The sequence below is a fragment of the Microcoleus sp. A006_D1 genome, assembly GCF_036702805.1.
Taxonomy (GTDB): domain Bacteria; phylum Cyanobacteriota; class Cyanobacteriia; order Cyanobacteriales; family Microcoleaceae; genus Microcoleus.
The window spans coordinates 1-57,671 of the sequence record NZ_JAUBVZ010000021.1; the positions used below are offsets into that span (position 1 = coordinate 1).

Here is a 57,671-nt window from a genome sequence, read left to right on the forward strand (position 1 = left end):
GTGTCCCTACAATGTTATTTTGGGTAGGGACACGGCACTGCCGTCTCCTCATTTTGGCTAATAATTCCGATGCAACCGGAAACGATATAATTGGTAATTGGTAATAGAGATGTCGATCGCCCGCCATGCAAAATCCCGGAGCTTTGGTGACTGTAAAAGCAGCCATCAAACCCCCAGGATTTAAAGTTTTCCTCTTAAACGAGGCTCAAATTATTGCCAATGAGTATTGACTAATCAGCAGTAGCCAATTCGGTACTGGCGGCGCCGCGCTTCCGCGTCAGGGTATTGAACAGCATCTGACCGACAGCTTTAATCAAATTGCCTTCTAACTCCATAAACATCTTCATGTTCATGCCAAAAGCTGCATTAGCTTCGTCAACAATTCGTTCTGCTGTGGCTTCGTCGATCGGCAATTCATTCATTGCTCCACGGTAGTTAGTCTTAAATTCTTTTTCATCAGGAATATCGGCGAATTCATAGAAAGCAGTACCTTCTCCCTCGGTCAAATTCATTCCCCGTTGGGCAATTCCCTTCAGGATTTGTCCACCGGACAAATCGCCGAGATAGCGAGTGTAAGAATGAGCAACTAATAGTTCTGGTTCGGTAGCCGAGATCTCGTGAATCCGTTTGATGTAGGCTTTAGCTGCGGCGGACGGAGCTATTTGTTCGCGCCAATTCGCACCGTAGTAGTAGAACAAATCTTGCTCTAAGCTTTGTTTCCGATTTAACTGAGAAAAGTAAATTTTTGAAACAACCGGATGCTGCTTTTGGCGTTCCATTTCCTCTTCCATTGCCGAGTAGACAAAGTAGAGGTTTGCCACTAACTTCCGGTAAGAATTTTTTTCTACAACGCCTTTTAAAAAGCACTTGACAAAACCGACGTTTTCTGCCATCGAGTGGGATTTTTTGGTTCCCTCACGCAATTTGGTCGCTAAATTGATGCTCATAGTATATTGTCCAACCTTCTATTTTTGTGGTAGCTGATGGATGCGCCAAAAATCTAAAAATTACCTAAGCACTTACCTTAGATCGATTTGATGAGAGATTGTATTAATTTTTATAACAAAAGTTGCAGTAGTCAGTTGGCAGTAGCCAGTTGGCAGTAGTCAGTTGGCAGTAGCCAGTTGGCAGTAGTCAGTTGGCAGTAGCCAGTTGGCAGTAGCCAGTTGGCAGTAGCCAGTTGGCAGTAGCCAGTTGGCAGTAGCCAGTTGGCAGTAGCCACTAACTAATGACTAATGACTAATGACTACTGACTCATCCTCGCCAACTATCAACTGCCAACTGTCAACTGTCAACTAACTTAGATGTCCAAGTCAAGCATATTGAGTTTGGGGCCGAAGGTTTCGATGAACTCGCGGCGGGGGGCGACTCGATCGCCCATTAAGATAGTAAAGATGCGATCGGCTTCAGCAGCGTCGTCAATTTCCACCCGTTTCAGCGTCCGAGTTTCCGGGTTCATCGTCGTATCCCACAACTGTGTCGGCATCATTTCGCCCAAACCTTTAAACCGCTGGATGGTATAGTTGGCATTCGCCGGAAATTCATTACGGATCAGATTGTTCCTTTCGCGTTCGCTGTAACAGTAGTAATGATTGCGTCCCCGTTCCACTTTATAGAGAGGAGGACACGCAATGTAGATATAACCTTGATCTACAAGTGCGCGCTGGTAGCGGTAGAAGAAAGTCAGCAACAGCGTGCGGATGTGGGCACCATCTACGTCAGCGTCAGTGTTGTGCGCGCACAAACCGCCAGTACCGCAGACAAAGTTTTCATCATCTTCGACTGAGAAGTCATAAACATAGTCGCCTACTAAGTCAATCTCAGATGCCGAAATCACTTTCAAACCCATTAAATCATCGCTAATTGGCACGTAGTCTGATGATTTGCGATCGGGGCGCGCCAGATGAGCTTCCACGCGATCGGCATTGGCGTGTCGCTGCCAAATTTGGCGACACATATCAAGTTGATCTTTGCTGCAAATCGCGATCGAATAATAAGGATGTCGCGTTTGAATTTCCGCATCTACAGCAGTAGACGGTTCGTGACGAGTTGGACTGGCAATAATTCCTAACTGTCCCAACAAATAAAGCAACCCATCCTTAAGTTTGGCAGAATTAGTTGTCAACGACAAGTGACTGCCGCCCGTTGTACCGTCGCCAAGGAAATAGCCTTCCAGAAAAGCCATTTGCAGTTCTTCACACAAGCTGAACACCATATCTGGCAGTTGCTTCAAATGTGCTTGCTTGCCCAAACCCCAAGCTCGGATTAATCGCGCCGCTGCCACACTGTGGAAGTAAAGCTTAATTCCGTCACTATCTGGATCGTTATATTGACGAGGTGTTTCGTTAAATACCGACTCAATGGCAGCAATCATTTCAGGAATAAACCGCTGATCTTTCTTGCCCAGGTTAAGGCTAACTTGATGTTGGCTGAGAGTTCCCTCAGCTACATACCAGCCCAGAAACCACATCAATTCTCGACTGACAGGTAGGTAGCGCGCAAAGGCTTTTTCGCCGTGTGCTTGGGGCACAATTTGCACATCTTCGCCGAGTTGTGCTATTTCGCCTGCTGTGAAGTAATCGAAGGGTTTGTAACAGCTAACTTCGCGCCAGTGAGCATTTTTGCTCGTATCATCTTGGGCGAGGCGATCGTCAATTTTCGAGGGTACTGTTTGGTATACAACGTTGTCGTTGCTGCCAATTGCCTCAAGATAGCTCAAGAAGTGAGATAAAATTGGGCGGCTGATACCACGTTCCCACTGACTAATTGTGATGGGCTGTTTCACTCCAACTGAAGCTGCAACTTGCTTTTGAGAAATGCCTGTTGCTTGGCGTTGGGCGATTAATTTTTGCCACGCTTCATCGTCTACTTCTACTCGCGGTTCACTCCATTGATCGGGCTGAGAAACTTTTGCCAAGACACGCTGACTTGCAACTTGCCTCACGTCCTCACCTTTGAGATAAAGTGCTTTGGTCAACTCAGCACTATAAAAAGTTTGCAGCAAATCTATCTGTGTTGGAGCAACTGCTGGGCGCGGTAAACGCCGACTTGCAACTAGGAGATCCCCAGGCTTAACTTCGTTGCCTTTTTTGAGAATAACTTCGTTATTTTCAAAGACGAAAACGCTGTGAGATGATGTCACTTTGATCGATCGATTGTAGCGAGTCGTTAGTTTATACATCGCTTCCTCGTGTCCGTGACGAATCACAGCTTTTAGAGGGCGAAAACGAGTAGCATGAGTAGTTTGATCGAAGGACATCACCTGATATTGGTCAGCAGCGCGGCGGCCTTCTACGCAGTCATCAATGAACCCACCAATTGTGACGAATTCTGTTCGTCCTGTATTGTCCATCACCAACGTTGGTTCATCGCCGGCTACGCTCATAATTACGATATGGTGATACCGCAATTGCGACGGATCAAATTCTTCGCCTTTGATACCCAAACCCAGCGCTGTAATTAATGATTGAATTTCATTATTCTTGTAAATTTTGGCATCGTCGGTTTTCTCAATGTTGAGAATTTTACCGCGCAAAGGCAAGATTGCTTGGAATTGCCGATCGCGCCCTTGTTTGGCAGATCCGCCTGCGGAATCGCCTTCCACCAGGTATATCTCAGACAGGGCGGGGTCTCTGGAGCTACAGTCCGCTAATTTTCCGGGCAAAGGAGACGATTCTAAAACAGATTTCCGGCGGACTAAATCGCGGGCACGACGGGCGGCTTCAGCGGCTTTAAATGCCTGAATTGCTTTTTCCAAAATAGCGTCTGCTACTTGGGGGCGAAACTCCAAATATTCGGTCAATACTTCGCCTACCAAGGAATCAACTATTCCCCGGACTTCGGTATTTCCCAACTTAGTTTTAGTTTGGCCTTCAAATTCTGGATCGGGAACTTTGACCGAAATCACGGCTGTCAAACCTTCGCGGACGTTTTCGCCGGCGAGGTTGGGCTCGTTTTCTTTGATTTTGTTGCGCTTGCGGGCGATCGAATTCATCGTCCGCGTCAAAACTGCCTTCAAACCTTCTAAGTGCGTCCCACCGTCTATAGTCCGAATGTTGTTCGCAAAACCGAGAACATTATCGCTAAAAGCATCAACGCACCACTGCAAAGCCACTTCTATTTGCACATTATTGCGTTCGCCTTGCACATAAATCACTTCTTCGTGCAGAGGCTGTTTTTCGCGGTTCATGTAGGCGATGTATTCCTTGATTCCGCCCTCATAACAGTAAGTTTCGATCCGAGGTTCGTCACTTTTTAGTAGTTCCAAACGGTGGTCACTGAAAGTAATTCTCACGCCCGCATTCAAGTAACCCAATTCTCGCAACCGCGCAGCAAGTATCGTATAATCAAATTCAATGCCCGTGCTAAATATCTGAGTATCTGGCAAGAAAGAAACTGAAGTGCCGCTGCGATCGCCTTTGCTGGGTTTGGCGTTAAGTTCGGTGACAGGATTGCCTCTTTCATAGCGCTGTAAATGTTCTTTTTGGTCGCGCCAAACTGTCACTTCTACCCATTCCGACAGCGCGTTAACAACAGAAATACCTACACCGTGCAATCCTCCAGAAACCTTGTAGCCACCACCGCCAAATTTACCGCCGGCGTGGAGCACAGTCATTACTGTTTCTACTCCCGATTTACCAGTTTTGGCAACGATGCCCGTGGGAATGCCGCGTCCGTCGTCTGTCACGGTAACGGAACCGTCAGCCTTGATGTCAACCTCGATGTGGGTGCAGTGGCCAGCCAGCGCCTCATCGATCGAGTTGTCAACAACCTCGTAAACTAAATGGTGGAGTCCTCGCGGGCCTGTGGTACCGATGTACATCCCCGGTCGTTTGCGGACTGCTTCGAGACCTTCGAGAACCTGAATTTGATCGGCGCTGTAGCTGCTGGTCATACAAAAATAGCTCCAATAATGAGGCCTAAAGCCCCAAAAGCTTCTAAAATGGGAAAACTCCTAGAATTATAGCACAAAACCGTTAAAGGCGATGCTAGGGCTTTCTAAAGGCAAATTTATCGGGGGGACGGAGGCGAATAGTTGTGAGATTACTTCGCGATTTCCGAGGCGTAGCGCGGTGAATGAGTGGAGGGAGAGAGGGGAAAGCGGAGAGGAAAAGAGTCGGGGAGAGGATTTGAGGGTTGTTATAGGGAAATGTGCGACAGCTTATGTTTAGTTTAATTACAATTTGTGGAGCGACGGCGACGGGCAAGTCGGGAGTGGCTTTGGCTTTGGCTTCGCGACTGCAATCTGCGATTTTGAGTGCGGACTCCCGTCAAGTGTACCGCGAATTTGACATCGGAACCGCAAAACCCACGGCGGTCGATCGCACTTCTGTACCGCATCACTTGATTGATATCTGCGATCCGACCGAAACTCTAACACTCGCAGAATACCAGCAGCAAGCTCAAAAAATAATTTCTGATGTCGATTCCCCGCTGTTGTTGGTGGGAGGGACTGGTTTGTACCTCAAATCTATTGTCAAGGGTTTGAAAATTCCGATGGTGGGGCCGATTCCTGAATTGCGATCGCAACTTGCGGATCTCGGACAATCTCAATGTTATGCGATGTTGCAGCAGGTCGATCCATTGTCTACTCAAAAAATTCACCTCAACGATTCCTTCAGAACCTTAAGGGCACTGGAAGTATTTTATGTGACTGGGCGCTCAATTTCCGAACAGCAGGGCGAAAATCCTCCCGATTATCCTATTTTACAAATTGGGTTGGACTGTGATATTGATGTTTTGGGCGATCGGATCAAACAACGCACCGAACAAATGTTAGAACGCGGTTGGTTAGCTGAAGTCGAATATTTGTGTAAAAAATACGGCTGCGACTTACCGCTTTTGAACACCCTCGGCTATCAGGAAATGAAACAATATTTAGCAGGCGACATTAAGCTGGAAGAAGCTAAAGAATTAACAATTTTGCACACAAGACAATTTGCGAAGAGACAGCGGACTTGGTTTCGTGCTTATCCTGAAATTGAATGGTTTGATGTTAGCGCGCCAGATTTGTTGGAACGAGTTTGGCAGAGAGTGCAGGAATTTGTGGTTAATAACTAACCGTAGGGTGCGTCAGCGGGCTGAATGTTTGGACTACTTACTCAAGATTTTTTACCCGCTGACGCACCCTACAATAACTAAGTACGGAAGAATTGAACTGTGGGATTTATTTGACAAAAGGTCAATTTTACATATATAATTTTGTTATCAAAAGTTTTGGAAACTCAAATAATATGAACTGGGGCAATAATTCAATCGTAATTTATACCAATTTTCCACTTCATGTAGAAGATTGGTCTCCTCTATCTGTGAATAAAGGTATTGGTGGCAGCGAAGAAGCGATAATTTACTTAAGTCAAGAATTAGTGAAGCTAGGCTACCAGGTTAATGTTTTTAATCGATGCGGCGATTTGGAAGGGGAATATAATGGTGTAGTTTATCAGTCAGTTGATAAATTTAATCCCCAAGATAACTTTAATGTCTTAATCTTTCATCGCGTTTGGACACAACCTATGCTAATGAAAGCTAAAGCCAGAAAAACTGCTGTGTGGATGCACGACAACCCGCAATTATTTGCTCCAGTAGCAGAGTCTCAGCGTTTAGAATTTCTGGCAAGTTTTGACAAAATTTTTATGTTGTCAAATTTTCATAAATCTCTTCTGCCAGACTGGATTCCTGAAAACAAGATATTTTTAACAACCAATGGGATTAATCTCGAAGATTTCCATTTAACAGGAATTGCAAGAAATCCCAAGAGACTAATTTCGATTAGTGATTATACAAGAGGTATTGAAAATTTACTTACTCAATGGGATGCGGTTCTCAAAGAAGTGCCAGATGTTGAATTACATATTTTTTATGGTTGGCAAGGAGTTGATGCTTTAATTAATTCACCCTATATTGAAAGGTTTCCACAATTACCAGATAAAAAGAAACAACTTTTACAACTTTTCGAGCAGAAAAATGTCTATGAACATGGCAGAATTGGACACAAGGAGTTAGTTGAAGAATTATTCCAATCTGGAATCTGGGTTTATCCTTGTCATACTGCTGTGGAGATTTTTTGTATTAGTGCTTGGAAAGCTCAAGCTGCTGGTTGTGTTCCTGTGGTAACAACTTATGCAGGTTTAGATGAAACTGTGAAATCAGGTATCAGAATTCAAGGTCCTGCTGGCGATGAAGAAACTAATAATGCTTTTATTGAAGCAGTGATAGACTTGCTAAAAAATCCTGAGAAACAAGAATCTTTAAGACAGGAAGCATTAGCTCTTAAAGATTCATTTGGCTGGGATAAAGTCGCTCAACAATGGCATCAGGAATTTATATCTGTTTAAATGTAGATTCAGCAATTTTTATTGTAATCGCTCGACTGCTAATTTTATGTAAAATTTACAAATAAATTACAGATATTCAGGTAGGGACACGGCACTGCCATGTCCTGTATTTGCTCTAGCTGAAGCGAACCTGAAAGATTTTTTTTTAACCGCAGAGAACGCAGACGGCGCAGAGAAAGAGAAAGAGAGAAACTGATTTTTGTAGGGGCGGTGCATGGTGCGTGTCCGCCCTCAATCGACCTGCTATTTGCTGTAATTAACTGTACAAACTCGCCACATATTCGCCGTAGCCGTTATAGGGCAAAGTCGGGCGAGTTTCCCACGACCAACTGTTACCGGGGCCGACTACTCGTTCGCTGGCTTGTGACCATCTTGGGTGTGGTTTGTCGGGTTCGACATTGGCCTCAAAGGCGTATTCGTTGGGGCCGATTGTATTCCAAAAAGTGACGGGCTGTTTTTCGACAAATTCAATTTTGACGATCGACTTTGCGCCCTTAAAACCGTATTTCCAAGGAATTACTTGCCGCAGGGGCGCACCATTTTGTTTTGGTAGCCGCCGCCCGTACAAACCTGTGGCAAAAAAAGCTAAATCGTTGGCCATTTCTTCGATTCGCATACCTTCGGTGTATGGCCAAGGATAGAATTGGGACATCAAACCTGGGCCGGGAGTTATTTTTGAGTCGTAAAATGAGGTGAAGCGAACGAATTTAGCGTTTGATTTTGGTTCGACATCAGCCATCAGTAATTTCATGGGAAATCCGACCCAAGGAACTACCATCGCCCACGCTTCTACGCAGCGAAATCGATAAATTCGTTCTTCGATGGGAAATTTTTTATTGAGGTCGTCAATATCGTAGGTGCGGGGATTTTTTACTAAACCTGCTACTTCTACTTTCCAGTTTTCGGTTGGCAAAGCTTGAGCGGCTTGCCAAATCGATTTTGTGCCGCCATATTCGTAAAAGTTGTTATATTTTGTAGCTAGGGCTTCGTCGGTAATTGCCCGATCGACCTTTGCGAAGTTTGGATTCCGGGTTAAGCCCGAATATGCTTCGGTTGAGCTTCTATCTAAAGCAGTTTTTGAGTTCGTAGTGGTTTTGCAGCCTGTCAGCGACAGCACCGAAGCACTCACGCCAGCGCCAATTAAATTTGTCATGAAACGGCGGCGGTTGACAAAAGCTGTTTCTGATGTAATTTGTGGGTTGAGAATTTCCCAAGATTTAGGAACGCGAATTAGTGGCATAAGTAATAGTTAAAAGTTATTAGTTAGTTTGGCGACAACTGCCCAAATTTTAATGTTTCCATCGATTGGAGAGTTGACATTGACTGTAGAGAAGTGATCGGAGCGACTTTTGGGCAATGCCTCGCGATTGCGAAAGCGAAAGCTGCGATCGCAATTAATTACTGTATTCGCAATGACAGTATAACCTAATTGCGTCACCGCCACTGGCCTACAGCAATCTCAAAGTTCGGTTCGATCGCCCTATTAAACCTCGATCGCAGGAAATTCAGCAATAATTAACGTGCGATCGGCCGCAGAAATTGTGGCTAAAATCTGGGAAACAATTATCATAAAGCAAAGATTCAAATTATTTAATTTGTCCACAGGAAGCGGCACGCACCGCCCCGCTTTCCTCCCCCACCCACGAGTCGGACGGGGGTCTCTAGCGGAAAGACAAATGAGTTACTGCACAAATCCCCATTGCCAGAAACCCGAAAATCTCGATCGCGCGACAGTCTGCAACAATTGCGAGTCCAACTTGCTGCTCAAAGGGCGCTACCGAGTCTTTCACACCCTCGGTCAAAGTCTCGCTTGCCGCACCTTCTTAGCAGTCGATGAAGACCAACCTTCAGCGCCCCGCTGTGTCATTCAACAGTTCTGCGCCACAGCAGTCACCGACGGTAGCACACAGCTAAATCGGACATTTCGCGGCTCCACCTCAGTCTTAGACGAATTGGGGAAACATCCGCAAATACCCAAACTGCTGGCATCTTTTGAAGTCGAAGGCTGCCAGTATTTAGTCCAAGAATACATCACCGGTCTCAATTTAGCCGATCGGCTTTCCGAAAAAGGTGTTCTTAAAGAAATTCACATTTGGTATCTGCTGAGCGAATTATTGCCTGTCTTGCAACTGGTTCACGACAGTCAACTAATTCACCAAGATATCAAACCGTCCAACATTATTCACCGCAAAACTCCCCAAACTTCCGCAGCTTTGGCCCAGAAAGAGCATCTGCATTCTTGGGACGAGGAATCGGGACTCGTTTTAGTCGATTTCGGTGCGGCAATTCCTGCCAACAGGGGGCCGCACAAAACAGAAACGGTAACGGGTTCTGCCGAATACGCGGCCCCGGAACAAATTAAAGGTCAAGCGATTAAGAGCAGTGACATCTACAGTTTGGGCGTCACTTGCATTCACTTGTTAACGGGAATGTCGCCCTTTGATTTGTTTGACATCAAAGCCGACAGTTGGGCCTGGCGGCATTATTTGAAAGTACCAGTTTCAACGAGACTCGGCCGCATCCTGGATAAAATGGTGCAGCGAGAACCATCAAAACGCTATCGATCGATCGAGGCAATTCTCACAGACATGAAATACGGACCGACCCCGATAGACGTAATCGCCACCAAACCTACGTGGACTTTAGCGATGTGGGGAGGAGCGGCGGTTGCTCTATTGTCGATAGTGGTGGGTTCTCGGTTGCCATCTCCACCATCGCCAGCTTTCACTTCTGTTGAGCCTATTTCGAGCATTCCCAAAATTAGGTTCAATCCGCCCCCCATGCAGGATTTCAACCGTCAGGTATCGCTGGAAAACCCCGCAGTGCGCACTCTGGCGGAGCAAGACCAAAACCCGGTGTGGGCCGTAGCAGTCACTCCCAACGGCCGCGTCGTCAGCGGGAATAACGACGGGACAATTCACCTGCTGCACCAGCGTGACGGTAAGATTCTCAAAGTTTTAACAGGACATTTAGGGCCAGTGTGGTCGGTGGCCGTCAGTCCCGACGGCAGGACGATCGCCAGCGGCAGCGCTGACGGTACGATTAAACTGTGGAATTTCTATTCTGGCCAGTTAATTCGGACGTTGGGCGGACACACAGACGGCGTGTTCTCGGTAGTGTTCAGTCCCGACGGTCAAGCCCTCGCCAGTGTCGGCAAAGATAATACTTTGAAACTGTGGCAAGTCGAAGGCGGCGCCGAGTTGCAAACCTTCAAAGGGATGCCGGACGAAGTGCACTCGGTGGCTTTCAGTGCCTATAAAGACACTTTGTTTACTGGCAACGGCGACGGTACGATCAAAATGTGGAATTGGAAGACTGGGGCATTCCAAGCCACTCTCACAGGTCATGTCGATGCTGTTTCGGCGCTGACCGTCAGCCCGGACGGTACAATTTTAGGCAGCGGCGGCTGGGACAATACGGTGAGGATTTGGGATATCAGGACGGAACACGGGCCACAGCCCTCGGGTGAGGTGACTTTTACGGGTCATAGCGATCGAATTCAGTCTCTAGCTTTCAGTCCCGATGGGGCGACGCTAGCCAGCGCCGATTTGAGCGGAACTATCAAGCTGTGGGCGATGGATGGTGGCGAACCGGGTACGCTCAAAGGTCATTCGACTTGGGTGGAATTGGCTTTTAATCCTCAAGACAAAACTCTGATCAGTGGCAGTTTTGACGACACGATTAAGGTGTGGCGTTTGTCTCCTTCTCCTTGATTTTTGCGATTGTGCTTTGAACAATCCCCAACCAGAATCTTTGAATTTGGTTGGGGATTGTTGAAAATTCGGCGATTGAAATCGCTTCTATACGAACAAAACCCACTCAAGAGCGGGTTGAAGATCAGAAAATTTATGACCGTAAATTCCGAGTTAACAGAGCAGTATTTGTCAGATGGCGAGAACTTTCAGCAATCAAGAAAATTCGATGAGGCGATCGCCCAATACCAAAAAATACTAGCACTCGAACCGGATGCGGCGATCGCACACAGCAAGATAGCCGAAGTTTATTATACGCAACAAAAATATGTACAGGCGATCGCCTGCTGCTACCAAACACTGCGCCAGCAACCCAATTTCGCCCCCGCCTACAAAACCCTCGGGAATATCCTGCAAGCCCAAGGGAAGACAGACGCAGCGGTGCGTGCGTACTCAAAGGCGATCGAATTCGACCCGAAATTAGTCGCAGCCTATGTTAACTTAGGCAGTATGTTTTACAAACAAGGCTTGCTAGATGAAGCCATAACTTACTACCAAAAAGCCATTAATATGCAGCCAGACTTAGCCGCCGCTTACTGGAACTTAGGCAAAGTATTAGAACAGCAAGGGCGAATTAATGAAGGTTTAATTTATCAAGAAAAAGCTTTAAAATTAAAACCAGAATTAGCAAATATCTAGTTATTGTAGCGCAATGCGCACCGGCTAATCTTGTAGGGTGCGCAATCCGCGAAAAAGTCAACTGGTGCCGGCGCGGTGAGCGTCTAAGTCAACTGGTGCGCAGTGCACTACAAGATATTTAGTTAGCTATAATAAAAGTTATAAAATAAGATTATTTCAACAAAATTAAAGCATATTTACCAGGAAAAAGACTATGGATTTAGAACCAAAAAATCAAGACCAGCAGCATCCGCAATACAAGCGCGATCGAGCCACCATCGATACTGTATTAGCCGGAGAACCAACCGATCGCAATTTATCAGAATTAGCAAGATTAATCATTCGCTACCGAGGATTTCCCGGCGCTAGAGATATCCAAGCAGACTTAAAAAAAGCTCTGCAACAATGGAATCATACCGAAGAAACTCTTTACGAACAAACCCGCAAAATTCACTCTACAGGTGAAGTTTACAGGCTTCAAAAAAGTGACCAAGAAGATTGGGCATAATAATACCAAATTTCATGTGATCGTTTCTTCAAATCACGGATTTCTACTTGTTGATTTAGAAATATCATCAATGATAAAATACAACAAGTAACTAAAGGAAGCAGCACAGAAAGAAATCAGCGCAATAATGGCATCGCCAGATAAAACCCCATCTAGCCAACTCGCTTGAATTCTGGAAACAGGAAACTCTTGATCTAACCCGATCTGAATCAGTTTCGATTTACCAGAAATGCGGACTTCTAACCCTTTTTGGGGAACAATATTAAGATAGCGGATCAGTTTAATTCCCGGTTCCTCGACCATGAGAAATTGATTTGGCTTGATTTCCCTTTCCTGCTCTGCCATCTTGACTTTACCCTCAAGAATTGTAGAAATAGGTAAGTTATCGTCCTGATTTGCTCCTGTCCTATCTAAACGCTGAAATTGTACATCTTTTACCTCTATTTTACCTCGAAACCATTGCTTAGATTCATTATTTTTGGGTGCAGGTGGTTGCAGATAAATAGTCACAGGATCGGCAAGGTTTAATCTGAATTCCTGATTGTTGGGTGTCAGAATAAATTCTAACTGCCTTTGTTTTTCTGAATCAATTGGCAATTTTACATTTTTCAATTGATATCCTTCTAAGCTAATTTTCAGGGGTTGATTTCCCAAAGAAAGCTGTAATATATTAGTATTAGTTGGTTTTTCTAATGTTGTGTTCGATTTCAGCGAAAAAGCAAGCTGATTGCGATAGGTATCGTAACTCAGCTTATTAACTTGTGTGTCAGGTTGCAGCCGCAGTTCAGTGAATTCTAATTCGCTAGATTGTTTCAGGTCTGCCGTAGCAATTGACCACTTACTTGTGCTATCTATTGGCTCTATTTCTAAGATGGTGAGTTGATTTAATGCGGGCGTAGATTGGCTTTGAATTTTTCCAGTAAAAGTGAGAGTTTGTTTGCCTTCAATTTCTAAACTTTTGATGCCACGAACGGTATCTAAAAACAGTTTTGGCTCTTTGCCAGCATATGTAAAGCTCATCTCTTCTACGGTGAGATTGCCTTCAAAAATGTGGGTACTCGGTACAAAAGCGACAAGCGTTAGACCGCCAAAGATTAGCAAGAGGCCTAAAACAAAAGTGAGTAATCTTTTTGTCCACAGATAGCTGGAGAGGGATTTTAAAGCTTTAATCACCCAATTTAATCCCGTTTTTATCCCCGAAATCACCAGTCGTCCTGTAGCTATCACCCAATTTAACCCCGTTTTTATCCTAGAAATCACCAGTCGTGCTATAGCAATCAGCTTTTGCCAATCAATTTTATCTATCTTTATCGCGCGGAGAAAAGCACCAATCTGCTGCTTAATTTTTTGCCTGCGTGCCATGTTTTAATCCTGGGTGATTTTAAGCCTGGGAAAGCTGCCAAATCTGACCGTTGTTATTATAAAAAATAGTTTGTAGTAAGTTTTTGAGCAGTTCAAAGGCTTCAGTCATTACTACAAACTGAATCCTTAACAAGCATTTATTTCAGCCATTTAGGATTGTGTTCAAAGACAATTTTTCGATTAATTTTCTCTGTCTGCTTCCCTCGTGGCTCAATTTCCGCCTCAATTTGCAATTCATAGCGACCTGCGGGGGCGTTGCTGCCATCCCAGGTAAAAATCATTTCATTAGTTTGGGCTATATTGCGGGGGTTGCTGTACACTTCTTTGCCGTTTCGCAAAATTCTAAAGACAGGGAATTTTACCCGACTGGGGCTATAGAAAACAAATTCGTACTGTCCAGAACTTTGCCCTAAAATCACGGGGACGTACACCACTTGTGAACCGAAATTCACTGATGCTAAGGCCCGCAGGCTATTGCTAGGAACCTCCTCTCGCTTGAGAACGTAGCTATCCCATAATAAGGTATAGAATCCTCTGTTTTCAGTAAGCGAAGGGTTATCTAATTGATAGTTTTTGTCTAAAGATTGCACTTTCACTTGTGGCTTTCCGCCGCCGTTGATGCCGGGAATTTTCATTGAGACTTCTGCTTGATAGCTGGGGATTTTGCGGGTGGCGATGGAAATTAAGCGCAAACTATTGCCGCTGACGGGTTGCCGCTGGATGCCTTCGCAGCGGTTGCCTCGGCGGATGTAGTCGGTGGAACGGAGATTGCCTTCGGGACAGGCGAGGGCGGGCATTTGGCTGAGGGTGAGGGCAATGACGCTGGCAAATAAAAGTTTGGGGTTCATAATTTCCTTTGTTGACTGGGTAATGCAGTTATCTTAGGCGGCGTTAGCAACTTTATTTAATTCCCAATTCTCGTAATTTTTCCATAATTACGGGCATGGAATAGGCAAAACCAAGGTTGCCTTTAATTTCTACCACAATGCCTAAAACCTGATTTTCTGAATTAATGACGGGGCCGCCGGAGTTACCCGCTTGAATGGCTGCCCCGGATATTTGCAATTGTTGGCTGTTGTAGCTGCTGATTGTACCCGGTTGTATAGACCAATCAATGCCCCCTAATGGATGGCCAATAGCCCGGACAGCCATCTCGCGCTGAATGGGGTTTGAGGAGGTGGGCAAGGGTTTGATATCGTCGGGAAGGGGGCCAGTGACTTCTAAGACGGCGATATCGAGTTTGTCATCAGCAGGAGTCATGCCTAGAACTCTGGCATTTCGCCGCATCCTGAGTTTGCCAGAGGGGGGTTCGCTGAAAAATTCGACTTGAATGTTTTGACCTTGTTTTCCTGTGGTTTTGTCAAAAATAACGTGGCGGTTGGTGATAATTAAGGTGCGGTTGCCGTCTCGCTGGATGACTAAACCTGTGCCATTCTCAGGTCCCAGTTTCTCGCCACTGGAAAACTCGGCTATGATAAGCACGACTGGGCGCAAAATGGGGAAGGATGGCTCGTTTTTGGGCAAGTATTGGCTATCGTCCATGACTTCTGCTTGGGGATTCCGCCGTATGGTCAACAGCCGTTCTGCTTCTTTGAGGTTGTTACTGGCAGAGATAAAACTGGGGTCAATTTGGAGCGATTTTTTATATTCTTCAATGGCTGCTTCTAACTTGCCTTGCTGCTGTAGTGTGTAGCCTAGTCCATCGTGTGCGTAAGTATGGGTACTGAAAGGTTTTGCCGTCCTTGTATCTGGCAAACTCAGAGCTTGCCTATAGTTGGCGATCGCTTCTTCTAGTTTCCCCTGCTCTACAAGCGTACTGCCCAGATTGTTGTAAGCTCCAGCATATTTGGGGTCAAGTTGGATTCCTTGGCGGTAGGCTGCGATCGCTTCCTCTACTTTTCCCTGGTTTCTGAGGGCATTGCCCAGTTCGAGGTAAGCAAGGGCAAATTTGGGGTCAAGTTGGATGGCTTGGCGTTGGGCAGCGATCGCTTCCTCCAGTTTCCCCTGCTGATACAGTGTATGACCCATATTGTAGTAAGCAGAGGCATATTTGGGGTCAATTTGGATGGCTTGGCGATAGGCGGCGATCTCTTCGTCCAGTTTCCCCTGGTTATACAGCGCATTGCCCAGACCGATGTAAGCTAAGGCAGATTTGGGATTAAGTTGGATAGCTTGGCGGTAGGCGGCGATCGCTTCATCCTGTTTCCCCTTGTCTCTGAGCGCATCGCCCAGACCGATGTAAACATAGGCTAAATTGGGGTCAATTTGGATGGCTTGGCGGTAGGCGGCGATCGCTTTCTCTAGTTTTCCTTCGTCACTATTGTAGTAAGAAGTATTAGATTTTGGGTCAACTTGGATGCCTTGGCGGTAGGCTTCTTCTAGTCTCCCATAGTTATATAGCGTATAGCCTAGATTGTAGTAAGGGATGGCATTTTTGGGGTCAAGTTGGATGGCTTGGCGGTAGGCTGCGAGCGCTTCCTCCACTTTCCCCTGATTTCTGATCGCATCGCCCAGATTGTTGTAAGCTATGGCTAATTTGGGGTCAAGTTCGATGGCTTGGCGAAAAGCCGCGATCGCTTCTTCTACTTTCCCCTGGTTATACAGCGCATTGCCCAGATTGTTGTAAGCTATGGCTAATTTAGGGTCAAGTTGGATGGCTTGGCGATAGGCTGCGATCTCTTCTTCTAGTTTCCCCTGGTTAGACAGCGCAACGCCCAGACCGTTGTAAGCATTGGCATTTTTGGGGTCAAGTTGGATGGCTTGGCGGTAGGCGGCGATCGCATCTTCTAGTTTCCCCTGGTTATACAGCGCCAGGCCCAGATGGTTGTAAGCTATGGCTAATTTGGGGTCAAGTTGAAGCGAGCGTTTATATTCTTCAATGGCTGCTTCTAAATTGCCTTGCTGCTGTAGTGTGTAGCCTAGTCCATAGTGTGCGTAAGCATGGACACTAAAAGGTTGTGTAGTCCTACTATCTGGCAAACTGAGAGCTTTGCGGTAGGCGGTGATCGCTTCTTCTAGTTTCCCCTGCTCACTCAGCGTACCGCCCAGATTGTTATAGGCTAAGGCATTTTTGGGGTCAAGTTGGATGGCTTGGCGGTAGGCTGCGATCGCTTCTTCCAGTTTTCCCTGTTGTATCAGGGCATCCCCCAGATTGTTGTAAGCTACGGAATTATTCGGGTAAAGTTGAATTACTCTACGCCATATCGATTCAGCTTGAGTGTAGTTACCAGCACTTTGAGCCGCATTACCCTGTTGAAATAGCTCCTCAATTGTTTGAGCCACAGCCAACTGAGGTATCCCAGCCAGAGACAGAGTTAACACCAGAGCGAGTAACCGAAGGGGCGATTTCACAGAGTACAACCTCAATCTCAAATTTTAGGTAAAACCAATTACTTTAGTCACTTCAATTATTGTAGCGTTAGCTCCCACAGCCGGAGAAGGCGCGGTTGCTGTAAAACTGCAAACCGTTGGAGCCCTTGTCGATGTCATTGAAATTGCTTGATTGCTGCAAGAAATTCTTTTTCAGCAAGGCGATCGTTTGTTTGCCTATTAGGATTTTAGGGTTAAATCCCCTTAAAATAAAACTTAAAAATGAAAGATTAAATCCTTCATTTTTAAGTTTTAAGTGTCAACTGTTAACTATGTTTAAACCATCTCCGGCGAAACCTGCATTGCAGGCTGCGGCTGGAATTGGAACAGCGAATAAACCACATTCCGGCGGATATCCGTCATCATGTCCAAAAACAGCTCGTAACCTTCGGTTTTGTACTCGATTAACGGGTCTTTTTGTCCGTAACCGCGCAACCCGACAGACTCGCGCAAAGCATCCATTTGTTGCAAGTGTTCCCGCCACAAAGTATCAATTTGCTGCAAGATAAAGAACCGTTCAGCATCGCGCATCAATTCAGCTCGGATTGTATTAACTTCCGCTTCCTTCATGTCGTAAGCGTTGCGGACTTGTTCGTGTAAGAAAGTTTTAGTTTCCTCAACTGACAAATCTTCTAATTGATCCGGAGTCATATCAGCTAGGAGATAAACAAATTCCTTTACCTTGCTGACGAGTTTGTCGAGTTCCCATTCTTCCGATGGTAAATCGGGATTGATGTATGCTCCCACGATGTCATCCATCGTTTGTTCGGCATATTTAATTACCTGTTCCTTCGAGTCCAAACCTTCCAAGACTCGGCGACGTTCCGCATAGATTGCTCGACGCTGATTGTTCATCACTTCGTCGTATTCAAATACCTGTTTGCGGATGTCGTAATAGTAGGTTTCGACTTTTTTCTGAGCGCCTTCGAGGGAACGAGTCAGCATTCCAGATTCGATCGGCATATCTTCCTCAACACCGAAAGCCTTCATCAAACCAGCCACCCGCTCGCCACCGAAAATTCTGAGCAAATTGTCTTCCAAACTCAAGAAAAACCGCGTAGAACCGGGGTCTCCTTGCCGTCCAGCCCGGCCCCGCAACTGATTGTCAATCCGGCGCGATTCGTGGCGTTCCGTACCGATCACGTGCAAGCCTCCCAACTGCACGACTTCATCGTGTTCGGTGCTGGTAAAAGCATCGTATTCGCTGCGAGTGAGATTGTAAGCTTCCCGCAATTTTTGAATTACGATGTCTTTTGTTGGTGCTTTTTCCGAGGCTACAGCCACGATATCATCGGCTTGTAATTCCGAGAGCGATCGCTCCCCATATTCCTTCACCGCCAATTCCACCGCCGCCTTCAGCATTTGCTCAGCAGTTTTCGATAGCTGCGTCGGAAAAATCTGCGCCGAAGCTTTCCAAGACTTGACCTTTTTGGCAGGTTGACCAAAACCTTGAGGTGCGGGGCGGCCGCCAATACCGGGCGCTTGCACCAGCGAAAAGTCTTCTCCATCCTCTGGCTGGACAATCCGGGGCATCAGATACTCGCGCAACTTCAGGCGGCCCATGTACTCAGAATTACCGCCCAGAATGATGTCTGTACCGCGTCCCGCCATGTTCGTGGCGATCGTCACAGCGCCTTTGCGTCCAGCTTGAGCGATAATTTCCGATTCCCGCTCGACATTTTCCGGTTTAGCATTCAGCAAATTGTGAGGAATTTTCAGTTCCTGTAGCAGCCGCGACAGCAACTCCGACTTTTCGACGCTCGTCGTGCCCACCAGCACTGGCCGACCGAGTTCGTGCATATCTGCACAGTCTTGGGCGATCGCCTTCCACTTGCCGGCCTCTGCCTTATACACCATATCCGAAAGGTCGCCACGGCTAGGAATCCGGTTTGTCGGAATCAGCGTCACTTCCAGGCTGTAAATCTTCTGAAATTCCGTCTCCTCAGTCTTCGCCGTCCCTGTCATCCCCGACAGCTTCGGATACAGCAAAAAGAAATTCTGATAAGTAATCGTCGCCAGTGTCTGAGTTTCCGGTTGAATTTCCGCGTGTTCTTTCGCTTCGATCGCCTGGTGCAAACCGTCGCTCCAGCGCCTTCCGGGCATCACCCGGCCGGTAAACTCATCGACAATCACCACTTCGCGATCGAGATTGACGATGTAGTTAATATCCTTAATAAACAATTCCTTCGCCTTAATCGCATTAAAAATGTAATGCGCCCAAGGATCAGCCGGATCGTACAAATCGGTAACGCCCAACAAATTCTCAGCTTCACCAAACCCTTCATCGGTCAACAGCACATTCCGCGCCTTTTCGTCAACCTCGTAATGTTCCTCATTTTCCTTGATCAGCGAAGCCGCCACTTCAGCGGCCCGGATGTACTTCTCGCTAGGGCGTTCGACTTGGCCGGAAATAATTAGAGGTGTGCGGGCTTCATCAATCAGCACCGAGTCAACCTCGTCAATCACGCAAAAATTGAAAGGACGCTGCACAACATCTTCCATCACAGTAGCCATGTTGTCGCGCAAATAGTCAAAGCCGACTTCGCTGTTTGTCGCGTAGGTAATATCGCAGTTATAGTTTTTCTTGCGTTCCGCCTGATCCATGCCCTGCTGGATCAACCCCACCGTCAATCCCAAGAAGCGGTGAACCTGTCCCATCCATTCCGCATCCCGTCTGGCGAGATAATCGTTGACGGTGATGATGTGTACGCCTTTACCGTTGAGGGCGTTGAGGTAAGCCGGCAGTGTAGCTACGAGTGTTTTGCCCTCACCCGTTTTCATTTCGGCAATTTGACCTTTGTGCAGGATAATCCCGCCGAGGAGTTGGACATCAAAGTGACGCATTCCCAAAACTCGTTGTCCGGCTTCCCGCACGACTGCAAAAGCTTCTGGCAAAAGTTCGTCTAGGATTTCTTTCTCCTCATTCAGAGATTTAGCTTTTGCCAGACGTTCTTTAAACTCGATCGTTTTGCCTTTGAGGCCGTCGTCTGAGAGGGCGTGAATTTCTTCTTCCAAAATAGTGATATCAGCTACCCAAGGCTGAAATTTTCTCAGTTTGCGCGCGTTGGGGTCGCCTAGCAGATTTTTAAACATGGCAGGAGAGGCAGATTTTTAATAATTTAGCTATTAGCTTTCAGGGTTAGGGGCTGTAGTGTTAGCCACAACATATACCCTCCCCGATTGTAGCAACCATTGGCTGTTGCAGGCCGTTGCTGGGGTCGATCGCCCTTTTGAGCGCCTTCTCGGCTCACAACCACAGCCGGATCATCAGATCGGTCAACCGCAGATGTCATATCAAATCCGGTGACATCAGAATTATTTAACCACAGAGTCCGCAGAGAAAGAGGAGAGAAATTTATCATTCCGATGCTACCGGATTTGAGAGCACAGAAAACCCGGTGTTGCAGCCAATGCCTTGGGCGACGGACTTGTTCTAGTCGATCGGGATTAATCGGGAGCAATCGCCACACCCGGTTCATCTGATCGCGAGTTATCGGCCGTTCATCTTCGGGCAAAAAAAACCTAATGAATTTCGCTAGTTTTTTTTTTCGTGTACGAACGTACACAATTACGCGACCGAAGAAAAACTATTCAGCTCAAATCCGGTGACATCGGAATTATTCAACCACAGAAGAAGCAGAGAAAGAGAAGAGAAAGAGGAGATAAATTTATCATTCCGATGCTACCGGATTTGATGTCAGACAGATCAACGCCGATAATTTCCAGATAGGAAAGCGATTGAATGCAATTACTCGTCTAATCTGCACCAGCTTCCTGTGGCCTGGGCACTTCGTAAGTCAAAAAGTCATAGGCCATTTTCGTATTCGGAAAAATTGCCTGGGCTTCCTTAAGCAAATCATCCAGGACGATCGCATTTCCCGGAGCGTAACGCGGGCTAAAATGCGTCATAATTAACTGTTTCGCCCCAGCCAGCAAAGCAACTTGAGCCGCCATTGTTGAGGTTGAATGCAGGCGATCGAAGGCCATTTGAGCATCTTGATGAGCAAAAGTCGCTTCGTGCACCAACAAATCCGCATCCTTTGCCAATGCCACCGCGCTGTCACAAAAAACCGTATCAGTACAATACACAAACTTGCGCCCGACTTGATCCGGGCCACAAAAATCACTACCTTTAAACTCCCGCCCATCCGATAACTTGACCGTCTTTCCTTGTTTTAACTCGCCGTAAATTGGCCCGGAAGGAATACCGACAGCCTTCGCTTTTTCGACATCAAAATGTCCGGGACGATTTTTCTCGGTAACACGATAACCAAAAGCAGTAACTCGATGCTTCAAAGGAGCACAACTCACAATATATTCATCATCTTCATAGACGACTCCTTCGTGACTTTTGTGCACTTTTACTGGGTAAGAAAAATGAGTTTGAGAATAGCGAACGCCAGCTTGCAAATATTCTTCAAGTCCCGGAGGCCCGTAAAGATCGATGCGCTTGACATTCCCCGCTAAACCGCAGCTAGCCAGCAAACCCATTAACCCGAAAATGTGGTCGCCGTGCAGGTGAGTGATGAAAATGCGGCTCAGTTGGCTGACTTTTAGCTCGCTGCGGAGAAACTGGTGCTGAGTTCCTTCGCCGCAGTCAAACAGCCACAGTTCCGCTCGCTGGGGCAAGCGGAGGGCGATGCTGGAAACGTTGCGCGATCGCGTAGGGACGCCGGAGCTAGTTCCGAGAAATGTAATCTGCAAGAGTCAAATCACCTCAATTAAATCTTAAAAAATATGTTACATATATCCAGAGTGCGGCCAATCCGACATAAAGGAAATAGTCGCAGCCAGGAACCGGGATAAATCGCTGTTCGTGCCAGTATCTAGTCGCTCAAATCTTTTTTGACCGCACAGAGTGCCAAACCCAATTCTAACGTTTTCTTTCTGCCGTTCTCCTTCATTTTTCCCGAACTCAACCTTACCCTTAAAAATTCTCAAACTCGTACAGCACAGGAGGAAAATTTTCAGATGCAGCCAGGAGTGTTCTTTACTTCCGTTCTTTCGACATTAACAAAACGCTACTTTTGGATTTCGCTGTTGTTTTGGCTGGTAATGGTAGCCCCAGCACAAGCCGCGCTGATTTTGCGAGTTGCGGTACAAGACGGGACAAGTCAGATCAAAGTTGGCAGTTCTACTAAGGCTGCAATCCGCGACAGCAGCGGGCGCAATTTGGGCGAACTGCCCGCCAACAGTTCTCAGTCAGCTCAATTTCGATCGGGCACGGTGGCAATTGGCCGCTGGGCTGCCAATCAAATTTGGATCGAGCCGACCGGAAACGGTTATGTTTGGATTGGCGATCGCTGGTATCGGGGACGCACGCTTCTAGTTCCCGAAAAAGGAGCCTTGACCGCCGTCAACTACGTCGATATAGAACAGTATCTCTACAGCGTTCTCGGCGCCGAAATGAGCGGCAATTGGCCTCAAGAGGCCTTGAAAGCCCAAGCAGTCGCCGCCCGTTCCTACGCTCTCCACAAGCGCCTCAAAAGCGAAACCGACCTTTACGATGTGGACGATACTCAGTCTTCGCAGGTTTACAAAGGACTGCAAACAGAATCGAGTGGCACTTATGCGGCAGTCGATGCCACGGCTGGTCAAGTTCTGACATACAACGGTCAGATTATTTTAGCCGCTTTCCACTCCGCATCTGGGGGACATACTGAAAATGTCGAGGATGTTTGGATGGAACCCTTACCTTACCTGCGGGCTGTTCCTGACTTCGACCAAGGCGCGCCGGTTTACCAGTGGAAAGAAAATTTTTCCCGGGCTCAGATGAGCAGCAAGATTTCTGGCGTAGGTAATGTCATCTCGATGAAGCCAGAACGCACTACTGCCTACGGCAGCGTTTTGTCCATGAAAGTAGTCGGAGATGGCGGTTCTCGGGTGATGACGGGCGCAGATTTGCGTCGGGTTCTCAATTTGAGGAGTACCCGCTTTACCGTGATTCCTCAGTACGGGGGGATTTTTAGTGGCAGAAATAGCGGGAAGCCTCCTACGGGTTTTTTAGTTGATGGCAAAGGTTTCGGTCACGCTGTGGGCATGAGTCAGTGGGGGGCTTACAATTTGGCCAGGCAGGGATACGGCTACCAGCAGATTTTGTTGCACTATTACCGGGGTACTGCTTTGGCTAGAATTGCAGTGCAGTAACTGCTGGAAAGAAGGAAGTTCGGCAACGGATTCGGTAACGGATTTAACGGATTTAACCAATTTAACCAATTCAGTAACGGATGGACGTTGAGGGAAGAAGTCAAGCGCGAAGAGGGAAGAAGTTGGAGGGAAAAATAATTCCCAATTACCAATTCCCCATTACCAATGACTACTGACCAATGACCAATGACTACTGACCAATGACCAATGACTACTGACTACTGACTACTGACCAATGACCAATGACCAATGACCAATGACTAATGACTAATTACATTAAGGATTGCTATGCAAAAGTGGGAGTATTTATTTGTGGATGCGAATATGTATCCTTTTGGCAACAAGCTGATTAGTTTATATGTAAATGGTGAAGAAATGCGAGATTGGAAACAAGGCTCGCTGCATCTATTTGTTAATCAATTGGGGGAGGAAGGGTGGGAACTTGTGGCTCTCCGCCACGAATCGAAGTATGACCAAAATTGTTTGATTTTTAAACGCGCTAAGGTTGTCAAAAAAACTAGGAATACGAAAGAGTCTCAGGCGCATAAAAATTGATTTTTTGCACCATTATCAGCAACGGGCTAGAAGCCCGTTCCACAATAAAGATATTTTATTGTGGCGCAGGCATCTTGCCTGTTCTTGACGTTCCACAACAATAAAGATATTTTCTGGTGGCACAGGCATCTTGCCTGTTCTGGACGGGCTAGCAGCCCGTTCCACAACAAATATATTTTATTGTGGAACAGGCATCCTGCCTGTTATTGAAAATAGTGCCAGATGGCAGTTCCACCAAACACAACCACAAATACCTGTTTTTGTCATTAGTATTATTAGTTGTCCGATCGCCCAATTCGCCGCTGCCATTCGGCATCTATTTTCGCTGACTGTTCTAGTTCTTGTTGGGTTAATTCGGTTTCTGTTGTATAAGCTAAGTCTTCTCCAGTCAGAACGTTTTCTGCTGCAAATTCCCGGGCGTAGGCAAGTTTTTGGAGCAAGTTGGCATCGGGTTGGTTTAATAACATAGCTCGCTGCTGCCGCTCTTGATTGCGGGCTTCTATCTTGCTATTTTTCCACTGAATCCAGAAGTACCGAATTAAAGGAATTGTCAGAAATCCGACGCCGTAAATCAGCAGCATTGGATAAATACCGCTGACGAAACCGATAAATCCACTGGCGATCGCACTTTTAGTCAATAGATTTCCCAAAACCAGCGCACCGACAAGATTGACGGCTCCTAACCCGGCTGCAAGCATGACTTGGCCGGAGCTGGCGTGGCTGAAACGCCACAGCATTTCTCGCAAATAAGCTGTTACTGGTTGAGGATTTTGCTGGACTGCTGTGGTTTGTAATTGCGGAAAATGGTAGACTATTTGCCCTTCGGGACTGACTTCGGGGCGGCCGTCAAAACGGGCGAGAGCCGGTAACATATATTCTTCGTATTCTCTGGCATATCCCTGTCCGAGATTGTCGAGATAGGGCGCAATTTGTTCGGCGGCGACGGCGCCTTGGTTATTGCGAATTGCGGCGGCAATATCGCTCCACTTGCGCTCTTCTAAATTTTTATTGGGATTCCCGTCTCCAAATATGAAGGAGAAAACTGCTTCCAGAAAACTCATCTGGGGTTTTTGGCCATTTAAGCGCGATCGCTGGTAGGAAGGTTCGTCATGATTCCAGTAAAATATCCAGATTAAGTCGTTCCAGAAGTAGGGAAAAAAGAAAAAGCCACCGCCACCGCCGTCGCCGTCGCCTCCACCACCACCGCCGCCTCCCCCGTTATCGTTGTTGCTCATGCTGGAGAGTAAAAGCGTGATCGCCACAAAAATTAAGAGGATCGAAGCTACCAGCACTAGGCCAAAAGATATCCGAATCAAGTAAAATAGAATTTTCCAGATTTTTTGCCACCATTCCTGCAACTGCAAGCGCAAGAATTTGTTTCGCAAAATATCTCGAAAATTGTTGGGAAATAGGTAGGCAATGTCGCCAGATTCTGCTACTTGCAGGTGGCCGCCTGCTTCGGAGGCGAGGGTTAACAGTTCTCGCTGGGCAAAATTGACATCTAATCCAGCTTTTGCCGCCACGTCTCCAACCGTAACGCGGTAGCCAAGTTGCTCGACGGCTTGCATAATGCTGGGATTCGGAGCCATAGGTTTCTCTCTGTGAAAATTACCCGGTTGTTTTTATTATATTGCGGGAATTCGAGCTGGTGAAGACCGATCGCACTTCTCATCTTTTTTGCTGTCACCCTTGACTTTGGAGCGAAATGTTGCTAATATTTTTGCCGATCGCCCGTACAGCCGGGAAATAGGTTAAAGAAATGTGGTTTTTTTTGCAAGTCTGGCAATAGTTCTTTAAAATAGATGGGACTTGCGCGACTGTTAGACTCAAGGGCGTATTTTAAGGTTCGCAGTTGTTATCTGCTAGACTTTTAGCGCCCTCAACAAAACTGCTAAGTAGGTAAGTGCAAATAAACCTAGGATGGGGAGAGGCGGGTTTTGCCGCAATAAACTGGCTAGCACAGATCTCGGCTCAACCCGCCCCTACAAGATATTATGGTTTTTCCCCGCCTATCTACTTAACTAAAACAGTGCCGCAATTATTAATAGGAAAACTTTACACGCTAATTTTTTTGATTAGCCACTAACCCAAAAATCGCATTATGCCCAGAACTCAACGCAACGATAACTTTATTGACAAAAGTTTCACGGTAATGGCTGATATTATCCTGAAGATTATGCCGGCAAAAAAGCAGGCGAAGGAAGCTTTTGCTTATTATCGGGATGGTATGTCGGCTCAAGCTGATGGCGAATATGCTGAAGCGCTGGACAATTATCATGAAGCGCTGAAGATTGAGGAAGATCCTTACGATCGCAGTTATGTGTTGTACAATATGGGCCTGATCCATACGAGCAACGGCGAACACGATAAAGCTTTGGAATATTACAGCGAAGCGCTTGAACTTAATCCGAGAATGCCGCAAGCGCTGAACAATATTGCTGTGATTTACCACTATCAAGGGGAAAAGGAAAAGGAAGCTGGCAATGTTGAAGCGGCGGAAGGGCTGTTTGATAAAGCTGCGGATTATTGGAAGGAGGCTATTCGCTTGGCGCCGAACAATTACATTGAGGTGCAGAATTGGCTGAAGACGACAGGGCGATCGCAGATTGATGTGTATTTTTAACTATGATAGGAATGGGGAATGGGGCATGGGGCATGGGGCATGGGGCATAGTTAATAGTTAATAGTTAGTAGTTAATAGTTAGTCGTTTCTCTAATAACCAATGCCCAATGCCCAATGCCCAATGCCCAATGCCCTGTTTGGCCAATGCCCAATGCCCAATGCCCAATGCCCAATGCCCAATTACCAATTCCCAATTACCAATTCCCGATTTTTATGATTGACAGAGAAGAAGTTCGGAAAGTAGCGAATTTAGCCCGATTAGAATTAACGCCGGAAGAAGAAGAGCAGTTTACTGGTCAACTGAACGGTATTTTGGATTATTTTGAGCAGTTGAGCGAACTGGATACGACTAAGGTAAAACCGACAACTCGGGCGATCGATGTTAGTAATGTCATGCGATCGGACGATTTGCAACCTTTTGCTAACGGCGAGAGTATTTTGGCTGGAGCTCCCGATCGCGATGGGAAGTTTTTCAAAGTACCTAAGATTATGTAAGGTGCTCGCAGATCGCTTTAATACCAAACTCACTCTTCAACCCACGGAGGCTGGTTTTGTGTGTGTAGGGGCGGTTTCAACCGCCGACTACTGCTAAATTCTCACTCCCAAAGATGCGGCTAATTCCCGTTCTGGCTGCATACCAACTGTAGGCGGCATCGAGCGATTTGCGACCTGTTCAATCAGTTGTAGGTGCTGCGGCAACATTTTAGCTAAACTGTAGCGTTCTAGGGCGGTTTGACGGGCTTTGACGCGAATTTCTGCCATGCGGGTAGGATGGTCTAAAACTTCGTCGATGCGATCGGCTACTTGTTTCGGCGAGAAGTAATCGACTAGCAAACCGTTTTCTCCATCGCGGATTACTTCTCTCACCGGGCCTGTGTCAGAACCGATCACTAAACATCCTGCCGATAGAGATTCAATCATCGACCAAGATAACACGAAAGGTCTGGTTAAATAAACGTGTACGTCAGATGCTTGAATTACTTTTAAATACAGTCCGTAAGGTAGCGGCCCCACAAAGTGCACTCGCGACATATCTAGCGGCACTTTTTTGAGCATATAATCTTTGTAAGACTCGCCGTTTGGTAAAGAACGGCCGTAACAAACTCTGTCTGAACCAACAATTACAACGTGACAGTTGGGGCGGCGTTCTTGCACATAGGCGATCGACTCTATGAACTCTGGAAAGCCCCGGTAAGGTTCCATTCCCCGCGATACGTAGGTGACAATTTCATCCACGCCGGACAAGTCCAAATTGGGCAAAATTAGTTTAGCACCGGGATCGGGTTTGAAGTAATCGGTATCTACGCCATCGTGGAGTACGGACAATTTTTGTTGTAATTCTGGGGGAAATTGCGATCGCTGCCAATAAGTGGGCGACAAACCCCAATCGCAAGAGTATAAGTCAATCAGAATAGGCGCATTTTTGACTCTAATTCTCGCCATGTCGTCAACTGTTAAAGGTTCCGCTGGATCGAAATCTGCGTCGGAACCGATCGAGTGATAAAACCACTCGAAATAACACAAAAGTGGCGTATTTGGAAAAGCTTCTTTGACAAACAGTGTTGGCCCCCAACCCGAATGTCCGCAGATCACATCGGGTACAAAACCGTCTGCTTTGAGTTGTTCGGCCATTCTAAATACGGCTTGTCCGTAGATGACGGCACTTTCTAAGGGGCGCACGTATTGGTGAGTCTGCGGATTTGGTTCGCGGCTGGGGGTAAATGCTGCTTTGCGAACGCCGGGAATGTTCCATTCGGGACGCTCGTTTTTAGTACCGAAAACAACTTGATTTTTTGGATCTGCGCCTAAAGCCGTGATAATGTGGCGGTATTGGGCGGGGAAGTTGGGATGGAGAAATAATGCTTTCATTTGGGAGTTGGGAGTTGGCAGTTGGCAGTTGGCAGTTGGCAGTTGGGAGTTGTTAGTTGTCAGCTTGCCCGATTGCGCAGTCGTTGGGTTGGCAGTTATTAGTAGAGATTCAGTATTTAACTGCGAGTAAAAGCTTTGATTTTACTCCTTGTAGGGGGGCGCTTTGCAGATCCAGACGCAATCTCGCGGTACTGAAGATGTGTTTTTCAGGATGATTTCATAGTTTAAATGGTTGAGAAATTTTTCCATAATTGTATCGGTCATAATTGAGAATGCAGTGCCATCTCTGCGTCCAAGCAAGTTTTTGTCCCACTCGTCGGCGAATTTTTGCCACCCTAATTCGCTGAGAATATTGCCGTGGTGAAAGACGCAAATACGTTGGCGAAGCCCTCGAAGAGGATCGCCCCGCAGTAGTTTGGGAATGCGAGTTAGATAGTTGTATATGTCTACCGGCTCTACGTGTACCATTGTATCGTAGCAAAAACACACATCGGCTGAAGCTGGCGCGATGCCGTCTAATGTTAAACCGTCGAGTTTGACGTAGGAAACGCGATCGTCTCCTAAGCGCGATCGGGCGGCTTGCAGCATTTGACTGGAAATATCGGCGCAAATTAGTCGATCGCAATATTGTAGCAACAGCGAACCCGTTTTCCCGCCACCGATCCCAATTTCTAAAACCGTATGTTCTTTTTTGATGTACGGTGCAATAAATTGCTGTTCGATCAGCGCTTCGTATTCTGCTAAGGATTTGGCCGCACCAGCAGCTTTACCTATCCATTCGTCGCCAATATGGGAAAGTTCGGGATTAGTTTGTTGCCACTCTTGGGCGTAACTGTCCCATGCGGTTTCATAATCTACTCTTGGGCGATCAGTCATTTTTTCATCGTTCATTTTTGATTATTTTATAGTATTGATGGCTCAATTTTCAAGATGTTCCGCAAGTTTCGGTAAATTATATTATTTGTTGACTACAAACCTGCCGTGTGATTTAGGCGATCGCACTGTAATATCTAATGACTGCTGAAATATGCTTCGCAGAAAATATCGGCATAAGCTTGAGTCATCTCCTCAAAAGTATTGAGTGAATCCAAGACATATTTAGCATTTCCAGCTAACTGCTGCCGCAATAATTTATCCTCCAATAAACTAATCAAAGCTGCAACTAATTCATCCGGGCGATCGGGCGTATAAAACAAACCGTTAATTCCGGGCCGCACTTGTTCTTTAATCCCAAAAACTGGCGATGTAATAATTGGTAAGTCGCAAGCCATCGCCTCCAAAATCACTCTCGGAAAACTTTCGACGCGAGAAGTACAAACAAAAATATCCGCCGCTTTGTAATATTTTCCAGCTTCTCCAGTTTCGGCCACTACTGTCACTCTTTGCCGCAACTCTTCCGGTAATTCCCCCACCATATCGGCTAATTTGTTACTGTAAATACTCGGCCGATCGCCCACAATAAAACATCTAATCTTATTGTGCCATTTATCAGGCAAAAGTGAAAGTGCCTTAATCAAATCCTGCTGTCCTTTGCGTTCGCAGACTGTTCCCAGGAGCAAAATTACCACGTCTTCCGCTGCAATGCCTAAGCTTTTTCGAGCCAATTCCGAATTATCCAAATTTGCCAGTTTGCTCAAATCTAAGCCATTGTGAATCACTGTAAAATTGTGGTGGCTGTTGAGAGGCAAATACCTTTCCCGCGTTGCATCCGCTACAAAAATCACCTTATAAGGAAAGCGGAAACACTCTAAAGCTCTCGCCGCAATCTCCGAACCAAACCTATTAAAATAAGTTTGCCAAGGTTCGCTTTCGTGCACGTTCCAAACCACAGGAATTCCGATTTGCCGCGCGGCATCAACTACAAAGAAGTTTTCTAAAGTATTAGCATAAATTGCATCTACTTTTAAACTTTCAATTTCCTTGCTAAAACTGCGGATAGCTTCATCGTAAGCATCGCGTTGATAGATGTGTTCGAGGGGATTGTCGCGCACTATTACTTTAATTCCCTGCTGTTCGTAAGCTTGACGCAGGGGCCCGTCTGTGGTGCAAAGTACGATCGGCAAAATCACACCCTCAGTCGCCAACTTCACCGCAATTTCGTACTGATGCAGCGGCGCCCCCGTAAAATCCAGCGAATTGCTGCACATCAAAACCTTAACAGGATGAATAGAACTATTTGTGTTTACTACCGATAACACACAGGAATCAGCAAATCTTAACTCTTCCCGATCAGTTAAATCCGTGACATCCGTAACATCCGTTAAATCCGCTACAAAATCCGCTGCCAATCCGCCATCCGTGACATCCGTGACATCCGTTAAATCCGCTACAAAATCCGCTGCCAATCCGCCATCCGTGACATCCGTTAAATCCGCTACAAAATCCGCTGCCAATCCGCCATCCGTGACATCCGTTAAATCCGTTACAAAATCCGCTGCCAATCCGCCATCCGCTACATCCGTTAAATCCACTACAAAATCCGCTACCAATCCGCCATCCGTGACATCCGTTAAATCCGCTACAAAATCCGCTGCCAATCTTGCCTCTTCCTTCATAAAAAACCTGCGAGGTTGAATATGAAAATACTCATCTTCCAAAGACAAATGAGGACTATAAAAACCATCATTTTTCCCCGCATACTTGCGTCGAAAAGCCGCCACCTCTTGAGGATTATCAGTAAAACCTCTAGAAGTCCCCTCCTTGTGCAACAACTCCGCATCAGGACAATAAACACACCGATAACCCCGTTCTAACAATCGGTATCCGTAATCAACATCATTGTAAGCAACAGCAAAATTCTCTTCATCAAAACCGCCCAATTCCAAGAACAATTGACGCGGAGTAATCGTGCAAGCAGCAGTTACCGCCGAGTAATTGCGCGTTACCATAGCTTGAGAAAGATAGCCTCGATTATCCTTATCCATCAGCTTAAAAGCGTGACCGGCCAAACCGTGATGGAGGCCATGAATTACGCCAGCGTGCTGAATTCTGCCATCGGGATATAACAGCCTAGCGCCGACTGCACCCACAGCAGGAATTTGAGCATATCCCACCATTTGACTCAGCCAGCGCGGATTAATTACTTCAGTATCGTTGTTCAAAAACAAGACATATTCGCTGTCAGCTTGTTCGACGGCGCGGTTGTTAATTGCGGCAAAACTAAACTTGCCCCCAGGATTTTTGATCCGCAGAACTTGGCAAGTTAATTGCTTTAAATATTCCAGAGTTTTCGGATCGTCGCTTTCGTTGTCGATGACAGCAATTTGAAAATTCTTGTAGGTTGTCGTTTCCAGAGAATCGAGACAAGCTTTCAGCAATTTAAACTGATTTTTAGTCGGAATAATCACCGTTACTGACGGGCCGTCATCCGGGAAATCCTGGGCAAAGATGCCCAAATTTTCTTTAGTAGCCCAGGCGTGCTGAGCGACATTGCCCTTAATTTCTCGGCGATTTAGTGCATCTTGAATTGCTTTTTGACCTGCGCCAAAACTGGCGGGTTTTGCGGCCCCAGATATGGCTGTAGAACCGGGTGCAGTTCGCCAATGATACAGCACTAAAGGCAGGTGGGCGACGTGGCGGGAGATTTCGGTTGCTCTCAAGGCAAAATCGTAATCTTGCGAGCCTTCAAAACCGATCCGCAAACCGCCTATTTCTTCAAAAATCTGTTTTCTCACGGCGCACAAATGACCGAGATACATATAGGAAAGCAGCAGTTCTGGCGACCATTGCGGTTTGAATTGCGGGGCGAACCGATGACCTTTGGTGTCGATTTTGTCGTCGTCTGAGTAGAGGAAATCGGTGGTTGGATGGGTGGCAAAATATAAGGCGACTTCGCCTAATGCGTCGGGAGTTAGTTCGTCATCGTTGTCTAAAAACAGGATGATGTCGCCTGTGGCGAGGGCGGCGGCGCTATTAGTTGCGGCGCTGATGTTGCCGTTTTCTGTGCGAAATGTGATGCGAATACGATCGTCCTTTGCGGCCCAATTTTTCACAGTGTCAGCAACCGTGAAGTCTGTACTACAATCATCGGCGATGCAGAGTTCCCAGTTTTGATAGACTTGATTAATTACGCTGTCGATCGCACTTTCGAGAAAATCTATCTGCGGATTGTACACTGGCATTACCACCGAAATCTTAGGCAGTGCTTCCCCACAGGATTTTAACCGAGAAATCAAGTAATCGCGCGATCGCACATTCCACTGATTCACCTCCAACCAAGCATCATACCTATCAATCGGTTTCGGCACCACAAAACCCGCAGGCGGCAACAAATCCCCCGGCGCAGTAAACTGTTTTTGCTGCCGATAAATCTTCCCAAACTGACGAATCACCCTCACAACTTCCCAAGGCATCGGCACAATTCTGCCCAGACGCTGTTTCCTCTCCCTCGCCCGCTGCCGAATAGCCTCCACAAAACTCGAAAACTCCTCAAATTTATCAGCACTTCGCTGCCAAATATGGTAGCGCCGCACAGTCAATATTTGCGGCGCTTGAAAATACAAAATTTCCCCAGTTTCTAACTCAGCTTGTAGCGAAACGTGCCATTCACCAGGAAGCAAATCGACAAGGGCTTCAAAGCCGCTTTCCGAACTGTTAACCCAGTCTGGAAACACTTCGCCGACATCTTTTCGCCGCAAACCGTAGGCGCATTCTACAGAAATATCTCCGCACAAAAAGCTTAATTTAGCAATTTTGCGATCGTGGTGACAACACCAACCGGCAAACAAAATTTGACCCTGACGCTGTTCCCATATCACGGGTACATCTAACGATGCTTGAATCGTTGAAACCAACAGCGGATAAGCTGCCAAAAGATACCATTTACCACGCTCGTCTTGCACTTCCAGCAGCACTTCGTGCCGTCCGGCAGGCGCTGCCAATTCAATTGTAAAGCCAGATTTATTTGCAGCCGCAATATTAGAATGTGCTAGCGTTATATCGCTCCTTTGTATACCGTAAACAGCGGCGAAACTCTTGCCTTCAATTCGAGCGCGAACTGCTTTAATATCAGTTTTTGTGTTAAACACCCAGCCCACAATTAGCAGGTTAGAATCGCTAACTTGCCAAGTAGTAGGTTGGTCTAGGGAAAAAACAAATTTCGGGAAAAAGTCGCGGATTCGACTCTGAAACTCCGACAATTTTTCTTGCAGTTGCCACAATATAGAAGACTTGATTATAGCCATTTCTGCCAGAACTCTTTCTGTTTCCTGGCGCGATTGTTCTAAATCTTGCTGAGTTTGAGTTTGTGCTGTTTCCAACCACAGTAACTCAGCTAATTTTTGCTCCAATCTGAATTCTTTTTCTTCAAATTTTACCTGAGTTTGCCCTAATTCTGTTTCTAATTTCAAGACTTTTGCTAAAGCTATTTGAAATTGCGATTCTTTGCCTGCAAGCTGTACCTGAGTTTGTCCTAATTCTGTTTCTAATCCCAGCAGTTTCGCCAAAGCTTCTTGAAAATGTGCTTCTTTACCTGCAAGCTGTACTTGAGTTTTCCCTAATTCTGCTTCTAATTCCAATACTTTTGTTAAAGCTTCTTGAAATTGCGACTCTTTGCCGTCAAGCTGTACCTGAGTTTTTCCTAATTCTGTTTCTAATTCTAGCAGTTTTGCTAAAGCTTCTTGAAAATTTGATTCTTTGCCTGCCAGTTGTACTTGAGTTTCTCCTAATTTTGTCTCCAATCCCAATACTTTCGCCTGGGCTTGGTGAAATTGTTCTTGCCACTGTTTAACTTCGGAATTGCTGGTTTTTTGCTGTTTTTCCAGCAAGCGGATTTTTAGCCAGTCTTCAAAAGGCCCGACAGAAGATGCTGGGAAGTGAATCACTTTGTCATTCGCAAATTTCGATTCGCTGCTGAGATTGCCCGCTTGGGTCTCCAAAACTTGATATAGTTCTAATGCTTCGGGAAAATATTGTTCTATTAAACTCGGTCTGTGACTTTTGATAATATCATTGACTAATAAAGATTCTTCAAAATTGTCCCCTGGTATCGCACCTAAATTAACGTTAAATTTGTCGTTGACTCGATCGATAAAAAGCTCAGGAGTGTTGCCGATCGGGTAAACGTTAGCCAGCAGACAGCGATCGGGAAAACGTTCGTACAATTCTAAGACTTTTTGGTTGTAGTGCAGCCACATTTTTACTGCCATTTCGGGATTTTGCAGCAAGCTGACATCGGTTCCCCGGCGGTACAGCGAATCGACTACTTCCCAGGGCGATCGATAAACGCAGATGAAATTGGCTTCGGGAAGCAAATTTAGCCAAAAATCCCAAAACAGGGCGGTTCGCGGGTCTTTCCAGCCCCAATGGTTGTCAGTTTGTTGATTTTGGTCGATCGCCCTTTTAGCAATTTCCACATCTGACGCTGCTACCGAAATCGTTTTTTCAAACGTACAGCCGAGTTCATCAATGCCGTGCGATCGTAAAACACTCTTATGAAACTCCACAAAATCAACATTCTCGAAATGACCTTTCACATTTCCGTCGGCCGGGCCAACTAACCTTTTGCCAATATCAACCCCGACTTTCTGAAACAAAGAAGCCGTTAAAGACGTACCGGAACGGTGCATTCCAGTAACAATAAAAACCGACGGTTTGCTGTCATTTGTACTCACAATTTCTCTCCCTCCCCCTAATTCCCACACCAATTTTACTCGCTATTCTCCTGCTAAGCCCAGCAACCGCCTGACTTGAAACCACGCACTTCTCAGCTTCCAGAACTTGCTGCTTTCCATTGCCACAACTCGATTGTGCGATTGCTCTAGTTCTTGCTTGACATTAATTAGCATATTTCCAGTTTGCTCCAACTGCATTTGCACAGATACTAACTGAGTTTGAGTTTGCTCCAACTGCATTTGAGTTGAAATTAATTTAGTTTGAGTTTCTTGCAACTTCGTGTGAGCCTCTTCTAACTTCGTTTCAGTAATCATTAACTTACTTTGACTTTGCTCCCATTCTATCTTAGCCGCAGCTAATTGAGTCTCAATCAATTTAAGTTTGGTCTGAGTAGACCCCAACAAAGACTGCGATTCCCTTTGGTTCACCAGCGATTCCACAGTGCAGGTTTCCAGAATCCATTCCCAACCGTAGTTATTGATTACTTTGACTGTTAACACATCCTGCGGCGCCACAGTGTTTTTCGGTAAATAACAGTTCCAACCCGACTGCAAAGCCACATCAGTTTCAAAATAGCCAGCCACATCCGGGCGATCGTAAAAAGGCTCGCACCTCTGCACAATCTTGTTGTTTGCCAGCACTTGCACCTCCTCAATTCGACCGCCGACATTCACATCAGCCGCCCATCCTTCCAGATACAAATTCTCCTTATTCGTAAAAGCAGCAACATCAATATATCCTTCCGGGTGGTGATTAAATTTCAACTCCGAAAAATCTCTAACCAGCTCATTTGTGACCACATACAAATCCTGAAACCTGCATATGCCTTTTTCGATGCGATGCACAAAAGCTTTGCCACCGCTAACTTGCGCCACAATTTCTCTCACAAACTTTTGGGTTACATAAGTTGTGCCGTATTCCTCCTTATCCAAAGACAGACTTTCGCTGTTAGCGCTAAACAAGATACCATTGGCAGGCATTTGGGCCCCAACAGCCCGCAAACACTCATCGTGAACGCTGAACATCAAAATGCCGTTAGGAGTCAACAAATCATACAAATTTTGCAGCCAACTCGTAAAAGTTCTTTCCGGCATATGGCTGAAAAAAGAATTCGCCAGAATGCAGTCAAACTTTCGGTCAATTAAATAATTTTCTGGTTTTCCCGTCGAGACAATACCATTAACGCCCAAATATTCAGTTTGAAACTTGACCGCATTAGCATAAATATCAGAAACCCAAATTTGTGACGGCGGTATTTCCTGAATCAAAAACCGCGTAAATCGGCCGTAACCGCAGGCAAAATCTAGAAAAGACGGTACATTTTCAAAACCGCCAAAATGCCAATCCACAACCTGTTTGACCGTATCCCGGATGCGGCGTCCGATCGCATAATAGCGCACCAAAGCCCGATCGCGATCGTCTTTGACATTCTTCAAGGCAAACAAATACATTTCATCGTCTTCGCAGATATTCAGTTTAAAATCTTCGGGAAACTTAGCTTGCTCTCGAATAAATGCTTTGATTACCGGATTTTGGACTAAATCTAAATCGATCTCGCTCATTATTTTCACAGAATTTTAGATCGCTTCGGTGGACGCCTCTTGCACCAGAGAATCAGAATTAACAACAGTTAAACACGGTTCGATCAGCAAGTCAACGATCCCGTTACCACAGGACTCAGTACAAGACTGAACTCTAAACATCGCCACATCAACGCAGCGGTCTAAATAAGTTAAATCCCCATCTACCGTTCCCACAACCCCCGCATTCAAAAAATAAACTCCGGGATTCAGCAAACATTTAAACTGAAACTTAACTACAATTGTCGTTCCTGCTTCCACAAACCTAACTGACTGAGTAGAAGCCTTCAAAGAAGCACCAGCCAACTCAAAACCGCTAATCGTTTTAATCAACATTCCAAACCTAACTTTGGAAGTTGACCGCGAGAAAGTGACAGAGTAAGTGTAAACATAATCTTGACGACCAATCAAGTGATTTACCACAGTTCCCTTCAGCGTCTCGATGCGAGGGTTAATAATTTCCGCTCCGCGAGACGGATAGCGCACCGTATTCGACGGTATCATCCCCGGATCGTAAAATTCATCGTAATATTCCTTGGTTTTGGAGACATACTGCTCCGGTTTAACCTCTGTCTTTGTGGTTTCTAAATGAGCATCCTGAAGATTGTTTTCACTTTCCTGCTTGGTAAGTTGGTTGAGAACTCGAATATCTGACTTCAACTCCCTCACCTTGTCCGGCTCGGCATAAATCAGCTTTTGATACTTAGAAATTATCACCTTCGGCGTATGAGAGAGCAGCAATTCTCCGCTATCCATTAAAATCGCCGAGGTACAAAGTTGCACCACAGAAGTAGCAGCGTGAGACACAAATAAAATCGTGCCGCCACCTTCCTGAATGCTTTGCAAGCGAGCAAAACACTTGCGCTGAAAAGCTTCGTCGCCGACAGAAAGCGCCTCGTCAACCACCAAAATATCCGGCTCGACGCTAGTCGCAACCGCAAAAGCCAGCCTGACAAACATACCGCTAGAATAAGTTTTAACGGGCTGGTCGATGAAATCTCCAATATCAGCAAAAGCAGCTATATCGTCAAACTTTTGTTCAGTTTCTTTTTGATTGAATCCCAGTAACTGAGCGTTAAAAAATACATTTTGCCGCCCGGTAAATTCCGGGTTAAACCCGCTTCCGAGTTCCAACAAAGCTGAGACTCGCCCTTTAACATTGACGCTTCCTGCGGTAGGGGTCAGGGTGCCCACAATTATTTGCAAAAGAGTGCTTTTTCCCGAACCGTTGCGACCGACGATTCCCAGAGTTTGTCCCTGAGAAATTTCCAGATTGATGTCCTGCAAGGCCCAAAATTCGTCAGCGAGTTTTTTGCTGGGGTAAATAATTTCTTTTAAGCGGTCTCCTGGACGATCGTACCGCTTAAAGCATTTGGAAACATTTTTTAGTGAAATTACATTTTCTGTCATTGGCGGCAGTCAATCGACTTGAGATTTTCCATTGGGGATTTGAGATTGACTTGAATTCTCAAACATATTTACAGCACCATCGATTTGAGATTTGAGATTTGAGATCTGAAACTAATTTACAGCACGTCAGCAAAAGCGGGACGCAAACGCCGGTAAACGGCAAAACCTCCCCAAAATATAGCAGCAGAAATCAGCGTGGCGACACCCCATTCGCCCCAGTGCTTGACTTCTCCAAGCAGTATCAGATCTCGGTAAACTTCTGAGATGGCGGCCATTGGATTCAACCAAAATATCCATACTCGCCACTCTTCGGGGATGATGGATGCTGGATAGACGATCGGCGTCAGATAAAACCAAAAATTTAGAATAACACCTAAAGTCTGAGGAATGTCTCGCAAAAACACAGTCAAACCCGCTGTCAAATATCCCAAGCCGGCGGTAATCAAAAGCTGAGGCACCCAAACCAGCGGCAGCAAAAGTAAAGTAGCGTTGAGCTTTTGCGTTGACACTGCTACGATCACAATCAAAGCTGCTAAACCGAGAGAACTTTCAATAAAAGCTGTAAAAATCGGCACTAGCGGCAGCAAACCGAGGGGAAATACCACTTTTTTCACTAAATTCGGCTGCCCCACCACCGATACTCCCGATTTTATCAAACCGCTGGTGAAAGCAGTCCAAGGCAGCAAACCTGCAAACAGCCAGACTCCAAAGGTAATGTCGCTGTTTTCGGGGAAACCTGCAAGCTGAAGCTTGACCTTGAGGACGATCGAGAATACGTATGTGTAAATCACCAATTGCGATAGCTGATTCAGCAGCGGCCACAAATTGCCCAGAATCGAGCCTTTGTATTGAGCTTCTAAGTCCCGCCGCACCAATGTTAGCAGGAGATTGAGCTTCGCCCATCGCTGGCTGCTTGCCGGCCGCCTGCCGCGGGCTCTTCGGGCTTTTTGGGCAACTCCTTTCACCGATCTGTGCAATTTTTTCGCCCTCGTTCACTACCTTCACACCTAAATCAACTCCAGCTACAATTGTGCAGCTTTTGCTAAACCGCAATTATTCCACAGCCCCGCCGCTTTCAGCAAGCATCTGTCACTCGGACACAGGAAGTCGCAGGTTATTTTACCCGATCGCCGATCGCACTGCCGAACCGATCGCTAGTTTTTGCTCATCGTCGTAGCCCCACCGCTGAAAAAATTCCTCATACTCGCCGCTGGAATTCTGCAAACTTGCTAGCATTTGCGACGCTATAGTTTGACAAGCCGGCATTTGCAGAATTTTAATTAAATTGCGCGATCGATCCTGAACTCTAGCAGAACCCGCAGCCATTTCCTCACTTTGGTGGCGCGAATGATACACAACCATCGCCGCCGACATCGCCAAATTTTTCACCAGCAGTTCTGCTACGATCTCAGGAGCCGATCGCAGCGCCTCAGTAACTCCAGGTGACGGCCGATCTGCATCCCGTCCATCCTCCGTCGTCAGATAGGTGACAAAAAACCCCCTAGCACCGTTCTGTGTTTTCACCAAAGATGTAACAGATTCCTCAATTTGGGCTTGTGAAAGTCGATCGGCCTCAATTTCCGACAATAAAGATTGAGTCAGCTCGATCGCCCCCTCAAAAGTTATACTTTCCGATGCTAATAAAGAAGATGGAATACTCATAAACATACTCGGTAATTATCAAGACTATTGTAAACAATTCTCGCTGCTCGATCGCAAATAAATATGGCAATTATCTCATCCAAACAACAGCCTCCCGATCCAAATCTACCCGAAGACATAGCCCCAGCCCCCCGCAAACAAGCAGCCAAACCCCAGACAGAATCCCTGCTAGAATCGCAAGAACTACCCGACGAAATCAACAGCAAACAAGAAGACAAAATCCGGCCCCAGCGGTTAGCTGAATACATCGGCCAAAAAGACTTAAGAGAAGTTTTGGCGATCGCAATTGCAGCAGCCAAATCCCGCGGCGAACCCATGGATCACCTGCTACTGTACGGCCCGCCGGGGTTGGGCAAAACCACAATGTCGCTAATTTTAGCAGCAGAAATGGAAGTAGAATGCAAAATCACCACAGCCCCCGCCCTAGAAAAACCGCGAGATATTGTCGGATTGCTGATCAACCTCAAAGCAGGCGACGTGCTGTTTATCGACGAAATTCACCGCTTATCTAAAGTTACAGAAGAAATCCTCTATCCAGCGATGGAAGACTGCCGTTTAGATATTACGATCGGTCAAGGAAAAAGCGCCAAAATCCGCAGCATTCCCCTGAAACCCTTTACCTTAGTAGGCGCAACTACCAAAGTTGGATCGCTAACAGCTCCATTGCGCGATCGCTTCGGCTTAATCCAAAGATTGCGCTACTACGAAATAGACGAACTTAGCCTCATTGTCCAAAGAACCGCCCAAGTTCTCGACACTAAAATCACCCCAGAAGGAGCCTTAGAAATTGCCCGCCGAGCTCGCGGAACACCCAGGATTGCTAACCGTTTGCTGCGCCGAGTTAGAGACTACAGCGAAGTCAAAAATTTAAAGCCAATCACCGCCGAAGTTGCATCCGTCGCCCTCGAATTGTTCAACGTCGATCCGCTAGGTTTGGATTGGACAGATCGGTGTCTTTTGACAGCAATGATCGAAAATTTTAACGGCGGCCCTGTTGGTTTGGAAACTCTCGCAGCTTCCACAGGAGAAGATACTCAAACAATTGAGGATGTTTATGAACCGTATTTAATGCAAATCGGATTTTTGCAGCGAACAAGTCGGGGCAGAATTGCCACAGCGGCTGCTTGGAAACACTTAGGTTTTGTCTCACCTAAATTATTGTAGATTGCGTTATATCGCTCTTTCGTGTTGCTAGAAAAGACAGTCAAGCAATTAAAACAGTGGATGATGAAGAAACTGCTTTACTAGAGGATGCAGTCTAACAGAACGTAGAACTCCCAGGAAGGTATGATGTATGAGGGCAGTAGCAACAGGCGATCGGTGAGTTCAAAAAGGTGGGAAGTTAGCTACACTAGACTAAAGCCAATTCCCAATAGCGACCCAATGCAAATCACCCTCAATCTCGACGAATCCCTTCTCAACGAAGCCCTGCTACTCACTAACCTCACCGCTCAAGAAGAACTGATTAAACTTGCTTTACAAGAACTTGTGCGATCGCGCCGCAAGAAAAACCTGCTAGAGCTCGCGGGACAAATTCAGTTTGCTCCAGACTTCGACCACAAAGCCCTGCGCGAAACTCGTCATGTTACTGATTGATACATCCGTTTGGATCGGCGTCTTCCGCGATCGCAGCGGTCAAGTTCGCCAACAGCTTGAAACTCTGATCGCTGATCGTGAAGTTTTACTCACCCGACTTACTCAGCTTGAATTGCTTCAAGGTAGCCTAAACGAGCAAGAATGGACTCTCCTCTCTACTTACCTCGAAACACAAGATTACGTTGAGCTCACAATTCATTCTTGGCAAGCGGCTGCCCGCATTTACTATGACTTGCGCCGCCAAGGGCTTACCGTTCGCAGCCCAATCGATTGCTGTATTGCTCAAGTCGCACTGGAAAACAATTTACTTTTGATTCACAACGATCGCGACTTTGAAACCATTGCCCAAGTGCGATCGCTCCAACACCTTCGCTTTCAACCTTGAGTCTTTCCTGCAAAACACCAATGAGCAAGCGCTGGTTGAAGAGTGCTGGGAAGGAATCTATAGCAGTTCGAGCCAAAGATGAGGTATGACTGTAAGTGGAGCTCTTATGTGCATAACTTGCTATGTAACAAATTTCAAGAGGGCCCAAGCCCAACAACATCCGCGAATCTTTTTGGGAAAGGCTATATGTCTATAATAATCAATCATAAACTATCCGAAACTAGCCGAAACTCTCGCAACATCTTTTCTCGATCGCGCGCAATTTTCATAGCAGTTTCCCAAGTAAAAGTAAAAGATTGAAAAGAATCTGAATCAATCCGAGCTTCATCCAAATCCACAATCACCTGCTGAAAAATCTCAAATAACTCTTCTTGCAACAAATCTATTTAATCCAAAGTTTTCGCTTGCCGAATTTTTTGAATCAAACTTAAAATTGCCAAATTAAACTGATCGGCTTGATTTTTTTGTTTCTCTACAAAGCGCGATCGCAACTGCCAAACCCAAGACGCCAAAAGCGTTGGGCAGCAGAAATTTATTTTGCATTGATGTTAAGACGCGATCGATAATGGCAAAATCAAAAGTATTCTAGTTAAAAATGAAAAGAGGACTCGGGAAATTCGACGCGCCCGATAGGGGAGGAACCAATGCCCAATCCCTCCGCTTCGCTTCGCCCAATGCCCAATGCCCCATCCCTCCGCTTCGCTTCGCCCAATTCCCAATTCCCAATTACCCATTCCCGATTCCCCATGTTAATATCCCTCAGAATCGAAAACTTTGCCCTAATTGACCGCCTAGATCTAGACTTTGGCCCGAGTTTGAACGTATTTACAGGGGAAACCGGGGCTGGAAAATCGATTATCCTAGATGCGATCGATGCAGTTTTGGGCGGGAAGGTCGATCGCCGATCGATTCGCACCGGAGCAAAACGGGCAATATTGGAGGCTACTTTTGAATTGGATAAAGTCGCGGCTTTGTGGCTGGGCGAGCAAGAAATCGAACCCATAGACGGAAATTTAGCGGTTTGCAGCCGGGAAATTAACGTATCTAGCGGTGCTCTTCGCAGCCGATCGCGTTTGAACGGAATTCTCGTCAACCGCCAGCTCATGGAGCAACTGCGCGATCGGCTCGTGGAAATTACCGCCCAAGGCCAAACCGTCCACCTCGGACAAGAAACCCTGCAACGAGAATGGCTTGACTTATACGGCGGCAAAACTTTAACTGAAGCGCGATCGACCATCACCAGCGCCTGGCTGGGAGCGAGCACCGCCAAAACAGCCCTCAAGCGCAGGCGTCAGTCAGAACAGCAGCGGCTGCAAAGACTCGATTTGTTAGAATACCAAGTTCGAGAACTCAGCGAAGCCCACATCGAAGACGGCGGCGAACTCGAACACCTAGAACAAGAATCAATCCGGCTCACCCACATCGTCGAATTGCAGCAGCAGAGTTACAAAGTTCACCAAGCTCTTTACCAAAACGACGGCGACAGCGCCTCAGCCGCCGACTTGTTGAGCAAAGCCGAAGTAATTTTAAGCGACATGGCCGTCTACGATGTCCAATTACAACCCATCCTCGAAATGGTCAGCGATGCTTTAGCTCAAGCCACAGAAGCCAGCAGCCAAATTAGCAGCTACGGCGAACAATTAGAAGCAGATCCCGAAAGACTCGAAGAAGTAGAAGATCGGATTCGTGAACTCAAACAAATTTGCCGCAAATATGGGCCGCTCTCGGAAGCGATCGCCTACTATCAAAGCATTCAAAACGAACTGAACGAACTTTTAGAAGGAGGCGAGTCAATGGAAGCCTTAGAACTCGCATATCAGACCGCATTAGACCAATTAAAAGACGCTTGCAGCCACCTCACGATCCTGCGGCGCTCCGCAGCCCTCCAACTCGAAACCCACCTGGTAGCAGAACTCAAGCCCTTAGCAATGGAAAAAGTGCAGTTTCAAGTCGCAATCTCGCCTTGTACCCCAACCGCCACCGGTGCCGACCAAATCGCCTTTTGTTTCAGCCCCAATCCCGGCGAACCTCTGCAACCTTTAGGGGCGATCGCCTCCGGGGGAGAAATGAGCCGCTTTCTGCTCGCCATCAAAGCCTGTTTTTCCCAAATCGAAAGCGCCGGAACCCTAATTTTTGACGAAATCGACGCCGGAGTCTCCGGGAGAGTCGCCGGGGCGATCGCCAAAAAGCTCTATCAACTGTCCGACAAACACCAAGTGCTCTGCGTCACCCACCAGCCGCTGATCGCCGCCATGGCTGATTGTCATTTTCGCGTCAACAAACAGACAATTGAAGCAGAAGCAACGATCGGCGAAGCAGCCAACTCCGAACCAAGCGAACGCACAGTAGTCAGAGTTGCCGCCCTCAACAGCCAGCAGCGGCGCGAAGAACTCGCCCAACTCGCCAGCGGGCGATCGGCCACAGAAGCCATCGCCTTCGCCGAATCCCTGCTCGTCGAAGCCGCCGGATTGCGGCAAACTCAGTCCGCCAAATTATGACACCACCATAATTGCTCCCGAATCCCAAATCAAAAATAGTCTTTTAGGGTTCCGACTCTCTCTCTCCGGGTGTTCTTAAATCTGATTCAGGGTTTGAAGGAAGTATGAAAGTTAAAAAAAAACAGTTTCAATACGCAAAACTGCAAACAAAGCTCCAACGGATCGCCGACGGTTGAACGCCCTTAAACTCAGTTCCTCAAACACCGATCCTAGCCTCTAGCCGATCGGGGGGTCAAAAAGACGGAGTTTTTTGAGAACCGGAGGTTACACTAAAAATGGCAACCCCAAATTTTACAAAAAAAGCTGAAAGCCGCGTGACTTTAGTCCCGGGATGAAAGCCTATAGCAGCAAAATTGACAGAAATTCTAGTTAAAAACCACAATTGTGTAGAGAAGGGTACACATCATTACCAACTGCTGATGTCACAATTGCCCGTAATTCCACCATGCCATCGCTTTTTTAGCAGTCGCGCAGCACGCATTCCTGTTTCTACGGGCGATCGGCGAGCAGAAGGGCTGAACCTACTTCAACCAGGCACAATAATGTCAAAATCAGTTAATAAACCATTTAAACAGGATTCCCTAACTCTAAAAAAAGTGCAGCAATGTCACAGCCTCGTTACCGTCCCACCCGCAGTCCACCAGCAAGGCAAACTGAATTTCACGCGGCCCTGTGGCCGGAGTTCGGTAAACTGGCAAACAGTTTCACACATACTTGATTCTGGTGCGACTTACCCAAAACATGAACTTCCACGCTCTTCTAGCTTAAAGACTAACCCTTACACTTAAGCTTCTGTAAAGGTCTATGAATTCTTCTGCATCTTCCACTAATTACTCTTCTTACGGCGACGTGATTGATGTCGCTGTTGTCGGCAGTGAAAATCATCATCAGGAACCCTACTCTTCCCCTACCCCTCTTCCCCCTCTCCCTCCCCCTACTCCCTCTAGCAGCATTGCAATTATCTCGTACGACGGAAACTTTTCCAGCATTCTCGCCCCTCTAAATAAGCAAAGTTTCACAGTAGTAGTTAAGGGAGTAGAAGACAAACTTAAGGTTGTCAATCAAACTCTGGGAATGCTCGACAATATCCTGGAGAGCGAGGGATTTGATGCCATCCTCAACGAGATGTTGGAGTCGATTACCCTCAAAACAGGGGAATTGCTCAATGCCGCTCGCAGCACGATATTTTTATTAGACGACGAAAAAAATGAACTCTGGGCGAGAGTCGCTAAAGACGAAAATGGCCAAAACCTAGAAATCAGAGTTCCCGCCCACGTAGGCATTGCCGGAGAAGTAGCCCAAGACAAAAAAGTGGTTAACATCCCTTACGATTTTTACAACGACTCGCGATCGGCTAACGCCAAAAAAACCGATGAAAAAACGGGCTACCGCACTTATACAATGCTGGCAATGCCCCTGATTAATGAAGAAACAAAAGAGTTAGTAGCAGTCGTTCAACTGATTAATAAACTAAAACTGAACCACGAAAATTACGCTACTTTAGATGAACAAATCGACCGGGCGGGATTTACTGAAGAAGACGAACAAATTTTTACAGAATTTGCTCTCTCGATTCGCCTAATTCTAGAATCGTCCAAATCTTTCTATGCAGCAACTCAGAGACAGCGGGCAGCCACGGCGCTGATTAATGCCATCACCGCTCTTTCTCAGAGCAGTCTCGACTTAGAAGATACCCTAAAAAGGGTGATGGATCAGGCCCAAGAACTGATGAATGCCGATCGCAGCACCCTGTGGCTGATCGACGAAGATAAAGACGAACTGTGGACAAAAATCCCGATCGGCGACAACCTTAAAGAAATTCGCATACCCAGAACCGCCGGTTTTGCAGGCATCGTTGCCCAATCCAGCGAACCCCTGCTGATTCCATTTGACGTGTACGACGACCCCCGCGCCGCCGTTGCCCGAGCAACCGACGAAAAAACAGGCTATCGCACTTGCAGTATGCTGTGTATGCCAGTTTTTAACTCCGACCAAAAATTGATTGGAGTTACACAGTTAGTCAACAAAAAACGACAGGGAGATTACCCTCCCTACAACCCGGCAGATTGGCCGCACGCCCCCGATCAGTGGAAAGCGAGTTTTAATCGCAACGACATGGAATTTATGAAGGCGTTTAACATCCAAGCAGGAGTCGCCCTGCAAAACGCCAAACTGTTTGCCGAAGTCAAACAGCAAGAACAAAGACAAAAAGATATGCTGCACGCCCTGACTAACGGCGTGATTTCTACCGATAAAAAAGGGAACATAGTAGCGACAAATCCCAGTGCCAAAAAGTTACTGGGTGTTAGCGATGCCAAATTAGCCGAAGGTCAATGTTTGCGGGAGTTAATTAAATTAGAAAAAGGCGATTTTGCCAAGTGGTTCGATGCGTCTTTGTCTCCCGAAGACGATAACGATCGCCAGCAGTATTACCCGGATCAAGTTTTGCTCTCCTGTGAAGGAGCATCGCAGAGTATCAATCTCTCGATCAATTCAATGACCGATGCTACCGACCCCAACAAGGTCAACGGCGCGTTAGTGGTCATGGAAGATATTAGCAGCGCCAAGCAAGTCAAAAACTTGATGTACCGTTACATGACCCCAGAAGTCGCCGAAGCGCTTTTAGCTTCAGGGGATACAGGATTGGGCGGCAAGCGCAAAAACGTTTCGGTGCTGTTCTCAGATATTCGCGGCTATACCACACTTACGGAAAAATTGCAAGCCGAAGAAGTGGTGGTGATGCTCAACAAATATTTTGAAGTAATGGTAGATGTCGTATTCGAGTACGGGGGTACTCTCGACAAATACATCGGCGATGCTCTGATGGCAGTCTTCGGCTCTCCGGCGCCCCTAGAGGATCATGCTTGGTGCGCGATGCAAACAGCAGTGAAAATGCGGGAAAAACTGACAGAGTTCAATCAAGATCGGATCGCAAATGGCGAACTGCCGATCGGCATCGGTATGGGCGTACACTCGGATGAAGTTGTCAGCGGCAACATCGGCTCAAGCAAACGCATGGAATTGACTTCTATAGGCGACGGCGTAAACCTCGCCTCTCGCTTAGAAGGCGCCAGCAAGCAGTACGGCACCGATTTGATTATCAGCGACAATACTTACAGAGATTATGCCGATCGGCTTTACGTGCGAGAACTCGACTTTATTACCGTCAAAGGCAAAAGCGAACCTGTCATCGTTTACGAACTCGTCGGCATCCGCGAGGGACACTCGCCAATTGGCAAGTCACTAACCGAAATACAGCAACAAATTGTCGAACATTACAACAAGGCCCGCGAACATTACAAAACACCAGTAGCCCAAAGACTCTCAGAAAGTGAGGTGAAAAACATCTTAGATGATGTGGCGCAAATGCCGGAGGCAGAGATTAAAAAACTGTCCTACAATGTCGAGCAACAGTTGGAACACGAACTCAAGCAACTGTTATATCAACTGAAAAAGCTGTCAGAGTACGACCCGAAAAACCTGTCAGAAGCCGACAAACTGATCGTGCTGTTGCAGCCAGAAATCCAACTGCTGAAATTGGAAGGCATCAAAAACCTCTCGGAAGACGAAGCCAAAATGCTGCTGCAAGCAAAAATCAAGCAGCTATCAGCAGACGAGGTTAAAAACTTGCAAGAGGGCGAAGTTAAAAAACTGTTGGAAGCAGACATCTTAAATCCATCAAATCCCAAAATCAAGAGACTGAAACCCGCAGAGATCAGGCAGCTATTGCAGGCGAAAATTAAAAGTCGGGCTTCTGAGACAGTTACAGAAATGTTAGATGAGGAATTTGAAAACCTGGGACTCGATCGCGTCAAAAAACTCCTCAGCGAGTTTAAGAAAGCTTTAGAACCAAAAGCCAAGCAAGCCTTTAGAGACGCCGAACGCGAATTTAACCTCGTTCTGGAAGTTGACCCCAAAAACAAGGCAGCTAAATTGCACGTCGATCGCTGCAAGCTATTTCAACACCGCCCTTCAGACGTACTAAACTGGGACGGCGTGTGGAATCTCACCGACAAATAGCAGCGACGACAACCGGGGGGCGGGCGAGGGGCGATCGCGATCGGGGTGCGCCTCCCCCTCCCCTCCGACCAATTAACCTTAATATCCTGTAGAGCCAATTTTAAATAGCTTCAACAGGTATGATTGTTAGATGACCGGACTTAGACTTGGCAAAGCCTCGCGATCGCCATTGCGGCCCGCGTTTGGCGATCGCGAGATCGACAACAAACAAAGCACTTCAACTTTCAGAAGAGCTGAAAAAATAGTTAGGACTTGCGCCAGGATTACCCAGTTTATGAAAAAAATCTTGGGGAAACGCGACAAAATATCCGCTCAGAAACCGGATTTTTGACCCCGCGCCCGTAAGCCTTAATAGCATTGGCGGCCCGCTTTCAGCAGCTTGCTTTCAGCAGATAGTCAAAGTTCTAGTCTTAGATATAAAAAACTACTAGCGTCAGTTATGGATAATTGGAATTCGCAATCGGGAGATATTGAGTGGGTAGATCAGGTTTACCAACTATTGCTAGAGATTGCTCGCAGCTCGCTGTCAGATATCCCCAGAATCCCCGAAAACATCACTCAAAAGTCTCTTCCCCTGATCCAGAAATTACAAAGCATTCCGCCAAGACCCCAGGGACACGCATTTAAATCAGATTCCTTTTCAGTAAACGATCTCGAATGGGTGGCTCAAGTCCGCCAACTACTCGAAGAACTGACCGGCGAGTCTTTGTCGGAACGGCCAAAAATGCCGGAAAACCTGGCGAGCAGAGCTTTGAGTCTGGCAGATAAGGCACAAAGTATCAAAGAAACCATAGAAGACTATACACCCGAGAGCCCAACAGATGAAGATGAGAGTTCCTTGCAGTCTCCAGACGCGCTGCTGAACCTCTTGCACCAGAGCTTAAAAACTCACCGTGCCAAAAGCTACAAACCCGACGCTCCCGAATGGCAGCAAGTTTTGAGCCTGCTCGACGTAGTGCAGTCAATTTACCAGCAAATCCAAAATTAAATTCAAGCTTAACTCAGGGGCGTCTTTATTGTGCGAGATCGCTGGCTATTAAAGGGAGTTGCTCTTTGACATAATTTTTTTTTGCCATAGCGCGAACATTTCCGATTATTGCACTTTTGTCAACTAAACTAGGTTTAATCGGTTCTAGGGCAGGAGAACATGAACGGACAAAACATCGGCGATTTGTCAAAAGAAATATTAGCCGATCGCTATCAGTGCGATCGGCGACTCGGCAAGCAAGCAGGACGGCAAACTTTACTCGCCCGCGACTTAAAAACCCAACAGCAAGTAGTAGTCAAACTCCTCTCATTCAGCAGCGATTTCAACTGGGAAGACTTAAAACTGTTCCAGCGAGAAGTCGAAACCTTAAAATCCCTATCCCATCCCGCAATTCCTCAATATCTAGACTCCTTTGAAATCGACACACCCAGCCGCAAAGGATTCGCCCTAGTTCAGACTTACATCGAAGCCAAATCCCTACAAGAATATCTTTCAGACGGCCGCACCTTCAGCGAAAACGAAGTCAAACAATTAGCAAGAGCATTATTAGATATCCTCGCCTACCTGCACCAGCGACAGCCCCCGGTAATTCACCGCGACATTAAACCCAGCAATATTTTACTCAAAAATCGATCGGGCAACAGCGTCGGCGAAGTCTACCTAGTCGATTTCGGTGCAGTTCAAACCCTAGCAACCCAACAAGGGAAAACAGTCACCGTTGTCGGAACTTATGGCTATATGCCGCCAGAACAATTTGGTGGAAGAGCCGTTCCCGCTTCCGACTTGTACAGCTTGGGAGCAACATTAATCGCCTTAATTACCAAGCAGCATCCAGCCGACTTGCCGCAGCAAGATTTGCAGATCGAATTTGAGCAATTCACCCAACTCAGTCCCGGTTTTACCAGTTGGCTGAAGTGGATGACGCATCCGAGTTTAGAGCGCCGTCCCACTTCTGCCAAAATAGCCAAAGAAGTTCTAGAAAAACCACAGCAAATAAATAAATATTCCCTACCAATGAGGCAGGGAAAAACCGTGAATACTGCTAAATTGTTTGAGAATGCGATCGGGCGCAGCACTTTGATAGGAACTCTATCTGTAGGAGCTTGTGCAGCAATTTACGCTACCTTTCTGTTGCCGATTCTGGGGACAATTGCGGGAGGAATCGTAGGTATGTTTCTCGGATTGCTGCTGGGATTGGAGAACGGAATCATCATCGCAATTGTGACGCGATTGTGTTTTTTCCCCCTAGCTAATCCCAAACTTCACCGACAGGTTTTAATGGCGATAGCTACTGGAATCTGCACTTTAACAAGCATCGGCTTCTTCATTAAGCTTGACGTGGCGAGCTTGTTTGTTGGAAGAGCTGTTGATTCAATGGGTTATAGTAGTTATACACCCTCGATCGCCAAACTTCTTTTTTATGTTTTTGCACCCTCGCTAATTGCAGGATTGTCAATGGGGATAAGTAGCAAACATTTTGCCAGGTGGTATCAAAAAAAAAGTGAAGTGTAATCTTAACTCTTCGGGATTGAGAACTAATCAATTCAAATTCAAGTTAAACAGTTGACAGTTAACAGCATACAGGTTCACATTGAAAGGAAAGGTTTTTAAACTCGGGATTTAAACTCAATTCTAAAAACAATCCGCCGGCAGGTAGCTAACACTCAGGAATATTTGGAAAAAAACATGACTGGCAAAATATTAGCAGAACGTTATGAATTGCAGCGGCAATTGGGAAAACAAACCGGCCGCCAAACACTGCTGGCTCGCGATTTGGAAACTCAAGAATTAGTTGTGATCAAACAGCTATTCCTCGGCAGCGATTTTGAATGGCAAGACCTCAAGCTATTTGAACGGGAAGCGGAAACTTTAAAAACACTTTCCCACCCGGCAATTCCCCGCTACCTCGATTACCTGGAAATTGACGAACCAAACAGTAAAGGATTTGCCTTGGTACAGACTTATGTAGGGGGGAAAACTTTAGAAGAGCATTTGCGAGCGGGTCGTACTTTTAGCGAAAATGACGTAAAAGAATTAGCTAAATCGCTGTTAGAAATTTTGATTTATTTGCACCAGTGCAATCCGCCTGTCATTCACCGCGATATTAAACCCAGCAATATTTTACTGGACAACAGATCCGGTCACACTGTCGGACAAGTTTATTTAGTTGATTTTGGTTCCGTGCAGAACCAAGCTGCAAAATTTGGCGGTACGATTACAGTAGTCGGAACTTATGGATATATGGCACCGGAACAATTTGGCGGGCGAGCAGTTCCAGCTTCGGATTTGTATGGTTTAGGTGCAACTTTAATTTATTTAGTAACGGGTTTGCATCCCACTGAACTTTCGCAGCAGGATTTCAGAATTAAATTTGCCGATAGAACAACCCTTCTCAATCCTAACTTAATTGATTGGCTGGAGTGGATGACAGAACCGAGTTTGTCTAAGCGGTTATCTTCGGCTGGGGAAGCATTGCGAACTCTCAAAAATCCCCGCCCGATCGACAAAAGTATTATGCCAGTGCAGCCGCTAGGCAGCGAGATTGAATTAACAAAAAATTCGGAGTTTATAGAAATTGTAATTCCGCCAAAGGGAGCCGGTTTTGGTTTAATTTCTCTGTTTACGGCTGCGGTTGCTGGGAGTCTGGCATTGTGGATGAAAAATGATTACGATTTACTCCCGCTATCTTGGCTGCTGATAGTAGGATTTTTTTTAGTGGCGTGTGGAGTAATGTTTCTCTTTGCACTATTTCGGGAATTGCATCTGGTAATCGATCGGCAGCAAATCTCCTATAGCAGCCACCTGCTGGGGTTGAAATGGCCTTATGCTCGATCGACCCGCAGACAGGACATTTCCTATGTGGAAATTGAAGAAGTTGAATATTCTAGGGACTATATGCAGCAGAAAAAATTCACAGTTGTTGGGGCGAACGTTCAAGGGGGCGATCTAAAATATCAACTAGGAGCAAAGCAGGGACTGAGCGAATCAGAAATCGAGTGGCTGGCCACAGAGCTCAGCCAGTGGTTGGGATTAAAATTCCAAATAACCCAGACATAATGCTTACAGAACTTATATTACAGCAGTTTTCAGGTAGGTTCGGTATTGCTGACATCAGGCACCAATGTCAGAAACCGGGTTTCTGGCAAAGACTCTGGATCGGGACCCATATTCTTCGTTCAGAAACCCGGTTTCTTGGGACTTACTGAGAATCGTGCAAAATATCAGGTATTAGAAACCCGGTTTCGTAGGGGCAACCCCCCCCCCTGTGGTTGCCCTGGGTTTGGAGGGGTGTACTTCATGGACTTGGGGGAGAGCTTTATGCAGCCGATCGCCCGATCGCCCGTAAAATGCTATCAAAGGGATTTGGCAAGTAGCACTCATCCCGATCACCTGTTAACTTGGAGATATTGTTGTGGACTTATCGCTAATTCCGGCACAGCCGAAACCAGGACTGCTCAACGTCCTCATCGAAATTACCGCCGGTAGCAAAAACAAATACGAGTTTGATAAAGAGTTACAAGCCTTTGCTCTCGATCGAGTGCTTTCTTCCTCAGTCCAATATCCGTGCGACTACGGCTTCATACCCAATACCTTGGGCGACGACGGCGACCCGCTCGACGCTATGGTGATGATGGATGAGCCCACATTTCCAGGGTGCATAATCGCGGCCCGCCCGATCGGAATGCTGGAAATGATCGACGGAGGCGACAGGGACGAAAAACTGCTGTGCGTTCCCGACAAAGACCCCCGTTACGCTCACGTCAAGTCTCTCAAAGACGTAGCTCCCCACCGCTTGGACGAAATAGCCGAATTTTTTAGAACCTACAAAAATTTGGAGAAAAAAGTGACCGAAATTCTGGGTTGGCAAGATTTCGATCAAGTAATGCCGCTAGTAGAAAAGTGCATCGCAGCCGATCGCAAATAAGCCGAACTGCGCCGGACTCCTCGACTGCAACCCAACTAAAAATTCAGGCGGTCGAACTTAAGGCGACCCCTGCACGTCTAGGACGTGCAGTCGAGGAGCGGGTGGCTAGAATCTAAAATCATAGGTGAATGCGGAGTTACCCGACCGCATTCCTCACACAGCCACCCCGGCAGCAACCTTGAAAAAAATACTACTGATAGAATAAGATTAAGCCCAAATTCTCAGCACGCACGGGAATGCGTTCTACGTTTGAGGAAATTTTACCCAAACACAGACATCAACGCTATCTTAAATCTGAGAACACAGAACACGCCGGGCAGCCTGCTTGCGGCAAAAATTAATCTCTCAAGCATGACATCTGCTACACCAACGAGCCCGTTACGGTTTAGGCTTCTAATAGCCAAAGTGTTCGGTAAGTCAGATTTCCTGGTTGGGTAACTCGGTAATTTCCCGAACTAGCTTTTTATAGTACAGATTGCTAAAAACTAAAAACTAAAAACTAAAAACTAAGATCTCAACTGCCAAGTTCCTGCGCCCAAAGCTAAAAAAGATGCCAGATTCCGCACCATCTCCAGCCAATCCACAGCCTTCCGCTCAGAAAGCCACTATGGAAAATAGTCCTTTGACCGAGTTTGTCGTTCAGTTTTGGGGCGTTCGGGGCAGCATCGCTACCCCCGGCACCAAAACAATTCGCTACGGAGGCAACACCTCTTGCGTAGAAATGCGTTTGGGTAAAAAACGCCTGATTTTTGACGGCGGCACCGGTTTGCGAGTTCTGGGCCTCAACCTGCTGGGACAAATGCCGCTGGAAGCTCATATGTTTTTCAGTCACACTCACTGGGATCACATTCAAGGCTTCCCGTTCTTTACTCCTGCTTTTATCCCGGGTAACTGCTTTCACATTTACGGAGCGATCGCCCCGAACGGCACTACAATCAAACAGCGTCTTGCCGACCAAATGCTGCACCCCAATTTTCCAGTCCCGATTCAGGTGATGCAGTCAGATCTCAAATTCAACGATTTGACTCCGGGCGATATTGTCGAACTCGACGATGTGAAAATAGAAACGGCACTGCTCAACCATCCCAACACTGCGATCGGATATCGAGTCACCTGGGAGGGACACACTGCCGTCTACTGCACTGATACAGAACATTTTCCCGATCGCTTGGACGAGAATGTGGTACACCTAGCCCGCGACGCCGACGTGCTGATTTACGACGCCAACTACACCAACGAAGAATATTACAACTTCAAAACCCCGAAAGTCGGCTGGGGACACTCGACTTGGCAAGCAGGAGTAGAAATAGCGAAAGCTGCTGGAGTCAAAAAGATCGTGATGTTTCACCACGATCCGGGTCACGACGACAATTTTCTCGATCGCGTCGAAGCAGAGGTGCAGGCAGTTTTCGCCAATGGGTGCTTGGCCCGCGAAGGCATGAGCATACCAGTGATTTAGAAAACAAATCCATGCGGGCTGCGAAAAAACCGCCTCCAGACCGCAGAAATTAGCAGCCAGAAGGCCGACTTACAATGAACCACAAAAAACCCCCCAAGCGTCGCTCTCGTGGCTTGCGGGGGCTATATTTAACCTTGCTGATATTGATAATTACCTGTTGTACTGGAGGCGGATGGGTAGCAGCGCAGACTGCTGGCTCCAACACTCCGGCGCGACTGGCTCAAGTGTCTGCAATCGAAGATAATGGCACTGTCGATCGCATCCCCGAACGCTACCAACTCGGACAGCAACTGTACCTAGAAAACTGCGCCACCTGTCACATCGGTTTACCGCCACAAGTATTGCCAACCGAAACCTGGCGCCGCTTGCTGCAAGATCCCCAACACTACGGACAAACCATCAAACTCCTAGTAGACCCGCCCCGGCTGCTAGTGTGGAACTACCTGCAAACTTATTCGCGTCCTCAAGCCAAAGACGAAGAACTCGCCTACCGAGCGGCCAGCTCTCGCTATTTCAAAGCTCTGCACCCCAGAGTAAAACTGCCACAACCCGCAAATATCAGCAGTTGCGTTACTTGTCACCCCGGCGCGTCTCAATACAATTTCCGCAAGCTTACCGCCGAGTGGGAAAACTCCCCGTAGCGAACACAGGACTTATCCACCATACCTTGCTGAATAACTCCAGCACTAAAGCTCACAAACACCAAAACTCCTTAACTCATTCGTCCTCAACCGTCTTTTCCATAATCTCAAAAGTACACAAATGTTCTAAAGTGATCGCTCCTCCCAACTCTTGCTCTATCTTTGCTCTCAACCCTGCAAATAAAGCATTTCTCGCTTCCGCCTCCAGCGCTATATAAGGAGAAAGCGTACTCAAAAGCATTAGATAATCATCAGTATTGTAAGTTATATTATACCCAAATTCATCGGAAATTAATTTCTGAAAACGACCCGAATCAATGACTGTTTGGTTGATTGCTTGTAAATTTAATTTATCCTGTTCTATACGTTCATATTTTGCCAAAGATGGAACAAAATTTTGATACACTTCCTTTAATACTTGAAACACCTCATATCTCGGCGACGGCACTACATTCCACAACAAAATTAAAGGGCAATTGTCTCGCAAAGCATCAGCCACTTTTGGGCAAGCAATCTCTGGCGGTATCCAGTGAAATGAAGTTGCTGCTAAAACTGCATCAAAACTGTCCGTTTGTAAATCCCATTCTTCAAAGCTAGTATTTTGAATTTCAACATTTGGATACTCAGCGCAATTTTGCTGCGCGAATTGACACATTTGTAAGCTCGGTTCAACACAAACCATTGAAAAGCCGCGCCTAGCAAATTCTACGGTAGCAATTCCCGGGCCGCATCCTATTTCCAGAATCTTTGCTTTGGGAGGAAGCTGAGCTAATTCGATCGCGCGTTGAATCAAATCCACCGGATACCGAGGTCTGACTCGATTGTAAGCTGTCGCCACCGCCGAATAACAACTTCTTCTTTGTTCTAACTCTTTATCTGCGTCCATCTGCGTTTATCGGCTCCATCTGCGGTTAAAGCTGAAACACAAACTAAACAGGCAAAAATAGTTCTGAAAAACTAATTTCAATTTCAGGAAAAGCTAGCATTCTAATCACAGCATTATCTGCAACAACTATCTCAGATTGATAGCCTCCCGGCGTAGGATTCCGGTAAATATATGCCTCGCGCGCAGCTACATCTAAAATCCAATATTCAGCAATATTTGCTCTAGCATAAATCAGAGCTTTTTCCCGGCGGTCAATTTGTAATGTCGAGTAGGAAACTTCAATTAACAGCAAGATTTCGCTAGGGTTTGGGTGATGGTCGCCATAAGCGCCCGGATCGATACGAACAACTGCTATATCTGGTTCTGGTTCCGAAGTCGCTAAAGTAATTGGCAACTGCGCGCGAATTTCTGCTAAATCTCTTAGCAGGTGTTGTAGATATCGATCGCTGCGCTGGGTTGTGCCAGCATGGAGCGGTGTTTGAGGACTCATTTCAACAATTCTCCCATCTAGCAATTCAATCTTATCACCTTCAGTGAGAATGCCAGCTTCAATCATCCGATGATATTGTTCGACTGTCCAGGTTTTTTCTTTTGTTGCTGTCATAATCTTTGCCTGCAAAAGCTTATGTCATATTATAGCAATTGCGAATTCAGTCAAAAAATACTGATTTGTCCGGCGTTGGTCGATCGCCCTTTTGAAAGCGTTCCCAAGACTGCTTTAATTGAGCGGGAGCCGGATATTCGCGATCGTAAACAGCCAGCACATTCGTCAAATTCCGTCCCGGCGGCAATAAAATCTGCCCTCGATGAGCCAAACCCACCGAAGCGCCCCCGTCCAAATTCATCGCTTCAAAACAGCCGATAGCCCGCATAACTTTAGCTTCAGCTTCCAAAGACAAACTATCAAGAAAAGTCACCAAAAATAATTTATCCCTCGAAGCCGGAAACCCGATCGCCGTTCTCGAACCCACGCCCAAAACGTGAGAATCCTTAAATCCTTCCGACAAAGGAGACAGCCAAACTTTCCCCTGCTTCACCAATCTCGGCCCGCAAGTCAGAGAAAACCAATGTTGACTCCAATCCGGCTTACCTTCGATTCTAGCTGTCACCATTTCCAATTGATTTCCCGCTTTAATTCCCAAAGTCGTACCGTAATTTTCCCAGCGGCTGTATTTGAGAAACTTACCAGCAGCCACCATATTACCTAGCACAGCTTTCTGGTCATCTTTACCAAAAAAAGTCCCGTTCGCAACAACAGCAGCCCGGTAACGCGCTACCATATTTTCAAAAGGTTCGTCGCCGTGTGTTACTTGAGAATTATTTGCTAAAGCTGCATCATTAGCTAACCCAATTGTGATATAAATTTCCGGGTCTGCGAGGTCAATAGTTGTGAGATAAAAACTGGCGCCAGCTACAGTTTTACTGCTGACTTGTACGGGTTTTGCTTGATTGGCGGAACGTCTGATAATTTGAGGTTGAGACTGCACCGCAGGAGGATTTTTGGCGTTTGGTTGAGTGGTTTCCTGGGCTTTGACGATGGGATTGTTGGGCAGAGTTTGAGGATTTTTCTGTATTTTGACAACAGGATTTTTGGGTAGAGGTAGAGGAGTTTGATTTGATTGTTGTTTTGATAAAAAAGCGAGGGACTTTTGCCACATTTGACCCGCGAGAGTTAAGAAATTATTTCGGTTTTGGGCGATCGCAAAATAGTCAGCCAACACCCGCGCCAAAGCTATGCCGATTAAAAATAAAAAAGTGCGCCGCACTATCGGGCGACAACCTTGAGACTGTTTGCGTTTAGACATATAGCCTTTCTCAGAAAGATGAGGTACTATCCGGCATGGGCCAAACAGGGCATAGGGCATAGGGCAT

The 57,671-nt window shown here is 46.5% G+C and carries 44 protein-coding genes; 20 read left to right on the top strand and 24 right to left on the bottom strand.

Annotated elements, in window-relative coordinates; all coding sequences use genetic code 11:
- Nucleotides 1–230 precede the first annotated feature (230 nt).
- Nucleotides 231–947 carry a biliverdin-producing heme oxygenase gene (locus tag QUB68_RS26240; protein ID WP_332997856.1) on the bottom strand — a complete coding sequence of 239 codons (717 nt, stop codon included), beginning with the start codon at nucleotides 945–947 and terminating at the stop codon, nucleotides 231–233.
- Nucleotides 948–1,300: 353 nt separating this feature from the next.
- Complete coding sequence (locus QUB68_RS26245; RefSeq protein WP_332997857.1) at nucleotides 1,301–4,894, bottom strand: DNA gyrase subunit B; 3,594 nt, start codon at nucleotides 4,892–4,894, stop codon at nucleotides 1,301–1,303.
- A gap of 269 nt (nucleotides 4,895–5,163) precedes the next feature.
- Here QUB68_RS26245 and miaA point away from each other — a divergent pair, with 269 nt between their 5' ends.
- Together miaA and QUB68_RS26255 are read left to right on the top strand one after the other, a co-directional pair.
- Nucleotides 5,164–6,060, top strand: a complete 897-nt coding sequence (gene miaA / locus QUB68_RS26250) for a tRNA (adenosine(37)-N6)-dimethylallyltransferase MiaA (RefSeq protein WP_332997858.1) — start codon at nucleotides 5,164–5,166, stop codon at nucleotides 6,058–6,060.
- A 110-nt stretch (nucleotides 6,061–6,170) separates the two neighbouring features.
- On the top strand, nucleotides 6,171–7,334 hold the full coding sequence (locus tag QUB68_RS26255; protein WP_332997859.1) for a glycosyltransferase family 4 protein: 1,164 nt from the start codon (nucleotides 6,171–6,173) through the stop codon (nucleotides 7,332–7,334).
- Between the two features lie 256 nt (nucleotides 7,335–7,590).
- Here the strand turns inward: QUB68_RS26255 and msrP are convergent, their stop codons facing one another.
- Both msrP and QUB68_RS26265 read right to left on the bottom strand, forming a co-directional pair.
- Nucleotides 7,591–8,574, bottom strand: a complete 984-nt coding sequence (msrP, locus tag QUB68_RS26260) for a protein-methionine-sulfoxide reductase catalytic subunit MsrP (RefSeq protein ID WP_332997860.1) — start codon at nucleotides 8,572–8,574, stop codon at nucleotides 7,591–7,593.
- Nucleotides 8,575–8,817: 243 nt separating this feature from the next.
- Nucleotides 8,818–8,949, bottom strand: coding sequence for a hypothetical protein (locus tag QUB68_RS26265; RefSeq protein WP_332997861.1), 132 nt, complete (start codon nucleotides 8,947–8,949; stop codon nucleotides 8,818–8,820).
- A gap of 61 nt (nucleotides 8,950–9,010) precedes the next feature.
- Between QUB68_RS26265 and QUB68_RS26270 the strand changes: the two genes are divergently transcribed.
- The 3 genes from QUB68_RS26270 to QUB68_RS26280 all read left to right on the top strand — a co-directional run bounded on the left by QUB68_RS26270 (nucleotide 9,011) and on the right by QUB68_RS26280 (nucleotide 12,212).
- The gene (locus tag QUB68_RS26270; RefSeq protein WP_332997862.1) at nucleotides 9,011–11,047 is read left to right on the top strand and encodes a serine/threonine-protein kinase; all 2,037 of its coding nucleotides are present in this window, start codon (nucleotides 9,011–9,013) and stop codon (nucleotides 11,045–11,047) included.
- A 117-nt stretch (nucleotides 11,048–11,164) separates the two neighbouring features.
- Complete coding sequence (locus tag QUB68_RS26275; protein WP_332997949.1) at nucleotides 11,165–11,725, top strand: tetratricopeptide repeat protein; 561 nt, start codon at nucleotides 11,165–11,167, stop codon at nucleotides 11,723–11,725.
- 193 nt (nucleotides 11,726–11,918) lie between these two features.
- Complete coding sequence (locus QUB68_RS26280) at nucleotides 11,919–12,212, top strand: DUF3288 family protein (RefSeq protein ID WP_332997863.1); 294 nt, start codon at nucleotides 11,919–11,921, stop codon at nucleotides 12,210–12,212.
- Nucleotides 12,213–12,245: 33 nt separating this feature from the next.
- Here the strand turns inward: QUB68_RS26280 and QUB68_RS26285 are convergent, their stop codons facing one another.
- From QUB68_RS26285 to QUB68_RS26310, 6 genes are all read right to left on the bottom strand, one after another.
- Nucleotides 12,246–13,574, bottom strand: coding sequence for a hypothetical protein (locus tag QUB68_RS26285; protein ID WP_332997864.1), 1,329 nt, complete (start codon nucleotides 13,572–13,574; stop codon nucleotides 12,246–12,248).
- A 137-nt stretch (nucleotides 13,575–13,711) separates the two neighbouring features.
- Nucleotides 13,712–14,422: a hypothetical protein gene (locus QUB68_RS26290; protein WP_332997865.1), complete on the bottom strand. Its 711-nt coding sequence runs from the start codon at nucleotides 14,420–14,422 to the stop codon at nucleotides 13,712–13,714.
- A gap of 52 nt (nucleotides 14,423–14,474) precedes the next feature.
- Complete coding sequence (locus QUB68_RS26295; RefSeq protein ID WP_332997866.1) at nucleotides 14,475–16,925, bottom strand: serine protease; 2,451 nt, start codon at nucleotides 16,923–16,925, stop codon at nucleotides 14,475–14,477.
- A gap of 294 nt (nucleotides 16,926–17,219) precedes the next feature.
- A complete protein-coding gene (gene secA, locus QUB68_RS26300) occupies nucleotides 17,220–20,036 on the bottom strand; it encodes a preprotein translocase subunit SecA (RefSeq protein ID WP_332997867.1) in 2,817 nt (938 codons plus the stop codon).
- Between the two features lie 26 nt (nucleotides 20,037–20,062).
- A complete protein-coding gene (locus QUB68_RS26305) occupies nucleotides 20,063–20,458 on the bottom strand; it encodes a hypothetical protein (RefSeq protein WP_332997868.1) in 396 nt (131 codons plus the stop codon).
- Between the two features lie 241 nt (nucleotides 20,459–20,699).
- Nucleotides 20,700–21,647 carry a ribonuclease Z gene (locus QUB68_RS26310; RefSeq protein WP_332997869.1) on the bottom strand — a complete coding sequence of 316 codons (948 nt, stop codon included), beginning with the start codon at nucleotides 21,645–21,647 and terminating at the stop codon, nucleotides 20,700–20,702.
- 267 nt (nucleotides 21,648–21,914) lie between these two features.
- On the opposite strand from QUB68_RS26310, the gene QUB68_RS26315 reads away from it, so the two are divergent.
- Together QUB68_RS26315 and QUB68_RS26320 are read left to right on the top strand one after the other, a co-directional pair.
- Nucleotides 21,915–23,090, top strand: coding sequence for a SpoIID/LytB domain-containing protein (locus tag QUB68_RS26315; protein WP_332997870.1), 1,176 nt, complete (start codon nucleotides 21,915–21,917; stop codon nucleotides 23,088–23,090).
- A 288-nt stretch (nucleotides 23,091–23,378) separates the two neighbouring features.
- Nucleotides 23,379–23,645 carry a hypothetical protein gene (locus QUB68_RS26320; protein ID WP_332997871.1) on the top strand — a complete coding sequence of 89 codons (267 nt, stop codon included), beginning with the start codon at nucleotides 23,379–23,381 and terminating at the stop codon, nucleotides 23,643–23,645.
- A gap of 275 nt (nucleotides 23,646–23,920) precedes the next feature.
- Here QUB68_RS26320 and QUB68_RS26325 read toward each other — a convergent pair whose 3' ends face one another.
- A complete protein-coding gene (locus QUB68_RS26325) occupies nucleotides 23,921–25,234 on the bottom strand; it encodes a hypothetical protein (RefSeq protein ID WP_332997872.1) in 1,314 nt (437 codons plus the stop codon).
- A gap of 512 nt (nucleotides 25,235–25,746) precedes the next feature.
- On the opposite strand from QUB68_RS26325, the gene QUB68_RS26330 reads away from it, so the two are divergent.
- A complete protein-coding gene (locus QUB68_RS26330; RefSeq protein ID WP_332997874.1) occupies nucleotides 25,747–26,268 on the top strand; it encodes a photosystem I assembly protein Ycf3 in 522 nt (173 codons plus the stop codon).
- 213 nt (nucleotides 26,269–26,481) lie between these two features.
- On the top strand, nucleotides 26,482–26,763 hold the full coding sequence (gatC, locus tag QUB68_RS26335; RefSeq protein ID WP_332997950.1) for an Asp-tRNA(Asn)/Glu-tRNA(Gln) amidotransferase subunit GatC: 282 nt from the start codon (nucleotides 26,482–26,484) through the stop codon (nucleotides 26,761–26,763).
- 93 nt (nucleotides 26,764–26,856) lie between these two features.
- Here the strand turns inward: gatC and QUB68_RS26340 are convergent, their stop codons facing one another.
- From QUB68_RS26340 to QUB68_RS26370, 7 genes are all read right to left on the bottom strand, one after another.
- On the bottom strand, nucleotides 26,857–28,137 hold the full coding sequence (locus tag QUB68_RS26340) for a glycosyltransferase family 4 protein (protein WP_332997875.1): 1,281 nt from the start codon (nucleotides 28,135–28,137) through the stop codon (nucleotides 26,857–26,859).
- A gap of 141 nt (nucleotides 28,138–28,278) precedes the next feature.
- On the bottom strand, nucleotides 28,279–29,028 hold the full coding sequence (locus QUB68_RS26345) for a class I SAM-dependent methyltransferase (RefSeq protein ID WP_332997876.1): 750 nt from the start codon (nucleotides 29,026–29,028) through the stop codon (nucleotides 28,279–28,281).
- 119 nt (nucleotides 29,029–29,147) lie between these two features.
- Nucleotides 29,148–34,748, bottom strand: coding sequence for a glycosyltransferase (locus QUB68_RS26350; RefSeq protein WP_332997877.1), 5,601 nt, complete (start codon nucleotides 34,746–34,748; stop codon nucleotides 29,148–29,150).
- Between the two features lie 42 nt (nucleotides 34,749–34,790).
- The gene (locus QUB68_RS26355; RefSeq protein ID WP_332997878.1) at nucleotides 34,791–36,311 is read right to left on the bottom strand and encodes a methyltransferase; all 1,521 of its coding nucleotides are present in this window, start codon (nucleotides 36,309–36,311) and stop codon (nucleotides 34,791–34,793) included.
- A gap of 15 nt (nucleotides 36,312–36,326) precedes the next feature.
- On the bottom strand, nucleotides 36,327–37,739 hold the full coding sequence (locus QUB68_RS26360) for an ABC transporter ATP-binding protein (RefSeq protein WP_332997879.1): 1,413 nt from the start codon (nucleotides 37,737–37,739) through the stop codon (nucleotides 36,327–36,329).
- A 116-nt stretch (nucleotides 37,740–37,855) separates the two neighbouring features.
- The gene (locus tag QUB68_RS26365) at nucleotides 37,856–38,704 is read right to left on the bottom strand and encodes an ABC transporter permease (RefSeq protein ID WP_332997880.1); all 849 of its coding nucleotides are present in this window, start codon (nucleotides 38,702–38,704) and stop codon (nucleotides 37,856–37,858) included.
- Nucleotides 38,705–38,858: 154 nt separating this feature from the next.
- On the bottom strand, nucleotides 38,859–39,401 hold the full coding sequence (locus QUB68_RS26370) for a hypothetical protein (RefSeq protein ID WP_332997881.1): 543 nt from the start codon (nucleotides 39,399–39,401) through the stop codon (nucleotides 38,859–38,861).
- A gap of 63 nt (nucleotides 39,402–39,464) precedes the next feature.
- Between QUB68_RS26370 and ruvB the strand changes: the two genes are divergently transcribed.
- The 3 genes from ruvB to vapC all read left to right on the top strand — a co-directional run bounded on the left by ruvB (nucleotide 39,465) and on the right by vapC (nucleotide 41,382).
- Nucleotides 39,465–40,565, top strand: coding sequence for a Holliday junction branch migration DNA helicase RuvB (ruvB, locus tag QUB68_RS26375; protein WP_332997882.1), 1,101 nt, complete (start codon nucleotides 39,465–39,467; stop codon nucleotides 40,563–40,565).
- 219 nt (nucleotides 40,566–40,784) lie between these two features.
- Nucleotides 40,785–40,997, top strand: coding sequence for a type II toxin-antitoxin system VapB family antitoxin (locus QUB68_RS26380; protein ID WP_332997884.1), 213 nt, complete (start codon nucleotides 40,785–40,787; stop codon nucleotides 40,995–40,997).
- Nucleotides 40,984–41,382: a type II toxin-antitoxin system VapC family toxin gene (gene vapC / locus QUB68_RS26385; protein ID WP_332997885.1), complete on the top strand. Its 399-nt coding sequence runs from the start codon at nucleotides 40,984–40,986 to the stop codon at nucleotides 41,380–41,382. The genes QUB68_RS26380 and vapC overlap by 14 nt, the downstream gene beginning before the upstream one ends.
- 203 nt (nucleotides 41,383–41,585) lie before the next feature.
- Here vapC and QUB68_RS26390 read toward each other — a convergent pair whose 3' ends face one another.
- Together QUB68_RS26390 and QUB68_RS26395 are read right to left on the bottom strand one after the other, a co-directional pair.
- The gene (locus QUB68_RS26390) at nucleotides 41,586–41,762 is read right to left on the bottom strand and encodes a hypothetical protein (protein WP_332997886.1); all 177 of its coding nucleotides are present in this window, start codon (nucleotides 41,760–41,762) and stop codon (nucleotides 41,586–41,588) included.
- Nucleotides 41,763–41,971: 209 nt separating this feature from the next.
- The gene (locus tag QUB68_RS26395; RefSeq protein ID WP_332997888.1) at nucleotides 41,972–42,130 is read right to left on the bottom strand and encodes a hypothetical protein; all 159 of its coding nucleotides are present in this window, start codon (nucleotides 42,128–42,130) and stop codon (nucleotides 41,972–41,974) included.
- Between QUB68_RS26395 and recN the strand changes: the two genes are divergently transcribed.
- From recN to QUB68_RS26420, 5 genes are all read left to right on the top strand, one after another.
- Nucleotides 42,129–43,880 carry a DNA repair protein RecN gene (recN, locus tag QUB68_RS26400; protein WP_332997889.1) on the top strand — a complete coding sequence of 584 codons (1,752 nt, stop codon included), beginning with the start codon at nucleotides 42,129–42,131 and terminating at the stop codon, nucleotides 43,878–43,880. The genes QUB68_RS26395 and recN overlap by 2 nt on opposite strands.
- Nucleotides 43,881–44,684: 804 nt before the next feature.
- The gene (locus QUB68_RS26405) at nucleotides 44,685–47,900 is read left to right on the top strand and encodes a GAF domain-containing protein (RefSeq protein ID WP_332997890.1); all 3,216 of its coding nucleotides are present in this window, start codon (nucleotides 44,685–44,687) and stop codon (nucleotides 47,898–47,900) included.
- A 439-nt stretch (nucleotides 47,901–48,339) separates the two neighbouring features.
- Nucleotides 48,340–48,888 carry an inorganic pyrophosphatase gene (locus QUB68_RS26410; protein WP_332997891.1) on the top strand — a complete coding sequence of 183 codons (549 nt, stop codon included), beginning with the start codon at nucleotides 48,340–48,342 and terminating at the stop codon, nucleotides 48,886–48,888.
- Between the two features lie 159 nt (nucleotides 48,889–49,047).
- The gene (locus QUB68_RS26415; protein ID WP_332997892.1) at nucleotides 49,048–50,400 is read left to right on the top strand and encodes a serine/threonine protein kinase; all 1,353 of its coding nucleotides are present in this window, start codon (nucleotides 49,048–49,050) and stop codon (nucleotides 50,398–50,400) included.
- Between the two features lie 174 nt (nucleotides 50,401–50,574).
- Complete coding sequence (locus QUB68_RS26420) at nucleotides 50,575–51,945, top strand: serine/threonine protein kinase (protein ID WP_332997893.1); 1,371 nt, start codon at nucleotides 50,575–50,577, stop codon at nucleotides 51,943–51,945.
- 171 nt (nucleotides 51,946–52,116) lie between these two features.
- Here QUB68_RS26420 and QUB68_RS26425 read toward each other — a convergent pair whose 3' ends face one another.
- Nucleotides 52,117–52,269, bottom strand: a complete 153-nt coding sequence (locus QUB68_RS26425) for a hypothetical protein (RefSeq protein ID WP_332997894.1) — start codon at nucleotides 52,267–52,269, stop codon at nucleotides 52,117–52,119.
- Between the two features lie 31 nt (nucleotides 52,270–52,300).
- Between QUB68_RS26425 and QUB68_RS26430 the strand changes: the two genes are divergently transcribed.
- The 3 genes from QUB68_RS26430 to QUB68_RS26440 all read left to right on the top strand — a co-directional run bounded on the left by QUB68_RS26430 (nucleotide 52,301) and on the right by QUB68_RS26440 (nucleotide 54,913).
- On the top strand, nucleotides 52,301–52,813 hold the full coding sequence (locus QUB68_RS26430) for an inorganic diphosphatase (protein ID WP_332997895.1): 513 nt from the start codon (nucleotides 52,301–52,303) through the stop codon (nucleotides 52,811–52,813).
- Between the two features lie 550 nt (nucleotides 52,814–53,363).
- Nucleotides 53,364–54,272: an MBL fold metallo-hydrolase gene (locus tag QUB68_RS26435; RefSeq protein WP_332997896.1), complete on the top strand. Its 909-nt coding sequence runs from the start codon at nucleotides 53,364–53,366 to the stop codon at nucleotides 54,270–54,272.
- A gap of 74 nt (nucleotides 54,273–54,346) precedes the next feature.
- Complete coding sequence (locus tag QUB68_RS26440; protein ID WP_332997897.1) at nucleotides 54,347–54,913, top strand: diheme cytochrome C; 567 nt, start codon at nucleotides 54,347–54,349, stop codon at nucleotides 54,911–54,913.
- 76 nt (nucleotides 54,914–54,989) lie between these two features.
- On the opposite strand, the gene QUB68_RS26445 is transcribed toward QUB68_RS26440, so the two are convergent.
- From QUB68_RS26445 to QUB68_RS26455, 3 genes are read right to left on the bottom strand one after another with little or no spacing between them, the layout of a single operon-like run.
- Entirely contained in the window at nucleotides 54,990–55,799 is an 810-nt protein-coding gene (locus QUB68_RS26445; protein ID WP_332997898.1) for a class I SAM-dependent methyltransferase, read from the bottom strand.
- A gap of 43 nt (nucleotides 55,800–55,842) precedes the next feature.
- Nucleotides 55,843–56,403, bottom strand: coding sequence for a Uma2 family endonuclease (locus QUB68_RS26450; RefSeq protein WP_332997899.1), 561 nt, complete (start codon nucleotides 56,401–56,403; stop codon nucleotides 55,843–55,845).
- Nucleotides 56,404–56,449: 46 nt separating this feature from the next.
- Nucleotides 56,450–57,604, bottom strand: a complete 1,155-nt coding sequence (locus tag QUB68_RS26455) for a phosphodiester glycosidase family protein (RefSeq protein WP_332997900.1) — start codon at nucleotides 57,602–57,604, stop codon at nucleotides 56,450–56,452.
- Between the last annotated feature and the right edge of the window lie 67 nt (nucleotides 57,605–57,671).

Coding starts and splice junctions, on each gene's coding strand:
- QUB68_RS26380 (WP_332997884.1), top strand. CDS start 40,785: ATGCAAATCACCCTCAATCTCGACGAATCCCTTCTCAACGAAGCCCTG.
- recN (WP_332997889.1), top strand. CDS start 42,129: ATGTTAATATCCCTCAGAATCGAAAACTTTGCCCTAATTGACCGCCTA.
- QUB68_RS26425 (WP_332997894.1), bottom strand. CDS start 52,269: ATGAGTGCTACTTGCCAAATCCCTTTGATAGCATTTTACGGGCGATCG.
- QUB68_RS26360 (WP_332997879.1), bottom strand. CDS start 37,739: ATGACAGAAAATGTAATTTCACTAAAAAATGTTTCCAAATGCTTTAAG.
- QUB68_RS26450 (WP_332997899.1), bottom strand. CDS start 56,403: ATGACAGCAACAAAAGAAAAAACCTGGACAGTCGAACAATATCATCGG.
- QUB68_RS26345 (WP_332997876.1), bottom strand. CDS start 29,028: ATGAACGATGAAAAAATGACTGATCGCCCAAGAGTAGATTATGAAACC.
- vapC (WP_332997885.1), top strand. CDS start 40,984: ATGTTACTGATTGATACATCCGTTTGGATCGGCGTCTTCCGCGATCGC.
- QUB68_RS26355 (WP_332997878.1), bottom strand. CDS start 36,311: ATGAGCGAGATCGATTTAGATTTAGTCCAAAATCCGGTAATCAAAGCA.
- QUB68_RS26320 (WP_332997871.1), top strand. CDS start 23,379: ATGCAAAAGTGGGAGTATTTATTTGTGGATGCGAATATGTATCCTTTT.
- QUB68_RS26340 (WP_332997875.1), bottom strand. CDS start 28,137: ATGAAAGCATTATTTCTCCATCCCAACTTCCCCGCCCAATACCGCCAC.
- QUB68_RS26315 (WP_332997870.1), top strand. CDS start 21,915: ATGCAGCCAGGAGTGTTCTTTACTTCCGTTCTTTCGACATTAACAAAA.
- QUB68_RS26445 (WP_332997898.1), bottom strand. CDS start 55,799: ATGGACGCAGATAAAGAGTTAGAACAAAGAAGAAGTTGTTATTCGGCG.
- QUB68_RS26270 (WP_332997862.1), top strand. CDS start 9,011: ATGAGTTACTGCACAAATCCCCATTGCCAGAAACCCGAAAATCTCGAT.
- QUB68_RS26420 (WP_332997893.1), top strand. CDS start 50,575: ATGACTGGCAAAATATTAGCAGAACGTTATGAATTGCAGCGGCAATTG.
- QUB68_RS26325 (WP_332997872.1), bottom strand. CDS start 25,234: ATGGCTCCGAATCCCAGCATTATGCAAGCCGTCGAGCAACTTGGCTAC.
- QUB68_RS26290 (WP_332997865.1), bottom strand. CDS start 14,422: ATGAACCCCAAACTTTTATTTGCCAGCGTCATTGCCCTCACCCTCAGC.
- QUB68_RS26395 (WP_332997888.1), bottom strand. CDS start 42,130: ATGGGGAATCGGGAATGGGTAATTGGGAATTGGGAATTGGGCGAAGCG.
- QUB68_RS26435 (WP_332997896.1), top strand. CDS start 53,364: ATGCCAGATTCCGCACCATCTCCAGCCAATCCACAGCCTTCCGCTCAG.
- QUB68_RS26410 (WP_332997891.1), top strand. CDS start 48,340: ATGGATAATTGGAATTCGCAATCGGGAGATATTGAGTGGGTAGATCAG.
- QUB68_RS26415 (WP_332997892.1), top strand. CDS start 49,048: ATGAACGGACAAAACATCGGCGATTTGTCAAAAGAAATATTAGCCGAT.
- miaA (WP_332997858.1), top strand. CDS start 5,164: ATGTTTAGTTTAATTACAATTTGTGGAGCGACGGCGACGGGCAAGTCG.
- QUB68_RS26405 (WP_332997890.1), top strand. CDS start 44,685: ATGAATTCTTCTGCATCTTCCACTAATTACTCTTCTTACGGCGACGTG.
- QUB68_RS26330 (WP_332997874.1), top strand. CDS start 25,747: ATGCCCAGAACTCAACGCAACGATAACTTTATTGACAAAAGTTTCACG.
- msrP (WP_332997860.1), bottom strand. CDS start 8,574: ATGCCACTAATTCGCGTTCCTAAATCTTGGGAAATTCTCAACCCACAA.
- QUB68_RS26285 (WP_332997864.1), bottom strand. CDS start 13,574: ATGGCACGCAGGCAAAAAATTAAGCAGCAGATTGGTGCTTTTCTCCGC.
- ruvB (WP_332997882.1), top strand. CDS start 39,465: ATGGCAATTATCTCATCCAAACAACAGCCTCCCGATCCAAATCTACCC.
- QUB68_RS26440 (WP_332997897.1), top strand. CDS start 54,347: ATGAACCACAAAAAACCCCCCAAGCGTCGCTCTCGTGGCTTGCGGGGG.
- secA (WP_332997867.1), bottom strand. CDS start 20,036: ATGTTTAAAAATCTGCTAGGCGACCCCAACGCGCGCAAACTGAGAAAA.
- QUB68_RS26370 (WP_332997881.1), bottom strand. CDS start 39,401: ATGAGTATTCCATCTTCTTTATTAGCATCGGAAAGTATAACTTTTGAG.
- QUB68_RS26240 (WP_332997856.1), bottom strand. CDS start 947: ATGAGCATCAATTTAGCGACCAAATTGCGTGAGGGAACCAAAAAATCC.
- QUB68_RS26455 (WP_332997900.1), bottom strand. CDS start 57,604: ATGTCTAAACGCAAACAGTCTCAAGGTTGTCGCCCGATAGTGCGGCGC.
- gatC (WP_332997950.1), top strand. CDS start 26,482: ATGATTGACAGAGAAGAAGTTCGGAAAGTAGCGAATTTAGCCCGATTA.
- QUB68_RS26280 (WP_332997863.1), top strand. CDS start 11,919: ATGGATTTAGAACCAAAAAATCAAGACCAGCAGCATCCGCAATACAAG.
- QUB68_RS26245 (WP_332997857.1), bottom strand. CDS start 4,894: ATGACCAGCAGCTACAGCGCCGATCAAATTCAGGTTCTCGAAGGTCTC.